Below are 56,127 nucleotides of genomic sequence, written 5' to 3'. Positions count from 1 at the left end.
GACCGGCATTCTGGTAGGCTTGAGAATATGCCTGCTGCTGGGCCGTGTTGTTCGCCTGCAATTGAGCCTGATTTTGCGCGAACTGCTGCTGCTGGGCAGCATTTGCCAACTGCACATCGTTGGCGTTCTGGCCATACTGCTGGGCCTGTGCGGCGTTTTGAAATGCCGCCTGCTGCTGGGCGAGATTGGCGAGGCGCGTCTGTTCCTGCCCTGCGTTCAGGATCGCCCCATATCGGGCATCATTCTCCTGACGAGTGGCGGCATCGATCGCACGGTTATATGCATCAGATCCTGGCTGAAGGCCCTGATTTGCCAGTTTCTGCTCAAGCGCTGACCGGTTTTGATCAAGCGACGGCTGCAAACGCGCCATAAGCGCATCCTGCACCTGCTGTACGTTCGCCCCGTAGTCAGTACCATAGGTTTTCGTGATATCCCCGGCATTCGCTACACTGGATTTGATATCTCCCGCGCCTGCGATCTGGCTCATGATGTTGCCAGTATCGCCTACAGATGACTGCAGTTGGGGGCCTGCGCCGAATTGCGTATAGTTCGGCATCGTCAGCGACGACGCGCTACCGGCCGCCGGTGCACCATTGAGGGTAAAGGGCGTGCCGAGCAGGTCATTCAGCCGCCCCGACTGGCTATTTGCCAGTGTTGCAAGGTTCTTCGAAGCAGCGTCTTGCTGATCCTTGATAGCCTGCTGGGCCGGCGACAACGTCTGCGTGGCCGTCGCGACAGGGATATCGTAGACGGCACCAGAAAGCGGGTCTGTCCACTTCGTGGTGCTGTAGGAATAGTTCAGCGAGCCGTCAGGGGTATTCTGGTTGACGTTCCCCATATAGGAGTTGGCGATAGCCGTGCCGACATTGGTCGCGGTCTGGGCGGATGCGGTTTCCTTTGGATCGGGAGCGGCCGGCGCCTTACTTTTGCCCATTGCTGAATCGCCTCTTGTTGAATGCGTTGCCGGCCCATGCTTCATGGGTCAGAACGAAAATGTTGTCTGCTTTATCGCGGCCTCTAAGGCGCGGAATTCGGTATCGGACGTGCCCATATGATGTGAGCATTCGATGCTGGGCGGTGTCGTCATCAGGAACACGATGAACGACCGCCTGACAGCCGCATGAGATAAACGGATAGTCGAACATTGCCTGCAGCGTGTGCCGCGTCATCCATCCGGGCATGAAAGCGGCGGCGGATATCTCCAGCACTTCCGCGTCCGGCTCGTAGTTGTGGTAGATGATCCCAGCGGCAAGTTCGTCGCCCTTCACAACGGCAATCCCTCGGCAATGGCCGAAATCAAAACCCCGCCCTGGCCAAATCTTGTCGGCAACGAGGAAGGCAAGGCGGTCGGTCTGCTCGCCCTTCTCTGCCAATCCCCATGTGAACCTCATGCCGACTGTTCCCCGCCTTCCATCTGCAGAACTGCAAAATCAACCTCGACATCGAGACGGAATTGGCCGCCTGACAAAATCACGCATCCAACAGCCAGCATTTCGCCGCTTGCCCGAACGCTCTGCCTGAACTTGTAATTTTTGAACTCTGTGACGCCGTCCCATTTGGCAACATCCCAAAGGCCCACATCCCATTCGGAAGAACCTGCATCGCCTACTGAAGCCACGGCATAGGCCGGAATGCTCGTGTCGTAATCCGCCCGGGCAAACAGCTTTACGTTCGGCTCCGTTTTCGCTCGGAAAGACATAGACGCCTTCGAAGCCGTCTTGCTCTGGGAAAACTCTCCTGCCGCGGTGAATTGCGAGAGGTAAGTGGCGGCAAAAGGTGCACCGTCGTCAGCGCCGCTGATATCGCCCTGCCAGCACAGACCCGAATTTGAGCCGAAAAACAGACTGCCTTGGAGGCTCTGGTAGGCCTGCGCTCGCCAGTTCTTGATAATGCTCCACTTGCCATTCAAGACGTTCAGCACAAACGTCGTGTCAGGCAGAACAAGGTTTTCAGGAAACGTGATGAAAACGAGGTTCTGTTCGGGCCACAACGTCATTGTCCATCCGGTCGGTGTTGCATTGGCCGCAAGCTTCCATTCGTCCTCAATGGCGCGAGATACAGACACCAAGGCAAGCGTTTGCCTGTCTCTCTGGAACATCTGGGAAATCGGGATAAGTCCGTCGATCGTTGCGACCAGAACGTCGGCACCGGATCTGATCTGCGCATTCTTCCCGAGCGGCTTGCCTATCTGATAGACGCCCTTGAGGGAAAAATCATTGGCATCGCCCGGGTCCGATCCCGAGTAAATGGCCACCTCACCCTCAGTCGAAACAAAGACGCAATAATCCCCGAGACCATCGCCGCTCTCAATCGACCATGAGAAACCCATCAGCAGCGAACCGCCCTTCTTCATCACCCCGCCGAGCGGGAAGACAGACGCAGCGCCGCCGACAGCATTGAGCCCGAGATAATAGGCATCAAGCGAGCCGTTCTTGATCAGGAATTGCCTGTTCTTGAACATCCAGCCGAAATTGAGCGCCGCCATTGTCGTGCTGTCTGAAAACGTGATGGCTGGCGATGTCGACCATGACACCCCATTGAAGAGCCGCCGATCATTCGCTCCGTTGAAGCAAACAAGATAGCTCGTGCCGGCGTTCGTCTGCTGGAAAGCGCACCAGTCACCACTCGACATTCCCGAAACAACAGCTGGCGTCGTCGCTGGAGGCGCAACTGGCGCAGTCATGTCATATATTGCGGCATCGGTTGCCATGAACATCTTTTCAAGGCCGCTGAACTTGTACTTGAACGCGCTACGGATTACGCCACCGTCAGCAGCAAGCCCGCGCTTGACGGAACCGCCGCGAATTCTCGCCCCTTTGAGGGTCATGAACCAGTTTTCGAGGACGGCGGCAGAGCCGGGAGATGCCCCTCCCATACTGGCCGTTGTTACGAGTCCCTGCGTCGGCGCTGGGAACGTCAAAGGCGCAGATGTCTGCTTGGCGGCAACCTTGACCGATCCACGGTTCGTTTGGGGAATGCGTCCGGGTCTGGGCATCACGCGGCCTTATCTGCTGTTTCGTACTGCCCAAGATCGGCTTCGAACTCGGCAAGGTGGTCGCTGTAATCAACGCCGTTATATCGGCGCAACCGCCAGACGAGGTTCTTGATAAGCAGTTCTGACGGGAATATCGGCTCGTCGTCATCGCTTTGAATGGTGCTGCTGGTCGATCCGTTGGACGCCCTCACCCATTCATTCGACAGGTAGAGCAGAGACGCACCTATCGCCGCCGAAGCGGGAGAGAAATCAATCCCGGTCTCACTGAGGAAGTAATATGGCTGCGCCGACGGATGCGCAGCGATGAACCGCCATTGGCCACGATTTGAGACAGGTCGGGCAAAGTCGCCTGCAGCGGTCATGACCGAACCACCCATGATAACGCGCTGAAAATCAGCCGGGAAGGCAGAGGGCGCAGAGACGATCGGGAACGTCTTGACGAGGTCGCGCCAATCCACGCGGCGAGCGATTTCACAGCCGCCTTCCCAAGCCAGAGAAAGCATCGTCTGGGCTTTCTCGTCGTTCGCGCCATATACACTATCGAAGCGGTCGAGTTTGACCACGTCGCAAACGTCGTTGACGATGTCGATAATACTCATGGCGTGCATCCACTAAGCGTTACCTGGCCGTTGCCCCACCGCAGCCGGTTATCGGCAAGGGTGAGGCCGGCCATCGCGTTCTCCTTGAACGATCGAGCGGCAGCGGCTCCGTCAATGTCCCGCGCCCAGATCGAAATCTCTTCGACCAGCGCATAGAGGTAGGCATCGGGGACCTTCTCCAGCAGCCAGTTCGTCGGCGTTGCCGGCGTCAGCGGCGGAATTGTCGCGTAATAGGTCATCGTCAGGCTGCCATTTATGGTCGGCCGCGCCATGATCCTCCTGCCGACAACAGCGTAACCCTGTGGATAGCCGCCATTGTTGCGATAGCGGGCCGTCAGCGCTTGCAAAGACCATGCGCCGATGTTTCTGCCATCCGGCGTCAAAACCTCTCTGGCCTCAAGGAAATCGGCAGGCAGATCGCCGTCGCCGTTGATCAGCACCACAGTGCCGGCCGTCTCCATGTCTGCCGTGCGCAGAACGCGGTTCATCTTGCCTTCGGCCAGCCCGACAAACCGCTGAAACAGGTGAGAGACATCATCGCGCTTGGCGTATTCGCTGGCGTCGATGAGAAGAGACGAATAATCGCTGATCGCACCCATTATGCTACCTCCCATCCTGATGTCTGATACATGCGCCGCTTGTCCGACAGTGCCGCCCGCCTCTCGACGTTGCGCCGGAATCCTTCCGGATCGACTTCCTTGTCAGGGCATCGAGCCTCAAGCGCCTTGATCTCGTCGGATATGGTTCGCTCGGTCATCACACACGTCCCTCAAATGACCGCCATGCGCGATTGTCGCCATCATTGAGCCATCGGCTCACATAAGCGTCGTCGCCTTCGCTGTGCGCCCGGACGAGGTTCTGTTCGTGCGCGTGATTGAGAGGGATCGATGCGACCTTCACCCAATCACCGAACGCATTGCCCGAGGTGGCGTTGCGGGTGAATTCGTTTTCCCTGACGATATTGTCGACGGGCGTATCGATGCGGAAATGCATCTCCTGCCCATCAAAGAAGCGCCAGACCGAGCGGCCAGTGGCAAAGTCGTAATCGTGGAGTTCCCACTGGCCGTCCGTAATCTTCATGATCAGTCTTCTTCCTCAAGCGGGATTTCCGCCTTGCCCTGGCTGATGAGTTCCTTCGCCTTACTCAGCGGCAGCGGGATCACTTCGCCGGCGGCCTTGCGAACGCCTTCTTCGGGCCAGTAATCGAACTTGAGACGAACCTTGCGGGTCTTCTCCTTCGATTTCGGCTCTTCCGTCTTGAGCACCGGGCTCGGGGTGTCGCCGGGGGTGAGGCCTTCGACCTTGGGAGGTGCTGCGCCTTCGGGAACAACAGGTGCCTGCTGCGTGGTCGATGCAGCGCCCAGATCGAGCGGACTTTCATTCTTCGACATGTCTTTTCTCCTCGAAAAGGAAAGGGGCGGCTTTCGCCACCCCTCGTTTCAGGATCAAACCGCTGCGGAGAACGGCGTGACTTCGGTTCCGGTACCGGCCGCGATGACCTGAACCTGCCAGGTGTTGTTCGCGATATCCTTGAGGCGGATGCGGTCGCCACGAATGCCGCCCTTGGTGGAGCCGTTCATGGTGATCGTGTCGGTATCGGCGGCGGTTTCGAAGCCGGCGACAGTATCGCCAGCGTCCTGCAGCATCACGCACTGGCCAGTCATCACGTCGGACGAGTTGGCCACCTGAATGATCAGGTTATTGGAGGTCATGGTAGTGCCCACCATGATGTCGAACTCGGCACCGGAGCCGTAGGCGGCCGGCAGAACGAGCGTCGATCCCGCGGCACGATTGACGACAACTACCGCCGGTGTGCCGTGGGTGGAAGCGTTGAGGGCGAGCGTGGCTGCCGTCACGACAAAGGGAAGATAAGTCGGCATGTTCGTTTCTCCTTACTCCGAAGCCGAGATGCCGAAGAGGTCAGCGGCGATGCCGAGGCCCTTTTCATTGGCAACCTTCAGCGAGCCCTCACCGATGATCACGCCCTTGTCGGCGTCACCGGTTTTAGCGACCTTCGTGTCTTCCTGAATCTTGCGGAGCCAGAGGAATTCAAGGAAGTCGGTATCGATGAAGAAGGCGTTGCGGGCGAGTGCCGCCGTCGACTGAATGGTGCTGGGGTGAACCAGAACCTTGCCGAACGGACCTTCATAGAAGTCAGCCGTTGCAACAATGGTGTTGCGCTTGCCACCTTCCGAGACGGAGTAGCGGAACGAAGCGACGTTCGCGTCAGACATGAACTTGACGAACGTGGACTTCACGTAGGCCGAGCCGACGACGTGCTTGAACTTGGCGCCGTTGTTGAAGCCCTGCTGCATCACGTTGTCGAGAATGTCTTTCGTAAAGGCGCGCTGAGTACCGTTTGTTGCCGGGACAGTGAAGCCGCCGACAAAGCCACCGTTGGCACCGCCAGCACCGCGGGAAACGTTGCTGACGATCCAGCTGGGCAGGCCGCCAAGACGACGGATAGCACCGCCGACGGAGCCCTGGTTCGAAACGATGGCATATTCGGTATCCTTGCGGATCTCGACGCCCTTCTTCGCCTTCTGGTACTTGCGCTTCTGTACCTTGCCGGCTTCGTCCACTTCTTCCTGCGTGCCGGAGATGATCCAGCTCTTGCGCAGAATCTGCGTGTAGTTGCCGACGCGGGCCGGAGGATCGACCTTGTCGAAGTCGTATTCTTCGCCCTCTTCACGGGCGTTGTCGCCGGGTGCAGCCAAGTCGTCAGTTTCCCATTCGGGGTGGACGGATTTGGCCTTGCCCTTCTCGATCATGGAGTAGATCGGGGTGTCTTCCGGCGTGATGCGCGATACAACGTCGGAAAGCTCTTCGCGATTGCCGACCGCGTTCGTGGTGCGGACGGTGTTTGTAATGACTGCCATAACAGTTTCCTCGGAGTAGTGGGTTCAAAAGGCCCGCTGCGATGTCCGATCAGAAGTCGATATTCATCGCGTCTTTGAGCGAGCCCGTTCGGGTCAGCTTCTCCATCGCATCCTTGTTCTGCCGGCTCTGCTGGGCGTTCTGGCCTTGGGCCTTGCGCGCCGGGGCAGCAGGAGGAGCACTGTTCACCTTTTCCAAGGCCTTCTTCTTTGCTGCTTCGGCTTGCATGCCGAGCCGCGCGTAATGGGCGAGCTTGAAATATCGGTGATCGGTCACATCGGCCATTTCATCGTCGGAGAACCCCAACTGGCGCGCGGTGTCGAATGCTTCCTCGAAGAACTTTTCGCGCTCTTCCGGTTTTGCGGTCTGAGGGAATGCTTCAGCCAGGCGTTCGCTTTCCTGTCGGAGCATCTCATTGCGCTGTTCGCCGGTCAGCTGCTGAACGACCGCCTGAGGTTCGGCCCCCATCTGCAAAATCTGGTTCACGCGACCTATCGCGTTATCAAAGATTGCCTTCTGGCGGGTGTATTCAGTCGGGTTCTGTATCGCCAGATCGTGTGTCGGTTCTGGCGGCAACTGGCTGGCAAGGAATTGCGCGAACGCGTTTGCGGTGTTGTAAACGCGGGAAGATAGAGTTTCCAGTTCCCGGCCACGATTGGCCGTTTCCTGAGTTTTGAGGCGGTAATCGCGCTCCCGCATGTAACCGAGCTTCAGTTCCTTGACAGGAACCTGCTCTCCGCCCTTGAGCGTTACCAGTGTGTCATCGAATTCGGCGTCGGCACCGGTGTCATCGTTTCCGGTATCGTCGTCGTCATCGTTTTCATCACCTGCAGGAACATCGGTCTCTTGGCTGTCGATCTCGTCTTCAGCCGCACCGGTCTCGTTTGCGATCCCGTCGCCACTTTGTTCCGAGTTGGCCTGATCGTCTTCTTCAGGCTCCCAGAAGTTCAGCGCGGAGGGGTTGTCGATGTCCGAGGGTTCAACGGTTTTGCTCCCGCCGTTATCCGGCAGGTTGGCACTATCGTTAATTGTCATGGTCTTTCCCTTATGGGGTTGGTGGCACCGGCGTTATGCGGGTGCTCGGTTCGCGCCAGCCTTTGCTTCCTCCGCAAGGTGGTTGAGCTTGCTGCGCAAATTTCTGATAGCGCGGGCTTCTGCGGCATAGCCGGCCCGCGTCTCGTGATCTGTTACCTTGGCGTTGACACAGCCATTGATGGCGGTCGCCTCGATCTCGTCCATCAAAAGATGGAACAGGGGGTTGTCATTCAGCGATCGAGCTGCTGCGGCTTTTTGCTCATCCGTCATCCTGGCATCCCTCCAAGCTGGACAGACGTAACGTTTTGCCCGGTCAACGCCTGCGCCACGTTCTGGCGCTGCTTCAACTGAATTTCCTGATCGATCTGGTAGCGCTTCAGTTCAAATTCCTGCTGCATCTTCGCCATCTCGATCCGCTCGTTGCTCTGGATCTTCTCGCGCTCGATCGTCGCTTCCATTTCGGCCTTGGCCTGCTGCTGCTTCAGCTTCTCCATTTCCGGGTTCGGCTGATTGCTTTGCTGGGCGATGAGCTTGTTAATCTGGTCTTCTGTTGGTTCGGTGAAAAACTGAGCGGTGGCGCGCATTCCCGACGCTTGAACAAGCTTGGTGAGAGCATTGAAGACGTTCTTCGGACTTACGAACGGATTGTTGATCGGCCCAAGTTGCGAAAGGAGCTTCTCCTGAAGCCCGACAATCATCTGCATCATCATCATGTCACGCTCGCGCGTGCCAGCACCAAGGCCGGTATTCACAATGACATCCATGCCCGAGTTCCAGGGCTTGGGATCGAACGTCACCCACTTCTTGCGAAGGCGAACCGTGCGCGGCTTGTCCTGATGCTTGATTGTCAGCTTCAGAAGGCCCTTGAAGACCGGAATAAGACCACGGGCGATGGTGCGCGCCATGAGTTCGGTCTGGGCGATTCCGGCCTGCTCGACCATGGATGATGCCTTGGCCGTGACATTCTGCAATGCATCAGGTGCGAGACCGCCCGAGGCGTCAGATATGCCGGTCACATCCGCCATGTCCCGGTCGAAGTAATCCAGCATCTGGAAAGACTGACTGCCAACGAACGGAACCTGAGTAAATCCCAGAGCCGCGCGAACATCGGTACCAGCGCTGACGCGGATTGGCTTGCCAAAGGCAGGATTAAGCACCGCATCCGGGTTGCTGATGGCCTGCTCGTCAACGATCGGCTGCGGCTTGTTCTGCCAATAGATGTTGTCGAGCGTTTCCCGAAGAAGAACGGTCTTGACCTTCTGGCCTTCCATCGTGTCGTCGGCAACAGAGGAGCCTTCGCGCTGATGCGGCCGGCGTTCCGAGATGATATCCGCAAATGGGACGTCATCCCATTCCTCGTTTTCGAGAAGGTATTCCTCTTTGATGGCGCCGGCGTAGATCAGCCTGCGGAGTTCCGCGATTCCGTCGTCGTCGGCGTCGTAACGAACATAGAGTTCGTAATACTCGACTTCCTGCATGGCCTTGGCAGCCGTGGCATTGTCGTCGTTGATCAGATCCCGGCGACGGGTGCTCTCTTCATCGTCCTGATCGCTCGTTGTCCCGGCAATCGGCAGGCTATCGACCAGATCACGATCATAGCCCATCGCCACAAGGTCAGAACGGCGCTGGCGAATGTTGATGCCTGTGAGCGGGCTTTCCTCGATGCAGAGCGCGTCAGGGTGGATAAGAAGCTGTTCAGGAGGCACCGCACCGAGGCGCGTGCGGCCATTCGTGAAGCGCTTCCTGATTTTGACATCGTAAACAGTCGACGGCGTCGGGCCTTGACCTTCCACATCAACAATTTCAATGCGCTGGTCCTGCTCAAGCACGGTAACGTCGTCATCGCTGATCAACTGCACCAGCGCCATTTCATCAAGGCCAGTGTGTTGCGTTACCTGTACGCTGTCCTTCTTCTCGCGCCACCAGCGGATGATGCCATTGCGGAGTTTGAGAGCGTCATGGATCGCATCCTCGACAGCTTCGTATCCATCGCTCTCCGGAAAGACCACGTTACTGATGAAGTCGGAAGCCTGGTCTGCATACTCCTCATCGCCTTCACCCATCGGCTGGAATTCGGCCACTTGGTCATTGCCGAGGATCGTGCGGATGAGCGACGGCAATACCTTCTTGATCTGAGAGCGCACATCGCGGGAAACGACCTTCGAGCGGCCATCGATGACAGGAACATCATCCATCTTGCCGTCGAAGTATTCCTGCGCCTTGTCGCGGTCGATCGACAGTTCTTCGCGATAGCTTTCGCACTCTTTCACAAGGTGCGAGACAGCAGCCGTCAACGCGCCGTTCCGCTTGTCGTCTTGTGCTTCGGGCATTATGCCACCTTCTGTTGCTTGAACTTGTCCCACTCGCCATTCGGCTTGGGCGGCGTCTTGTAGCCGTCTGTGAATGTCATGAACCCGTCAGCGCCATGGCTGTGCGCGTCATGCCTTGGATAGCTGCGAAATACGCCGAGCTTGTCATCCCAATCGCGGCTGTAGTTTTCCAGATGAAGGATGCCCTGCGCGCAGCCCACCTCATCGAAGCAGCAGCTGGGCAGCTTGGCGCGAATCCCCATGATGGAATTGATTTTGTCCGGGTTCCGCTCGACCGTCTCGAAGATGAAGCCCTGCTTGGCCGACATCGTCTTGATGGTCTCTGCCTGCCCCGCTGTCGTAGTCTGGCGTCGATGGTCAACGTCGTGCGGCCCGTAGTGCTTTCCCCACCGTGCGCCGCGCTGTGCCGCCCATTTGTCCAGCCAGTTGAAATAGTGGCCGAGACCCATACCGCTGTCTTCGAAGTAACCGGGGAACCGATGCTCTCCCGCTACCTCTTGATGCAGCCATATCGTCTGGTTGTCGTTCAGACCGAAATCCCAGAAGGTATTGACGGCAATGTTCGGCACGAACGGAAAAGAACCAATCCGGCCCAACTGGCGCAGCGTGCGCATCTCCTTGCCGAAATACGCGCCTTCCTTTGCTGCCCGGAAAGCTTCGTCAGGGGTGGATGGAAACTCTTTCCACATGTCCTCACCCTGTTCCGTCTTCTTGGCCACATACCACCATTTCTGGGGCTCTGTGAGCGTTATGCCGTGTTCTGCCTCAAGCCCCGCGAAATAGACCGCATCCTCTTCGGTGATCAGCGTGGGCGTGTTCAGCTGGTATGAGCCATCTTCCCACCACGCAAAGAAATGGAACCGGTAATCCATCTCGCCAGGTTCGCGGCCCGCATCCAGAATCTTTCGAGACGCCTGCACCTTTTCGTAGAAGTCACCGCCCCGCCCTTCGGCTGTGCTCTCGATGAAGCCAAGCTGCCCAGACGCCAGAGTGTTGAGCGAGCCGGATTTCACTTCCTTGGCCTTGTCAGGCGTCTTGGCGCAAATCTTCCCGTATTCGGAGATATGCAAAAAGTTCTTCGTGCCGGAGCGCAGGGACACGCCCACCTCGACGCCGGAGCCATTACTGAACTCTATCTCCGTCGAATTGTCCGACACGATTTGAACCGTGCGCTGTATCGGCAGCGGCAGCTTTTCGTAGGCGTACTTGATGCGCTCAAGCAGGTTTTGCGCGTTCTTCTTCGTGTCAGCGATCAGACCGGCCGCGAAGTTCGAATTGAATATGCAGCAGTCCAGCGCCAACAGCAGAATGAAGGTCGAGAAACCCATCTGTCGCGCCTTGAGGATGATGTTCAGGTAATGAAGCTCATCCAGCAGCTTTTCCTGCGCCGGGTTCATCTTGAACAACACGACGTTGCCGTGCTTGTCCTTGATGTAATAGAGGTTATTCAGGCGCCAGCGGCGGTCAGACCACAGCGCAACGACATCCTCACTTAGTGCGGGTTCGCCCATCGATCGCCTTCATCAGCGCCATGACACTGTCGCCAGCCTCAAGCGTCGTCTTCTGCTCGACATCGATCTTGTCGCCGTATTTCTTCGGCCGCATCCGGGCCGCAACCCATTTGCGTGTCTCGATTTGCAGCCGGCGATGCTCGGTCATGTCGAAGGTGGTTTCTTCCAGCTTTCCGTCTGAAGTCCGCTTCGTTTTCTTGCCAAGCTTTGGCCGGTCGGCAATCTCGACCATCTCGTCAACGAAGTGATCCGCTTGGGCTTCTCGCGCACGCGCGTACTGGTCAGCGAACTCGGCATTTTGGAGCAGCCATTTAAACACCGTCGTCTTTGAGGGCATGGCATCATTGCGGCAGATCGCCCTCAAGCTCAGGCCATTGGCAAGGCGCTCACAGATAGCGTCAGCCGTGCGCTGGTTGAACTCTGTCTTCCTGCCCATGTCTTACTCTGCCTGCTCGTCTGCGAGGAGATGGAGGCGGTGCAGAAGGCGGGACACCGATGCAATGCGCCTATGTGCGTCCTCTGTTGCCGTGAAGGAGGAAAGGACAGAACCGTCCACCTTTGCCGCCGACCAAGAGAGGTCAACAATCTCACCCCGCTCGGCCATTGCGAGAACGCGCTTTGCTTCTTCGACAACTGCGGCCTTTGCTGCAGCCTTCGTGTCGAGCACTCGGATAGTTGCCGCCATGCTTGTCACGCCACCGCGACGATGTTTGTTGCGGTGGTGCCGGTCGACAGGATGCGCTTCGTCTCGATCGGCAATACAGATCCCGCCACGAGACCATTGAACACGACGGTGGCCGTCTTGTTCGTCGCCGGGTCGAACATCTCGCAGGAAAGATTGCCATCGCCACCGACAAAAACGGCTCTCGTCTTCTTTGCGAGTTCGTTGGCATCGCTGGGAGTGACGGACCATGCAAAACCTGCCGGCTGAATTTTCTCAAAAGACATGATGACCCCTTTTCAGGTTGGTGTTGTTTCCGGCTTGCTTTGCGCTCCCATATGGTGAAACACCCATCGAGCAGACAGCACTGGTCCTATCCGTGAGCAAGACCTTGTTCCTCGTACCGGTTGACGAGGCTTGGAATCTCCGCTCACCCATAAAAGGTTAAAGCCCGAGCCCGAGAACCTTCGACAGTCGCAAAAACTCTTCATTTGCGCGACCCAGTTCGTTGAGAGCGTACTCGGCATTGTCGGCCAGGTCGGTGATGATGCCGCCTCCGATAGCCTCCTTCTGACTTTCATCCAGCTGGCGCTGCGTGAATGTCTGGGATATCGACTGCGGGTCCATTGCCCCTTTCCTCTCAGTATTTGGCCATGAAAAAACCGTGCCCTTGCTGACGGGGCTGTGCAAATATTTAGAGTTGAGATTCTTCTGCTTGCGCATACACGATAAGTTTGATTTCTTTGAAATAATTCAACTTCTGGAATCGAGATTTGCTGCATGAAAGACACGCCTCAAGGTATGCGCTTTTCGCATCTCTATTTACGTCAGCCCGAACTACTTCCCGACAGCAAACGTATGCGACGACGGATTGGAACTCTGATAGGGACACTGGGCGACCATCGTTATCTTTCCCGGTTTGGGGGCTATGTTGAAAGCGAGCATGGGATAAGTGTAGTCAACGCTGCTCACAGCAGCTACTGGCCAGGCATTGTAGAAAAGTTTGATCTTCGAGATGTTCTCGATTTGGTTACGAGCGCATACAAGTTCCTATCTGACTTGGACTACCCCAGAGAGGTGACCAGGAGGCGCAACTTTATCGATCAGTGCCGTCGGATATTTCAAGAGGAGCAGGTTAGTTATCGTGTCGACGACGAAGGTGGTGTCCACTTCGCTGTGGATGCAGCCTTTGAAGAAACTCGGGCTTCTACGATCCTAGCTCTGAGCTCAGTTCGTTACACCTCTGTGCGCGCTCTATACGAGCAGGCTTTTTCTCACATGGACCAAAGTCCACCCGATGGTAAAGCCGCGCTTCGCGCATCCTTCCATGCCACGGAATGCATTTTTCGCTTGATGTTCGCCAACTCTCATCAGTTGAGTGCCTCGGAAGTCCAAAAACATCTCGAGCCGTTGGTAAATCGCTTGTATGAGGGACAGAAGCCCGCCACCAACTTGGCGCAAAAGCTTGTGGCTTCGCTCAAGGATTGGATCGATGGTGCCCATTTCTATCGGCATGAGCCAGGCTCGGAAGAGCCAGCACAGCCGCCTATCGAGCTTGCAATCTACATGCTTAGCGAAGCGGGTGGGCATATTCGTTGGTTGGCCAAACTAGACGATATGCATCACAAAGCGTGAAGGAGAACGGTTGTGACGGTTTGGGTGATAACCAAATACGATAGCCTAGAAAAGATCGGATCATGGATGCTGCCAGGCGGCCTCGATGACAGCGAAATTGAAGAAATTCTCCGACGTCTCGTAGCAACTGATCTCAATGCAGACGAGGTGATAAGCGCGTCAAGACCAAAGGGAGACCCTTTGCGATCCTCACATTTAGATAGGAACGGTAACCAGAGGCCAATTTCTTTCGGCAACAACCCCCACTACACGGCGGTCCATGCGAAGGAACGGTCGGCGCCTTAACATTAGGAACCGTTTATTGCGCGGTCCTGTCGTGCCGTGCATTCGTGAGAACCGGCATATGTAACCTTGGGGGATGAGATGGCTGACGATGTTCAAATTAAGGGCGCCTGCAAAGGATATAAACGCGGCGCAGTATTTGATGTCGAAATGGGGAAGAAGTGGGAGCAGACTAGTCACGAGTATGAATACCGGTACCAATACCGTCCGTCTGCACTGCTCGAAACCTCAGGAAGTCGCGGGAGAATTAAGATTGAGGGCCATTCCAGATGGGTTGAAGTGAAGCGGGTTTAGCCAATCTCCCGCTCCGCCGGCAGACGACGAGTACGTTGACATCTGGGTCTATTTTGACTTGCCGTGGGCATACGGAAACGTGGCAGATGGCACCATGCTAGCTCTCTCGTTCTTTGAGGAAAGATGGTGACGCTCTGCCTTGCAGACTATCATCTCACGGCAGCTTCTTCGATTCTGACGACCTAATATTGGGGGACAGTATGGACATTGCAGGTTCCATCGCTGCAGTTACGGCAGCTCTGGGCTTGGTCAAAGAACTTCGCGAAATAGATGCGCAGTACGACAAAGCAGAGATGAAATTAAAAATCGCAGAGCTAACAGAAGCTCTTTCCGACACTAAACAGGGGGTAGCTGATGTTGCCCAAGCCCTTAAGGAAAAGGACGAGGAGATCGACCGTCTGAAAAAGGCCCTTCAGCGCAGAGAAATTACCGTTGAACGACGGGGATATCGATATCGGCAGAACGCTAACGGTGACCCTGTAGGGGACCCATTTTGTCCGATCTGTCTGGAAGAGGGTAATTTCACCCTGACAGCGCCAAGTTATGAAGTGGGCAAGCCATTTAAATGCCCCAGATGCAAAGCCAACTTTGGGCGACTAACGAGCTATCGATATACTGAATGATCTAGGTGCAAGCTTACAGAGGATCGCAATTGTCAATATGCCGGAACAAAAGGTAAGAGATACTCACCACCAACGACAAAACCATTGGCGGCTTCTGCATTGATCGTGCCCAACTCCAACTTACCCCAAGGGGTGTATTTGAAGAACTGATCGTTCTCCGGGCTGCCGGACGTAACAGGTTCGAATGTCAGTGTGAAGCCAGCCTGATTTTCAACGCGGTTGGTGAGTTTGAATTTCGCCGTGCAGATGGGAGCGCTCATGCGCCTTCTCCTTTATTGGCCCAGATACCGTAGGACGCGGGATTGCACATAACGAGAGGATCGTATGGGGCGGCCTCATAGCAACCAGGTGATCAACCCCAGCCCCATCCGCCGCCCCTCTCTCGCTGTGTATTCTTCGATCTGGATTTGATTCGGTTCTCGTCGGAACCATCAGATTCGGCTATGATTTGAGTCTGGAAATTCAAAACCGTCAACGATGATGCTTGATTTAATTTTCGTTGACTCTTCCGACGGTTGCGGAAAACTCTTACAGCAATAAGTGAAATAACGCTCCGACAGCTACCCGATTTAATTTTTATTAATACGCAGATTTTCAAAGCGAAATGCGGAATTTCTCTGCACGCTCAACTCACTGACTTTAAACGACGCAAAATTGCGTCGCCTGAAATCGTCAGAGCAGGCGCGATAGATTTGGCCGCTCTGCGGCGCGTAGAAGGAGGCTCTTGAAAACCCAAGACACCCTCGCCCACCACGACGGTATTCCTTCTGGGCTTCCCTTCGACGGAGGAGAAGTTGCGGAGCAACGACAGAGGTGCGGTCGATCGTCAACAAGTGGAGACCGGTCAAATGCTTACTAATAAACATCTTCCATCCAACATTACGGTCGAGCAGATAGAGGGATAGCTAGATCGCGTAGCTCTTGAAATTGAAGCTCTACGCCCCGAGGATGATCCTGAGGTGTGCCTCCTTTGGTACTCATGGCTGGAGAAGGAGCTCGCTATCGCAAAAGAGCGTAGCTCCACGTAGGAGCGTGCCAGGACTAGAATTCAGACACGCGGCCTCAACATCTAAAAGCCAAAGGCAGGTTCATAATCGCACGCATCGATATCATGCCCCTAAACGGCGATATGCGTCGCTTTGACGATGATGAGAAGGGTACGGATACTATTTTTTGTGGATAGTCGAATTGATTTGGAGGCAATATTCCAGATGGAATTTTCCTTTTTCCTGCAATCACTTGGAGAAAATTGGAAGATATTCCAATTGGAATGAACGGTGCGTTTTTCCGCGACTGGCGAGGCGACATAAAAGCTGACAGGTAGGGCGATCAACCCGTTACTTCGGAGCCGCGCCTTGTCAATCATCACGAAAGATTCAGAGTTCTCGACCGCTTTTTTGTTGTTCGCCCAGTACGGCGGCAAGGCGGTCATTCCCGTCGAAGACGTCTGTGCAGCTTACTTCAGCCACCTGACGCCAGAAAAATTTCTCCGGAAAGTCGGCGCCGGCGAGATCACAATTCCGGTTGTGCGAGCCGAAACGTCCCAAAAATCTCAGAAGGGCGTCCATCTCCAGGATCTCGCGGACTATCTCGACAACCGGCGCGAAGCCGCGCTGAAGGAATTTCGGCAATTTCATCCGCGAGGATACCGATGATGCGCGCCATCAGTCACGGCGTCTTGGAGATGCTTCGCGAGATCGAGGCGCACTATCGCGCAAAGGGAGCGAGCTCGCCTCAAAACGAGATTGCTGACGCATTGGGCGTCAATCAGTCGGCGGTGAGTAAGTGGCTCACGAAAAAAGTCCGTCCAGACAGGCATACAGCCAAGATTATGGCTCTGTATCACAAGACCACGGGCAACGCAGTTCGATTGCCAATCGTTCAGGATCAGCTGCCAGAGGACATCAGAGCCGTCATCGAGATAATGAACAAGTTGAATCTAGACGACCGCGTTTCCGTCCTTGATCACGCGAAATCTCTCTTGTTGAGACGGCGGGCAAGTCTCCGACGCTAAAAATATCATCCGCGCATTTTCGGCTGATGTCCCGAATCCGGCAAATCCATAGATGTTTGGCGGTTTCGCCAACTGACGCGCTTTAGCTATGAACATACGGCCCGGCGGACTTGAGAACGGCGTCACCCAGTGGAGTTAATTTGAACCCTCGTATAGGGCCTTTGCCGAACTCCTTGCGCCCTTCAACCCAACCGAGGTCCATGCACTTCTGCACAGTCTTTGCTCCAACACCAGCTGGCGCTCCCTTCGTCCATTCATAATCATACAGTGAGCTAAGAAATCGGTGCTCTCGCTTTGATATTTTTCTCGGTTTATGCGCCAAAGCGATTTCCTTTACTCTCGATCCTGGAGTTTTCGACCTGCTCAATTGCTTCTGAACTTTTTTCGATCCGACAGATCCTTACCATCCCCGCATCATCGTCGGTTTGGATAAAAATTACTCTTCATCCTTGTTCTGATCAAATAGGTCGCCACCCGGAACGGGCGTTCTTATCAGCAGATCTTCAACATTCTCGAGCAAATCGCGAACGAACGCCGGCAGGTCTTCCGCTTTCACGTATTCGGCTCCGCCTACCGCAGTCTTATAGTTTTGAGCAGCTTTTTCGTACTGATATTTCGTTAGTTCTAACGAGATACTTGACAAAACCTCATCGAGCTTTCGGTTCCAATCATCAGCCTCCCGACTGCGAACAAGACGAATTCCTACTCCGCCTGGCGGAGAATGCTCGTTGTCGCCAATGAACACGACTCCACACCTTTGCAACGCGCCAACGATACTCTCCAATGTTGCCTCTTGGGCACGGAGTACTCCAGTCGTCGTTTCAAGACGTTTGATCGTAGGTAGCGAAACCCCGGAGATTTCAGCTAACGTCGCCTGCTCCATTCGGATAAGCGCTCGCGCCGCGCGCATTTGCTCTGCTGTTATCATGAGAACCTCTGGTATTACGTTTCGATGCTCAAGGTATTGACACACTACGACATAACAGTTAATACTAGGTATATAAAAATGATACCCTGAGGATCAAAAACACGGAAAATCGGATGCTCTTAAACGTTCCAGACCGTCTTTTGACGGCCCGGCAAATTTGCGAAGAGTGGCAAATTAGCCCGGTGACCTTTTACCGATACGTAAAGCAAGGCTTGATCCCGCCTGGAGAACCCGCGGGACTTCGTAGTAAGCGGTGGCGTAAAAGCGTAATCGACGCCTCTTTCGCCAAAATGCAAGACAGCAAATAAACGAAAGGCTCGGCAAAGGCGCCAACCTTCCCGAGCCATGGATCAAATCCTTACCAATCCAAAGGAAAAGAAAATGAACAGCGACGTTCATAGCACCGCCGTGCCCGCAAATCCAGCGCGACCGTATGCTCCCGCGACGTTTACCCCGCCGGCCACCCTTCTCGAGGCGTTGGCGTTCGATCGCGCAATGGAGGCTGATTGGGTTCCAGAGCTGGAACAGCATTTCCTCGCCAATTGGCAAGGGATCGTTGATGGGAAATTCCCGATCACGTCCAACTTTGAAGCGGCGGCCCTGATTCAGAAGATGCTTTCGGAATTTGAGGACTCCGACCCTGATTTTGTTCAGAAAATCAGCCGCCAGGTAATCGACTTTTTGCAAGGTGATCAACCGCAGACACCAGCCCCAAACGCTCGTAGCTAGACGCAGCGGAGGCCACCCGCATGATGCACGCCGCAGCTTACGGCCGCCTAGGCCAGGATCAGAAGATGATTTCCACACAGTCGGGAAAGCCGATGTCTGTCGCGTCGATAGCGGTGACCATCGATGACCACGACGCCCCACCTCAGTGGATCGGTATAGTCGCTTTTGGCAACGCCGCTGAAGCGCTCTCGCGCCACCAGAAGGGCGACATGCTGAGTGTCTCTGGTCGCGTCCAGCGAAGCCGCTGGACAACCGACAGCGGGGAGAAACGGGAACAACTTCAGATCGTTGCAGACTCGGTCATTTCAAGCCGCACAGTTCGTCCTACAGGCGGTCGACGGCGTCCACCGGACCACCAACGAAAAATGTCACATCATCCCGACCTCAACAACGATCTGCCTCTGGACAAGCCCTTCTGATGACCGACGAGTTTAAGAAAAGCAACATCGCTATCATGCAGACGCCATGGATCTGGCGCGCTGCACTTCGTAGGTGCGATCTACCTGCAAGTGCCCTTCGCGTCGGTCTGGCACTCATCGACGAATTTGCAAACAGGGAAAATGGCGCACTCTTCCCAAGTTTCGAAGCCATTGCCACCGCAACTGGATTGCCCGTCCGCACCGTCCGAGCCGGCGTTGACGCCTTGCGAGCGAACGGTCTCATCCACACCAGCAAGTCTCGCTTTGACGGTTCACTCGACTATTTCCTACTGATACGAAGTGACACAAATCTGTCAGTTCGCAACGCTCCCGAAGTGACAGATTCCTGTCACACGAAGGGGCAGAAATCTGTCGCACGAAGTGACATAAATCTGTCGGTCGAAGGGGCAGAAATCTGTCACCTAACCTTAGAACATAACCTTGGAAGTGAACCTGAGAACATAACCTCACGTCGAGTGCGTGGCCCGGCCGATGACGCCTTCGGCGGTCTCCGCTCCGCTTCGACTTTGTCCTCACTTCGTTCGGACTCATCGGCCTCTGTCGATGGGCCGCCTTCAACCGAGACTGATCGCGACGATGATCCTATTCCCCTGCCTGCAACCTACGTCGAGCAGAGCAACTTCATTGTTGAAATGAACGGGCGGAGAAATGCGGAAGCAGCTACGGCAATCCTTGAACGCTGGAGCGCCGATAGGACTATCACGCGTCGCATTGCACGAGAGATAGTTGAAAAATACGAAGCGAAAAGGAGCGCATCGTGAAACAGGATCCTTGGCAGCAGTTGAGCTTGTTTGCATGGGCAGATGCAAGACCTTCTGCCGTCATCCTCGATGCGCGACCGAAGATCGAGCAGCGCATTCGCGCATATATCGTCTGGCTGGCGATGAACGACGTCGACCCGGCGAAAGGTGAAGTCGCGAAAGTTCTGCGCTTGGACCGAAATAGAGGTGCCGCTTAATGTCTGAGCTTGATATCGAGCGTTTTCGTAAGGTCCACGCCCTCATGACCGGCGGCGCAACGGCGGGCGAACGGTCAGCGGCAAAAGCCCGAGCCGAAGCCATGGCGAAAAAAGCCGGCCTGACGCTAGACGAAGCACTACACCGAGCTGATGTTGCTCAAACAAATGCCAAAACCCATTGGGCCGACGACAATTATTGGAATGCATTCTGGCAATTCGCTCAGGAAAACCTGCGAAAAGAAAACGAGCGCAAACAAAAGGCTGAGGAAGAACGACGAGCCGCGTATTGGGCAGAACAGGAACGAAAAGCACAAGCTCGATTCGAAGATGCGGAGCGGAAATTTGGGCCTGCTGATATAGCTTTCGCTGAAACTGAACGCGAGCGCCTCTTGCGGGAGACGTTGGAGCCGATCGCCCTCAGAAAGAACTTCTCGAACGGAGAAGAATACATTTACGGGTTTGGCGACTGGACTGGTCGGGCTCCTTCCAGATCAGTTACAGATATGCTTAACCACGCCTACAAGCTTCCAAGGGATATACTCGGCGCGTGGCAGGAACATCGCGACTGGGATCAGTTATTTGATCGTCGATACGCCTATTACAATGATTACGACAACCCCATCCACGTACTCTGTCGACTAGCGGCGTTGGAGGCAATCCTAGACACCTCACCAGTTCGATGTTGGGGAGATCTCGATCTGCGGATTGCTTGGCAGCGCCTGAAACTGGAACGTTGGTATTCTATCGATGAGCAAACTGAATTTATCCAGAGGCTCGAGGTTGACCTCGAGATCCTTCGAGACTTGGATATCACACGATATTTGAAAACGAAGAAGACTATTCGGCCGAAACGCCAACGCACTACCATTTCTGAAAGACAGGGTGATTTATTCGCACCCTGAGACTGTAAAGCCAATCGTGGCACTCCGAAGACCGAAACAAACTGCCAGTCCCGGGAAACCGGGGCTGGCGTATCTTGGTCAGTTGGAGATGAATATGTTTGTATTCCCTGATGAACTAGCAGCGCTTCGCCGATACCTGGATGGGAAACACGCGGATACGAGTTCCTTCAAATCCGCCAGACACGCCGCATTCGTTGCGTGCCGACTGGCAGAACTTGAGATCAAGTTTCCGAAAGACAAATCGGCATCAATGTTTCCGATTTTGTTGAGGATCCAGCGAGAGCTCCTTAAAAAGCACAAATGGCTCGCCAAGGTCAAAAAAGACAAAACAAAGCGGCGAAACAACAAGCTGACGACTGAGCAACGCGTTGCCGCGTCGAATGCCGTTGGATGGGTTAGAACTGTCGGCGCCGCGAAATTCGACTCCGACGCCGAAGGACGTTATCGCGACAAAAAACTAGGCACTTTCGGACCCGCTTCTGCCGTGAAGAAAATAGACCCGGCTGAATATCTCGCCGAAAAAGAGAAGAGCAAGTCGTGATGGCGAGAACCAGAACGATCGATATTCTCCCCACTTCACTGCCACCATTCGGCGTCAATCGAGAGCAGGCGGCGGAACTCGTTGGCGTCTCGCCAAGCACATTCGACAAAATGGTAACGGCCGGGACTATGCCTCGTCCTCGCATGGCTTCGGCCGGGCGCCTAGTCTACGATGTGACGGAGCTTGCCCAACATTTCCGCCGTTTGCCCCATCAGCCGGGATTTGGCGACAACGACGATATTGACGAAGCTGCATCCGGCAGCAATCCTTGGGACGATGCCTAGACCTCGAAAAAACAACAAGCTTCCGAAGGGCGTCTCCTTCGACCCTGATCGACACGGAAACCCGCGGTATTATTTCCGCGCGGCAGGCAAGCCTAAAGTGCGCCTGCGTGAACAGCCTGGTACAGCAGAATTCGAAAAGGAAATCGCCTGCGCCAGGCTGGGCATCCCCTATGCCGAGCAAAAAGATAACGGTCGCGAGAAGATCGTAGCGCCGGCCAATGGAACGTTGCATTGGCTGGTGGTGGAATACAAGCGCCGCGCCGCCGGCACCATCACCGACAAGACAATGGCTGCTCGGGTAAAAATCCTTGAAGAGGTATGCCGCAGTCTTGGTCCTAAAGGGAAACGCGCTCGGGGCACCCTTCCCTTCGCGTCTATGGAAAAACGACATATCACAGAAATACGCGACGATCTGCGTTCAACGCCGGGTGCGCGTAACGATGTTGTCAAAGCCATAAGTGCCATGTTCACTTGGGCTGTAGAAACGGCAGACCTGCTGAAAGTTAATCCGTGCAGTGGGATCAAGCGACTATATTCCGGTGATGGATTCCACACTTGGACCGAAGAAGAGGTCACGCGCTTCGAAGCAGTTCATCCACCTGGATCTCGTGCCCGCCTCGCATTGAATATCGGCCTATTCACCGGCTTCCGGCTGCAAACCATGGCGATCTTCGGTCGGCAGCATCTATCCGCCGACGGATGGATACGCATCAAGCCAAAAAAGACAGCGAGATCGAGTGGCGTTGATGTGGAGATACCGATTCTGCCGGAACTGCGATCAGCGTTGGAAGAAGGCCCGACTGGCAACCTCACGTTCATCGTAACGGAAAGAGGCACGCCGTTCTCTGTGAAGGGGCTGGGGAATAGGATGAGGAAGTGGTGTGATGCCGCCGACCTGTTTCATTGCTCTATGCACGGTCTGCGTAAGGCGGGCGCAACGCGTGCCGCTGAAAACGGCGCGACGGAAAAGCAATTGATGGCGATCTATGGTTGGACCACCATGGAGCAAGCCGCCTACTACACCGAGAAAGCCAACCGCAAAAAGTTGGCTGAGAAAGGCATGAAGTTTCTTCAGAAGGCGCCGGATAATGGCGCCGGTGGCGAGGTGTTGCCGGTCGTGTCAGAAGAACAAAATATGGACGATTTTGTCTCACCCGCCAAAGGGGTAGCAAAAAGTGAGACAAAGACAGTCAAAAAATACAGCAAAAACAACGGCTGATTTTCGCAGTGTCACGCCCCTAGGGCGTGCCACTTGCCTTCGTGTTCTCCCCCTCGAAAAATACAAAACTGCCGCGCAGATCGCGAATTCGTCTCGCGTGATCAACGCGCCGGAACCGATTCCGGGTCTGCACGTTAGAGTGCTGTCCCCCCGATGGAAGGCAAGCCGGATGAGGCGCCAGCGGGCAAATCGACCGGCTTGCCTTTCCCTCCCAGCCCTTCCAAGGCCTCCGTTCATTCCTGCTGGCAGCAGATGCCAGCTAAGGGTTGGAAAAACACGCCACGGCCCTCGCACGGCGCATGATGACGTTACTGTCGGGCAGCGATAGAGACGCCATTTCAAGGCCTTGGCCAGTCTCGGCGCAGTTTTCCACAGCCTCTTCGGTTTCGGCAAAAAAACTCGTCGTGAAGCGAAAAAAATCAATTTTTCCGCTTGCGGAGCAACCGGAGCCTGACTATAAGGGCGCCACACCACAAGCGCACGCGCCCTTCGTCTATCGGTTAGGACGTCAGATTTTCATTCTGAAAAGAGGGGTTCGACTCCCCTAGGGCGTGCCACTTGCTTCCTCTTCAAAACCAGTTCTCTATATGCAGAACTTCACGTAACGCGTGAGTATTCGGACGCTTGCTGTTTGCGACGCGCGGCTTGCCCCGCTCCTGAAAAATCCCGGCAGTTCCGCAGCCCCGTCAGGGCGCGAAGGCCGCATCCAGAACACGCAGCTGCACACGCCTCTGGCCCTGCCAGAGATCGGCGCCCACGGTGCCTGCAACGTGAATGTTCCTGCCGCGCGCATTCAGGAGCATCTGCCCCAGAGGCGCTTCGGCGGCGCGAAAGGCGATGCCATCCAGCCGCGAGCCATCCATGGCCTCAAGCGTAATCTTGACGTGGGATGTGCCGACGAGCCTCACATCGCGCAGGCGATGTGAGGGCACGGCGAAGATCGGTTGCGAGTGACCCGATCCATAAGGACCGGCCTGCTCCAGCTGGTCGACAAGCTGCAATGTCGCGCCCGAGGCGCCGATGGCGCCGTCGATCTTCAGCACGCTGCTTTCCACCAGCTCGTTCACGGTCTTTGCCGCCGCGTCCTCGAAGAAAGTCCTGAGCTTGCCGAGATTGGCGCGCTCCACCGTCAGGCCGGCCGCCATGGCGTGACCGCCCCCCTTGACCAGCAACCCGGCCTCAACGGCGGCGCGCACCATACGCCCCATATCGAAACCGGTGATCGAGCGGCCCGAGCCGGTGCCCTTGCCGGAGGGATCGAAGGCAATGGCGAAGGCGGGACGGCGGAAGCGATCCTTCAGACGCGAGGCAAGCAGACCGACAATGCCGGGATGCCAGTTTTCGCGCGCAGTCACGATGACGCCCGCCCCGGAGCCATCACCATATTCGAACAGCGCCTCCGCCTCCGCTTCCGCCAGCATGGCGGCTTCCATCGCCTGCCGCTCGCGGTTCAGCTCATCCAACCGCTCGGCGATGACCTCCGCCTGTGAGGCGTCATCGATCGTCAGGAGGCGGCTGCCAAGCGCGGCATCGCCGATGCGGCCGCCGGCATTGATGCGGGGGCCGATCAGGAAACCGAAATGATAGGGTGTGACAGGCCCGCCCAGCCCCGCCTTCTTGAACAGGGCCGCAAGCCCGGCATTGTTCATGTGGCGCGCGGCGATAAGCCCCTTCACCACATAGGCGCGGTTGAGCCCCTTCAGCGGCACCACATCGCATACGGTGGCAAGCGCGACGATATCGAGAAGCGACAGGAGATCGAGCGTGAAAGCCTGCCTGTGCCGCCGGTCCTTCAATATGCGCAGCGTGGCGACCAGCACGAGGAACACCACGCCGGCGGCGCAGAGATGCCCCTGCCCCGACAGATCGTCCTCACGGTTGGGATTGACCAGCGCTACGGCGGGCGGCAGCTCCGTGCCGACCTGATGGTGGTCGATCACCACCACATCCGTTCCCGCATCCCTTGCGGCCTGCAACGATTCATGGCTGGTGGAGCCGCAATCGACCGTCACGATCAGCGTCGCGCCATTGGCGGCAAGCTGCTGCATCGCCGCCGGGTTCGGGCCGTAGCCTTCGAAAATGCGGTCGGGAATATAGATTTCCGGCGTCAGCCCGAAATACGCGAGAAAGCGAAACATCAGCGCGGAAGAGGCAGCGCCGTCGACATCGTAATCGCCGAAGATCGCCACCTTCTCACCCGTCTCGACCGCGCGCACCAGCCGCTCGGCGGCCTTCTCGCAATCGGTCAGCATATGCGGGTCGGGCATCAGCGAGCGGATGGTCGGATCAAGGAACGCCAGGGCGTCATCGACACCCACGCCGCGCCCGGCAAGCACCCGCGCGATCAGTTCAGGAATGGCGTGGATCTGGGACATGGCCAGCGCACGGTTCTGTCCGGCCTGATCCAGCCGCGACACCCAGCGCTGTTCTGTCGCCGACCGCTCCACGCTCAGAAATGCGCGGGCCACGGCATCGGCCGGCTCCATCATTGCCATCCTGTCCCTTCATCCTGTCATGCGCGCATATCCGCGCCTTATAGTTAGAACGGGCTAAATGGCGATGCGGTGTTTTTCAAGCAAAAACGCTTGTCCCGGCTGTCACACCGTAAAAATCGAGAAAAACGGGCTGACGATCGAGACCGCGCCGACCAGCAGCAATAACGAGAAGACAGCCAGCGAACACCAGTTGCGCTCATGCTCGGCCATGTCGAATTCCATGCTGCGAATATTGTCGTTGGCATTATGCGGCCGCACCCGATGATGGGTGACCGGAACGCCGGCGCGCTTGTTGTCCTTGAACAGGATGATCGATGTCACGGCCACGCCTCCCTCGCTTGGTGAACAGGATTAAGCATAGTGCCGAATCGCCTTGTTTTCCAGCGGTTCGAATGCGGCGTCCTCAAATTTTATGGCCACCGGAAGGCCGGTGCGATGCACACGGCCGGCAACAAAAAACCGCGCCTCTTTCGGGAAGCGCGGCTCTCGATGCCATCAAGAAATCGATGCGTCTCAGGTCCGCTCGATGCGGATGACCTGCGGTTCGCTGACGAGATATTTCTCGTTCTTGATCGCCTTCACGGCCTTGCGGATCGCATCTTCCATCGTCGCGTGGGTGACAAGGATGATGGTCTGCGGCGCGCCTTCCACATGCACGCGCTGGCGCTGCACGATGGATTCCAGCGAGATGTTATTGTCAGCCATGCGGCTGGCGATGGAAGCAAAGACGCCCGCCTGATCCTTCACCGTCAGGCGAATGAAATAACCGCCCTCATGGCTCTTCATCTTGGCGCGACGATAGTCCGTCAGCGATTTCGCCGGACGGCCGAGCACAGGCACCTGCTGGGCGCCCGGACGGCTCTTGGCGATATCGGCGATGTCACCCAGCACGGCGGACGCGGTGGCGTTGCCGCCGGCACCCGGACCAACCATCAGCAATTCGCCGAGAATATCGGATTCGATCGCCACCGCATTGGTCACGCCGTCCACCTGTGCGATGACGGAATCGAGCGGCACCATGGTCGGATGCACCCGCTGCTCGATGCCGGATTCGGTCACCTGCGCCACGCCGAGAAGCTTGATGCGATAACCAAGTTCGGCAGCCGCCTGAATATCCTCGCTCGAAATATTGGTGATGCCTTCGAGATAGATGTCATCGGCAGAAATCTTGTTGCCGAAGGCAAGCGTCGTCAGAATGGCGAGCTTGTGAGCGGTGTCGTTGCCCTCGATATCGAAAGCCGGATCGGCCTCCGCATAACCCAGCCGCTGCGCTTCCTTCAGACAGGCATCGAAGGACAGCCCTTCCTTCTCCATCTTGGTGAGGATGTAGTTGCAGGTGCCGTTCATGATGCCGTAGATGCGCGACACATGGTTGCCGGTCAAGGATTCACGCAGCGCCTTGATGACGGGAATACCGCCGGCCACCGCCGCTTCGAAATTGAGAAGCGCGCCCTTGTCTTCAGCAATGGTCGCCAGTTCCACGCCGTGCTTGGCCAGCAGCGCCTTGTTGGCTGTCACCACATGGAGACCGCGTGCGAGTGCGGCCCGCACCGCATTTTCAGCCTGGCCGGAAGCACCGCCGACCAGTTCGACGAACACGTCGATATCGGCTTCGCTCGCCAGCTGCTCCGGCGTGTCGAACCAGGTAATACCCTTGAGATCGATGCCGCGGTCACGCGAACGGTCGCGCGCGCTCACCGCAATAATCTCAATCGCGCGTCCGCAGGTAATCGCAAGTTCGTTGCTTCTCTGCTGGAGGATGCGCACGAGCGAAGCGCCGACAGTGCCGAGCCCCGCTATGCCGATTCTCAATGAATCTGCCATGGGTATGTTCCTGATTTGCTGGTGATGGTGGCGGCCGAGGCCCGGCCGCCTTCGGTTGCCCTTATCTGTGGGCGTTAAGCGAAACGACATTGTGCATCGTTTCGTCTGCGCTCGACAGGAAACGCTTCAGATTGCGCGCTGCCTGACGAATTCGATGCTCGTTTTCCACGAGCGCGAGACGGACGTAGTCATCGCCCATCTCGCCAAAGCCGATGCCGGGAGCAACGGCGATATCGGCCTTCTCGACCAGAAGCTTGGAGAATTCCAGGCTGCCGAGATGGCGGAATTTTTCCGGAATCTTCGCCCAGGCGAACATCGTCGCCGCCGGCGGCGGAACCTCGAAACCGGCCTTGCCGAAGGTGTCGACCATGACATCGCGGCGGCGGCGATAGACATTGCGCACTTCGGCGATGTCGGAGCCGTCACCGTTCAGCGCATGGGTCGCCGCAACCTGGATCGGCGTGAAGGCACCGTAATCGAGATAGGACTTCACACGCGTCAGCGCCGCGATCAGCCGCTCGTTGCCAACGGCAAAGCCCATGCGCCAGCCGGGCATGGAGAAGGTCTTCGACATGGAGGTGAACTCCACCGCAACGTCGATTGCGCCGGGAACCTCCAGAACCGAAGGCGGCGGATTGTTTTCGTCGAAATAGATTTCCGAATAGGCAAGGTCGGAAAGCACGATGATCTCGTGCTTCTTCGCGAAGGCGATGACATCCTTGTAGAAATCCAGCGAGGCCACATGCGCCGTCGGGTTCGACGGGTAGTTGATGATCAGCGCCAGCGGTTTGGGAATGGAGTGGCGCACCGCACGCTCCAAGGGCCCGAAGAAGCTCTCATCCGGCTCGACATTCATCGAGCGGATAACGCCGCCCGCCATCAGGAAGCCGAAGGCATGGATCGGATAGGTGGGGTTCGGACACAGGATCACGTCACCCGGTGCGGTGATGGCCTGCGCCATATTGGCGAAGCCTTCCTTGGAGCCGAGCGTGGCGACGACCTGGGTATCGGGGTTCAGCTTCACGCCGAAACGGCGGGCATAATAGGCGGCCTGCGCGCGGCGAAGACCGGGAATGCCCTTGGACGAGGAATAACGATGGGTGCGCGGGTCCTGAACGACTTCGCAAAGCTTGTCGACGATCGCCTTGGGGGTCGGAAGGTCGGGATTGCCCATGCCGAGATCGATGATATCGGCCCCGGCCGCTCGCGCGCTCGCTTTCAAACGGTTGACCTGTTCGAAGACGTATTGCGGCAGACGCCGGACCTTGTGAAACTCTTCCATCACTTTCCTCATGGGAATGGACCGGTTCTGCCGGCCCATAACGAAGGTTCGTTTTTTGTTTTTAAACGCCGCCGACACGAACCCATCCGGCAGGCGTTATTCATTGTAGCGCAAAGCACGGGAAAACCTACAAGGCTTTTCTCGGCCCACACGCCATCGCGATCATCCGCCTGTGCTTCGGCACAGCCTTTTCGGCCCCTTTGGCAAGGCGGATCGCGCAATAGGATCAAGGAACTTGCATAACGCCAGATTCTTGGAAAATGCAAGGCAAGCCATGCTCAAGAACGGCCATTCCTGTCGTTCAGCCGCGCTCGCCGTTCACAATTGCCGCACGGATGAGCGAAAGCACGCGCTCCGGCTTGATATCCGTGCAGACGAGCTGGCTCGGATGCCCGTCCCAGTCGCCCGGCGGAAAGGCGCGGCCATCCGGCTTCTGGATGGTCTGGCCGTCGGCAAGCCCGCCGCAGACGACACGCACCGGGCCGCTGCGGGTCTCGAAAAGCTCAGGCGCGACGAGATAGACGCAGGCGCAGCTGTCATGCACCACCATGCCGTCGCCGGTGCGGGTCTTGTAGAAATCAATGTAGAATTGCGACAGGTCGGACAAGAGCTGCACCGGCTTGCCGCCGGCCTTTGCCATCTCAGCCATGAAGGCGCTGGTCATTACCGTTTTCGTCGTTACATCGAGACCGACGACGACCACGCGCCAGGGCGCGGTGAAGACGAGATCGGCCGCTTCCGGGTCGCCGTGGATATTGGCCTCGGCCGCTGGCGACACGTTGCCGTTCATGTCGAAGGCGCCGCCCATGACGATGACGTCTTTCACCAGCGCAGCAAAATCCGGCTCCTCGCGCAGCGCCAGCGCCAGATTGGTCATGCGGCCGACGGCAATCAGCGTCACCTCACCCGGATTGGCCTTCACCGTCTCGATGATGAAACGATGCGCCGGGCGTGGATCGAGCGGCAGATCGATGGTTTCTGGGATATCGATATCGCCGAGACCGTTTTCGCCATGGATGAAGGTCGGCCAGTGGCCTTCCTTGCGGGCGGGATCGAATGTTACGCCAGCACCTTTCGCAACCGGCGCCGTCATCTGCCATTCCCGCTTCAGGAACAGCGCATTGCGGGTGGTGATATCGATGGGCGCATTGCCGAAAACCGTGGTGACGCCGATCAGATCGATATCGGGGTGACGGTGCAGGAACAGAAGCGCCATGGCGTCGTCTACACCCGGATCCGTATCGAATATCACTTTATGCATAATGCCCTCATCCATATGTCTCAGGCGCCATCCGTCCTTCCGGTGACGCGCCACGGAAACATAACGATAAGCGGCAACACCGCAATCCCCCCGCAGGCGGCATATCATGCAGAAAAATATTGCGTGGCGGTCTTTTCGGTGAAAGAAGAAGCCCTCTCCCGCCGCCTGCCCGGACATCTTCAGTGCAAGACATCGCCCTCAACGTATTTATCGTCCTCTTCTGCGTCGCCATCTTTGCCGGATTTATCGATTCCATCGCCGGCGGCGGCGGCCTCATCACCATTCCGGCGATGCTGATCATGGGTATTGCGCCGCTCGACACGCTCGGCACCAACAAGCTGCAATCGCAGTTCGGCTCGGCCTCGGCCACGCTTGCCTATGCCCGGCGCGGCCATGTCAATCTGAAGGAACAATTGCCGATGGGGCTGATGGCCATGCTTGGCGGCATGCTGGGCGCCGTCACCGCCGCCTTCGTGCCGGCCGATCTGCTGCGCACCATCATGCCGTTCCTGCTGATCGCAATTGCGCTTTATTTCGCCTTCAAGCCGCAGCTCAGCGATATCGACAGTCACCGCCGCATCACACCCTTCGTGTTCGGCCTCACCGTCGCGCCGCTGGTCGGCTTTTACGATGGTGTTTTCGGCCCCGGCGCGGGGTCCTTCTACATGCTGGCTTTTGTGGCGCTCGCCGGTTTCGGCATGCTGAAGGCGACCGCCCATACCAAGCTTCTGAACCTCGGCTCTAACTTCGGCGGATTCGTCGTCTTCGCCATTGGCGGCGCGGTTCTGTGGAAGCTGGGATTGGCCATGGGTGCGGGACAGTTCATCGGCGCGCAGATCGGATCACGCTTCGCCATGAAAAACGGCGCGAAGATCATCCGCCCGCTTCTCGTTCTGTCCTGCCTGGCAATGGCGACGAAGCTTCTTGTCGATGCTTCATCCGCCTGGTCCATCGCCACGATCTGGGAAACCATCTTCCCGAAATGAGGGATGGCGGAGCGCCCCTTTCCCGCCATTGAAGGGCAGAGGCAAGGCGCTCCGATAGGTCAGCCGGTGGCGCGGCGCCGGCGATCGGCGATTTCCCTGATCACGACCATGGCGCCCACGAGCTTGTAGGCGGAGGAATAGCAGGGCGACATTTCCAGCGATTTCACGACCGTACGGCCGTTCTGGTCTTCCGCATAGGTGTATTTCGACGTATCGCCCTTGAAGCAATTGTCGAGCTTTTCCCTGAGGTCGTTCTGGAAACGATGCACGCCGACAAGCTCGGCGATATGGCAACCCAAAAGCCCATCCGGCGCATTGCGCTGGAAGGCATCCAGCGCATTGGCGAAGGACACGCGATAACCGGGGGAAACAATGACCACCGGCTCGTCGAGATCGTTGAGCATGTCCTCATCGAGGATCAGGTGGCGGTGATGCCACTCCAGAGTATCCTCATCCTCGTCGCCGATGACCTTCGCCTTCGGCGGCATGCCGACATATCGATCGACAAGCGTGCGCAGAAGCTCGGAATTGCGCTGCACGCAACCAAGGTCTTCCGCCTCGTGGTTGAGGAGGTCGATGGCGAAACGGAACTGCTCGCGAATATCTTCGGAGCTTTCGGTCTGACGGCCGACGACACGCTCGAGAAGCTGCTCCAGTTCACGCTCCAGCACTGCAATCTTGTCGGCCTCGTTTTTACCAACGGCAGATTGCAGTTCCGTATAACGCAGCCAGAACAGCTCAATCAAATCTTTCAACCCAATTCTCCCTGAACGGGCAAACACCCCGCTCCCAATCCAAAAGGATAGACCCTTACCCCTGATCTTAGCGTCTCTGCGCTTAAAAATGACGTAACGAAACGCAAAAACGCCGTGGGGATTGTAGTCCAAAATATCACAGCCACCGCTATTTTTTCAATTTCGATAATCCATGAACGAAAAATCAGGTTCCACTAATATGGAAAAATATCGAAACGCACAATTTCGCGGTCGAATTTGATGTGAATCGCGAAAAACGCCCGGTGCGGCCAGGGCCTCAGATCTGGTGCTTCACATCCCAGCGGTCGTGATACCACAGCCACTGCCCGGGATATTCGCGCACCCAGCTTTCCACCTTGTCGTTCAGAAGCTGTGCCGTTGCCTGAATATCGACATTGCCCTTTTCATCGCGGGGAATTTCGACCTTCGGTTCGATTTCCAGCCGGTAGCGATTGTCCGGCAGACGCACGCAGCGGGCGGGATAGACGTCGCAGTTGAACTGACGCACAAGCTTGGCCAGAAGCGGATTGGTGCGAACCTCGAGCCCGAAGAACTTCGTTGTCAGTCCCTTGCTGAATTTCTGGTCGACAAGCACGCCGACACCGCCGCCCCGCTCCAGCTGCCGCGCAAGCGCGAAGGAGGAACCGGCGTGCGAAGGCACGAGATTGCCCATGCGCTCCTTGCGGAAATTGAACACCTTGTCGGCCACGAAAGGATTGTTCGGCGGCCGGAACAGCACGGTGACATCAAGACCGAAGGCCGAACTGGCCACCGGCAGCAATTCGAAATTGCCACTATGGGCGGTAAAGACGATGAAGGGCCGCGGATTGTCGCGCAGTTCCAGAAAGGTCGGAATACCCTCGACCCGAATGCGGCCGGGCTCGTTCTTTTCCGGATCGAAATCGAACAGCCGGTCGAGAAACACATATTCCGCCGCAAGCCGGCCCATATTGGCCCAGCTGTCCATGGCGATCTCCAACCGCTCCTCCTCGGACTTCTCCGGAAAGGCGCGCGCCAGATTATGAAGCATCAGCTTGTGGCGGCCGGTTTTCGGCCCCACGAAGCGCGCCAGCCGGTCTGCGGCGCGAATGCCCGCATCGGCGGGGAAGAGCTTCAGCAGGTTGAGGAGACCGAAGGCGAATGTCGCGATCAGCCACTGCCGGAAGTGGTCCAGTTTCAGGACAATCCGCGTCAGGAACAGTTTCACGATGGTCAGTCCATCCGCAGAACGATCTTGCCGAACACCTGGCGCGTTTCCATGCGCTCCAGCGCCCGGTCGATATCGTCGAAGGTCACTTCGGTGTCGATGACGGGATGAACGATGCCACGCGCCATCTTCTGCATGGCATTGGCCATGTTTTCCATGCGGCAGCCGAAGGAGCCGAGCAGCTTGAGCTGCTGCTGGAACAGCATCATCAGGTTGATTTCGGTGGAAACGCCCGAGGTGGAGCCGCAGGTGACGAGACGGCCACCGCGCTTCAACGAGAACATCGAGGCGACGAAGGTGTCCTTGCCGACATGTTCGAACACCACGTCGACCCCCTTCTTTTTCGTCAGCTTGCGCACGACGCCTTCGAAACGGTCGGTCCGGTAATTGATGACGTGATCGGCGCCCAGCGCCTTCGCCCGTTCGATCTTGTCGTCGGAACCCACTGTCGTGATGACGGTGCAGCCCATCTTCTTGGCAAGCTGGATCGCCGCCGTACCGATGCCGGAACCGCCGGCATGGATGAGGATGGTTTCGCCGGGCTCCAGCTTGGCATTGTCGAACAGCATGTGCTCGACCGTGCCGAAGGTCACCGGCGCGAGAGCCGCAGCAACGGCATCAATGCCGTGGGGTGCTGGCACGAGTTGGCGGGCGGGAATATTGATCTTTTCCTGCGCGAAACCGTCCAGGTGGAAACCGTGCACGCCCTGAACGTGTTCGCACAGATTGTCACGGCCTTCGCGACAGGGCTTGCACAGCCCGCAGGTGCGTGCGCCATAAACCGAGACGAGCTGGCCGGGCAACACGTTCGAAACACCCGGGCCGATGGCCTCAACCACACCCGAAGCCTCGGCACCGATGGTGAGCGGCATCTTGCGCTTGGCGAAAGCCATGCCGCGCCAGCCCCACACGTCGATGTGGTTCAGCGCCACGGCCTTGACGCGCAGCGTCACCTCGCCCGGGCCCGGTGCATCCGGTTCAGGCAGATCCACTTTTTCGAGCTTCCGGTCGTCCACGAGTTGAAGAGCGCGCATATATCAGTCCTTCGCCCGAGGGCGTTATTTAAAAATCATTCCAGCAAAACTCTGTAACCGTTTTGCGGCCGGAATGCGTAATCAAAGAAGCGAGAGCGTTTCCGCAAAATATTCGGAAACGCTCCTGTTTGTGGCGAAACCGGTCAGGCCGGTTCCCGCGTCATGACAAGGCTGGCATTCTGCCCGCCAAACCCGAAGGAGTTGGACAGAACCGCGCCCACCTGTGCATCCCGCTTCACATTCGGCACCACGTCGAGCGTGATGGTCGGATCGGGATTATTGTAGTTGATCGTCGGCGGCAAAGTGCCGGTCAGCATGGTCTGCAGCGAGAACACCGCTTCCACGGCGCCCGCTGCGGTCAGGGTATGGCCGATCATCGACTTGTTGGACGACAGCGGAATATCCTTCAGGCCTTCGCCGAAGACGGCAAGCATGGAGCCATATTCCATCTTGTCGTTCTCAGGCGTCGAAGTACCGTGGGCGTTGATGTAACCGATATCGCTTTCGGCCACGCCCGCATCGGCCAGTGCCGCGCGGATCGTCGCAATCGCCGGGCCGCCATCGGGCGAAGACCGGGTGCGGTGGAAGCTGTCGGCCTTCTCGCCCGCACCCTTGATGATGCCGAGCACCTTCGCGCCGCGTGCAACCGCTGCTTCGAGCGATTCCAGCACCAGCGTCGCAGCACCTTCGGCGATCACGAAACCGTCGCGATCCTTGCTGAACGGCTTGGAAGCCTTTTCCGGCGGGTCGTTCTGGGTCGAAAGCGCGGAGAGAAGCGAGAAGCGGATCAGCGCTTCGGCGCTGACCGAACCGTCGGTCGCAACCGTCAGCGCCCGCTCCGTGCGGCCCTGGCGGATGGCTTCGACGCCAAGCTGGATCGCGGTGGCACCGGATGCACAGGCGGTGGAAAGCGTGACCGGCAGGCCGCGTGTGCCGAAACGGTCGGAAAGACGTTCGGAAATCGCGCCGAACAGGGCGGCTTCCTGGAACGCCGGGTCGGGACGCTGGCGGAAGGCGGTCAGGAACCGTTCATAGGCATCGCCCGGCTGGGCGGCCGGCGGAGACCGGTCGGCAAGCTCGAAACGGGCGCTCCATTCCGGCTCGATCGGTGGTGCCGCGAGAAACAGCGGGCCGTCGAAATCGCCTGATATACCGGCCTGCGCCAGAGCCTCTATGGTGGTTTCGCGGGCAAAAGCATAAGAGCGCTCAACGGAATTCGGAACCGGGATATCGATGAAATCCACCGTGCCGCTGATCCGCGTCGAAAGCCCCTCGGTCGGGAAACGGGTAATCTTGTGAATGCCCGACTTGCCCGATGTCAGCGCCGCCCAGTTATCGGCAAGCCCCTGCCCGAGCGACGTGATGATGCCCATGCCGGTGACGGCGACGATGGGACGACCGAGATGATCCCTGAAATTGGAAGTCATGATCTTTCTCCTCACACGTCGCGGGACAGAACGGCGACACCTTCGCCGCGCACATGGCCGACGGTGGTGACGACGGCTTCGCTGGCCGCCTCGCCCATGGGCTTTTCCTGCGCCGCATCGAAAGCCGGCACCTTCGCACCGCTTTCAAGCGTCAGCGCGGCGAGCGCCAGTCCGAGCGGAAACTGTGCTTCCAGCCCATGACCGGTGACACCGCCAAAACCGCGAATGACAGCATTCGGCAGCGCCTTTTCGAGAATGTCCTTCTCGCGGGCCGTCACGCCGTCATAACCGCTCGCGCCGGAGAACACGACGGTCGCCGCACTGTCCTTTGCGGGAGCAAGCAGGCGTCCCATGCGCTTTTCCATCTTACCGTCATCGCGGCTGCCGCGGTCGCCCTCAATGGCGTCGATACGGGCATAAATGCGCGCGCCGCGCGCACTGGCATGCTTGCGTGATTCCAGGACGAGGAAAGCTCCCAGCGAACCGGAAATCATGCCGCCGCCATCCTTGTCGCCACGCGACCACAGCGGCTGCCAGCCGCCCTGCGCATGCGCGCCGATGGCCTCGAACAGCAGGATCATGTCGGGACGTTCGGCCGAAAAGGCGCCGCCTACCAGAGCATGGCTCGATTCGCCGGAACGGATACGGTGAAATGCGGTTTCGACGGCGGAAATGCCGGCCGCTTCTTCACCCATGAAGGTGCGGGACGAACCGGTGACCTTGTGCACGATGGAGATATTGCCGGCCATCAGGTTGGAAAGCTGGGCGAGAAACAGCGTCGGGCGCAATTCCGTCGTCAGCTTCTCATTGAGCAGCACTTCGCGGTCGTTGCGCTTCAGCGCCTCGTCGACGATCAGCGTATCGACATTGATGTCGCGCTCGCCGCCGCCGGCGGCAACGATCATGTCCATGGTGGCGCAGGCTTCGGCATTGTCCTTCAGCCCGGCATCATCAAGCGCCAGACCCGCGGCGAAAACACCGAGGCGCTGCCAGTTTTCCATCTGGCGCTGGTCGCCGCGCTTGGCGATCTGCGCGGACCAGTCGATCTCCGGCATGGGATGAACCGGATAGGGCCTGAACTTTTCGGTCTCGACAATCGTCGCCGGCGCGGCCGTTCCAGAAAGAAGCGCCAAATGCGCCTGGCTGCCGACGCCGTGACAGGTCACGATGCCAACCCCTGTTATCACCACATCATTGTCAGATTTCATCGTTTGTCATCCTTTGCAGCCGGCCCCGCCGAAACGGTCACGGCTATCCACAGCGGTTGCGAACAACCACGTCATGTGTTGCGGAATAAAGCCCGCGGTGCGGATTGGCAATGGTGAAGGCCTGATCCGCCGTCGCGCGCCCACGATTTTCATGCTTCGAAACCGGACCGACGGGAAAACGGCCCTCTTCAAAACGGGTGGAAACGCTTACCCCTGCGCATCCGCGGCAATGGCCGCCATCAGGCCGACTTCCTCGGCCCGCTTCTTGACGATCGGACCAAGCGGGATCTCGCTGAACGGCATGGTGCGCAATTTCAGCTGCGCGTCGCAGATCTTCTTGCCGGCAGAGGTGATCTTCGCCTTGGTGACGGCAAAGCCGGAACCGTCATGTTCCAGCACCGCCTCGATGTCGAGAACCGCGCCCGGCTCCACGAAGGTGCGCATCTTGGCGCCGTCGACCGACATCAGGAACGGCATGGACGCAAAATCGGAAAATGCCAGAACCAGCATGCCGGAAGCCTGCGCCATGGTCTCGATCAGAAGCACGCCCGGAACCAGCGGCATGCCGGGAAAGTGGCCCTCGAACACCGGGCTCTTGTCGGGAACGACAGACTGCGCCCTCAATGTGCGCGTCGCCATGTCCACGGCTTCGACCTTGTCGATCATCTGAAAATATTCAAGCAGCATCCGTCCGGCCCGTCTCTGGTCGGTTAGTCATGATTTGCCCGCAGGCGGCATCAAAAGAAAATGCCCGCCGGAAGCGGGCATTGTCGCCTCAGCCCTTGGCTGCGCGCAATTCGTCGATCTTGGCGCAGAGGTTCTTCAGCACGAAATATTCTTCGGTGGAAACCTTGCCTTCGTTGACTTCCTGCGTCCACTGCTCGAGCGGAATCTTGATGCCGAATTCCTTGTCGATGGCGAAAACGATATCCAGAAAGTCGAGGCTGTCGATGCCCAGATCGTCGATCGTGTGGCTCTCCGGCGTAATGGTTTCGCGGTCGATTTCGCTGGTTTCGGCGATAATGTCGGCAACCTTGTCGAATGTAGCTGTCACGCCCATAATCCTTATTGTCGTTCGTATGAATTATCCTGTCTGACGCACCACATAGGCAAGTCGCGCAAAAAAGCCAATGGTTTCGTGACGTAACTTTGAAATTTGCCCCAAAACTGTTGCCTAAACAGCAACCGAATGGCGGCCGCGTCCATTGCCCAGATAGGTGTCGAAGATTGCCGCGATATTACGCACGAATGGCCTTCCCGCCTCCGTTACGGCAAAAACATCACCATCCAGAGCAACGATACCATCCCTGTCCCTGGCGGCGAAATCATGCGCCTGCAGCCTGACCGACTGGCTGACCGTGCCGAAACGCTGCCTCAGATCGGAAAGATCGAGCGTGAAATCACACATCAGCCTTTCTATGACATGAGACCGCAGCTGATCGTCCGCCGACAGTTCGATGCCCTTGACGACGGCAACCCCTTCTTCGCCCGCCATTCGCTGATATTCGCCCGTCGCGACCATGTTCTGCACGTAGCCCTGCGGCAACCGGCCGATCGATGATGCGCCAAGCCCGATGAGCGCGTCAGCCGTGTCCGTCGTGTAGCCCTGGAAATTCCGTCGCAGCGCGCCGGCCTCCGCCGCCTGGCACAACGTATCTGAAGGTTTGGCGAAATGATCGAGCCCCACCTGCCGGTATCCCGCCTGCTTCAGCATCTCGCCCGCCATGGTCATCTGGCGGTAACGCTCGGCAATATCAGGCAAGGCGTGTTCGGGGATCAGCGACTGGTGCTTCTTCATCCACGGCACATGGGCATAACCGAAAAGCGCGATGCGATCCGGATCGAGCGAGACGATCTGGTTCACTGTCTTCTGCAGGGTCTCGCAGGTCTGGAAAGGCAGGCCATAAAGAATGTCGCAATTGACCGAATGAACGCCCCTCGCCCGCACCGCATCGACAACGGATTTCGTCTGTTCGAAAGACTGAATTCGGTTGATGGTTTTTTGCACTTTGTCATCGAAGTCCTGAACCCCGAGACTCGCCCGCGACATGCCTATGGCGGCGAGCGCGTCATAACGGCTGTCGTCCAGATCATTGGGGTCCATTTCAACACTGATTTCAGGCGAAAGCCCAAAGGTGAAATGACGCCGCAGACAGTCCATCAGGCTGACCATATCTTCCGGTTTCAGCATGGTGGGAGAACCGCCGCCGAAATGCACCGCACTCACCACCGCATCGGGTGACACAAGCGCGCCGACCGCCTCGATCTCCTGCTTAAGTGCTTCCAGATAAACGGCAATCGGCTCGTATTTCAGCGTGTGCTTGGTATGACAGGCGCAGAACCAGCACAGCCTGTCGCAATAGGGAATATGCAGGTAGAGCGATATCCGGTTCCTGTGGTTCAACTCGCCGAGCCACCCGCGATAGGTGGCGTTATCGATTCCCTCGTGAAAATGCGGCGCGGTCGGATAGCTCGTGTAACGCGGCACTGCACCCGAATATTTGCGAAGAAGTTCGGTATTCATCACCGGATTTGCCTTTTATCAAGAAAATGTCGATTTCCTCTCTTTCAGTAACCGCTGCGACAGTTTGCAACTTTGACTTCAATCAAATTGCACCGTAAGTTCTTCCTAAAGTAGACGCTGGGGCGACGGCTACGCGGCGCAAGCCTTAAAAGAGACCGGATTTGACACCCACGGTCGCAATCGTCCCGAAAAAGCCAGCATCGGAAAAGGCTTATGGACACGCTGCAGAAGACCATCCACAATTCGGAAGAGCCCGTTGTTTGTCGTTCCTGCGAGGCGCGTCACGGCGGTCTTTGCAGCACGCTGACACCGCAGCAGCTTTGCGATCTCAACCGCCATTCCAGCCGCAAGAAACTGGAAGCCGGCAATGAGCTGCTCGGCCAGGGTGAACTCGTCACCTCCTATGGCAATATCCTCAATGGCGTGGTGAAGCTCTCCAAGATGATGGCGGACGGCCGCCAGCAGATTGTCGGCCTGCAATTCGCCCCGGATTTTCTTGGCCGGCCGTTCCTGGCCGAAAGCAAGATGACGGCAGAAGCGGCGACCGATGTGGAAATCTGCCTTTTCCCGCGCCGCGTCGTCGACCGCATGGTCTCCGAAGTGCCCGACATGGAACGCAAGCTCCATAACCAGTCCCTGAAAGAACTGGACGAAGCGCGCGACTGGATGCTGACGCTCGGCCGCAAATCGGCGCAGGAAAAGGTTGCCAGCTTCCTTTATATGATCGCCACCCATATCGATCCGGAAAACGACGACAAATCGGCTTTCGATCTGCCGCTGTCCCGTGCCGACATTGCCGATTTTCTTGGCCTCACCATCGAAACGGTGAGCCGGCAAATGACCAAGCTGCGCAAGGAAGGCATCATCCGCATCGAAAACAACCGTCATATCACGGTGCCCGATCTCGATGCGCTGAGCGAAGCCGCCGGCAACGACTGACCGGCGCTTCAACACCCTCTTCATCGTCCCTGAAGCGCGGATGTTCCAATGTTGAGATATGGCGCGCGCGCCTGAGCCGGTGCGAGCGCAAAACCGGCAAGAACCAGCAAAGCGGCGATGCATTTCATGATATTTCACCCTGTACGCCGCCTTTTCAGCGGCCTGTTTGTTATGGCTGCATCATAAGCGCAAAACCGCATCCATCCGCTTAACATCTTCGGTAAGCGGATGGTTCAAAGGCAGGGTAAAGAAGGGGTTATGATGTCGCGCCGGCCTGACCCGTTAGCGGTCAGTGCCACCATCCCAGGCGCGGCATACGCTCGCTCCATCTCAAGCCTCATGGCGCAGATGCGCCTGCCTGGTTTCAGGACGTGTTTCGTCACGAAAGGATGTGGGGTCGGTCCATTATATCGCGCATAACGCGCGGCATGATCTCACTGCGAGGCGGCAGGCGTCGCAACCGGCTTCTGATTTTCGGCAAGCGCCCGCAGTTCGGCCACCCGACGCTTGTATTCGGCTTCAGAAATCTGGCCGTTGCGGCGGGCAGCACCGAGGCGCGACAGGCTCGATTCCATGGTGGAGGCCTCATCGTCGCCCATCTGGGTTCCGGCAGCCGTCATCGGCGCCGAGAAGGTCGGATAGGTGCCGGTATCGCGCTTCTGGCTCACCGCATTGTCGCTGACGGGGCGCGGACCGACGATTTCGGCGGTCGGGCGGCGCATATGGGCGGGGGCGACGATCGGCTCAGGCGCCTTGCAGGCGGCGAGCCCGGTAACAAACAGGGCGCCGGACAGCGAAATCACAGCGATTCTCACGGCATTTTCCGCATATGTTCCCCATGTGCCCATGTGCTTGCCCATCGTCATGTTCCGCCTGTAAGGATATCTGCCGATATCGAATTCGACCACGGTTCGGCCGTTTGCGGCCTCCCCTTGCTGGTGGAACTTGTATTCGTTTTCATGCAGAATGTGCAAATACAAATTTGGTGGAGGACGACGCATGGCAGGTGTTGACGGCGGGGGCACGAAAAAGGGTGGCAAAACGCCCGGTTTCGACGCCAGCTCCGCCGAGGCCTACCTGATCCGCGATCCCGAAGCCTTCGCGGTCAACATCGCCCGCGCGCTGGAAAATCTCGGCAAGGCCGCATCCGAATGGCTGGCGCCGCGCGAACGCGGTGAAATCCCTCAAACCAGCGCCGATCCGCTGACCGACCTCGTCAAGACACTGTCCGATGTCGCCGAATATTGGATGGCCGAGCCGAAGCGGTCGCTGGAAGCGCAGACCCACCTGCTTTCCAGCTATTACGATCTGTGGGCAAAATCGGTGGCGCAGTTTTCCGGCGATGCTGATTCGCCCGCCGCATCCCCAGCAGAAGGCGGCACCACGGAACGCCGCAACCGGCGTTTTGCCGATGCCGACTGGCAGGCCAATCCGTTCTTCGATTTTCTCCTGAAAGCCTACCAGACCACCGTGGGCTTCGCCGACCGGATGGTGACGGAGGCCGAAGGGCTGGACGAACATACCCGCACCAAGGCGCTGTTTTACATGCGGCAGGTAACCGAGGCGCTTTCACCCGCCAATTTCGTCTTCACCAATCCGCAGGTCTTTCGCGAGACGGTGGCTTCCAGCGGCGCCAATCTCGTCAAGGGCATGGCGCAACTGGCGGAAGATGTCGCGGCCGGCAATGGCCACCTGAAACTGCGCCAGACGGATTACAGCAAATTCGTCATCGGCCAGAATATCGCGGTGACGTCAGGCAAGGTGGTGGCGAAAAGCCCGCTCTGCGAGATCATTCATTACGCGCCGACGACGCAGAAGGCTTTCAAACGGCCGCTGCTGATCGTGCCGCCATGGATCAACAAATTCTACATTCTTGACCTCAATCCGCAGAAATCCTTCGTCGGCTGGTGCCTTGAACAGGGTCACAGCGTCTTCATGGTCTCCTGGATCAACCCGGACGCCCGCCTCGCCGACAAGGGCTGGGACGACTACATCCGCGAGGGCATCGATTTCGCCCTCGACACCATCGAGCAAAGAACCGGCGAGAAACAAATCAACGCCATCGGTTATTGCGTCGGCGGCACGCTTTTATCCTCGGCGCTGGCATTACATGCGCAGCAGGGCGATGAGCGCATCCGCAGCGCCACGCTGCTGGCCGCCCAAACCGATTTCATCCATGCCGGCGACCTCAAGGTCTTCATCGATGAAGGCCAGCTTGCCGCGCTCGACAGACACATGCAGGCGGTCGGTTATCTCGACGGTTCGATCATGGCCACCGTCTTCAACATGCTGCGCGCCTCCGATCTCATCTGGCCCTATATGGTCGATAATTACCTGCGCGGCACCGAACCCCTGCCCTTCGATCTGCTCTACTGGAATTCCGATTCGACCCGGGTGACGGCCGCCAGCCATTCCTTCTATCTGCGCAATTGTTACCTCGAGAACAATCTCGCCCGCGGGCTGATGCGCGTCGCCGGCAAGCGGATCAATCTCGGCGACATCAAGATACCCGTCTATGATCTCGCCACCCGCGATGACCATATCGCACCGGCGAAATCGGTCTTCACCGGTGCTGCGCTGTTCGGTGGACCCGTGGAATTCGTGCTCGGCGCTTCCGGCCACATCGCCGGCGTCGTCAATCCGCCGCAGCTTGAGAAATACCAATATTGGACAGGCCCATCACCAGCCGGAGACTTCGACGCCTGGCAGGCCGCCGCCACCGCCCATAAGGGCTCCTGGTGGGTGCACTGGCAAAACTGGATCGAAAGCCAGGATGGCGAGAAGGTAAAGGCGCGAAAACCGGAAGACGGCAAGCGCGCCGTACTCGGCGATGCGCCGGGAACCTACGTCCTTTCCTGACCACACCCATCATTTCCCATCTTTCAGGTCACATGTTCTTCACCCCCCCGCTTACTCCCGCCACGCTGATTTCCCGCTACAAGCGTTTCCTCTTCGATGCCGTTCTGGAGGACGGCACGGCGATTACCGGCTCCTGCCCCAACACCGGCTCCATGCGCGGGCTGACGACACCGGGCTCCCGCATATGGCTGTCCGAACATGACAGCCCCACCCGCAAATACCGGCACATGCTGGAAATGGTCGAGGCCGATGGCACCGTGGTCGGCATCAATACCGGCATGCCGAACCGGCTGGCGGAAGAAGCGATCCTCACCGGCCGTATCCCCGAACTCGGCGGCTATTCGACGATCAGGCGCGAACAGAAATACGGCCGCAATTCCCGCATCGATTTTCTGTTGTCCGAACCCGGCCGGCCGGATGCCTATGTTGAGGTGAAGAACGTGCATTTCATGCGCGAGAAGGGGCTGGCCGAGTTTCCCGATACGGCCACCAAACGCGGTGCGAAGCATCTGGAGGAACTGGGTGACGCTGCGGAAGCAGGTTATCGTTCGGTGATGCTCTATCTCATCCAGCGCGACGATTGCGACCGGATGCGCATCTGCGACGATCTCGACCCGGTCTATGCGCTGGCGTTTCAGCGGGCCATGACGCGCGGCGTGGAGGCCTATGCGGTGAAATGCACGGTCTCCCCGGCACAAATTTCGGTCAGCGGAACGGTTAAGATGGACGAATGGCGTCCAGCTGTTTTATGAACAGGGACGTAAAGAGACAGAAAGCACCAAGATGGTCACCTATATCGACGCAGCCTCCGCCCCCCTCAAGAACACCGGCGTCATCCGCCTCTATACCCCTGAGGACTTTGACGGGATGCGCAAGGCGTGCCAGCTGACGGCGCGTTGCCTCGATGAACTGGCGGCGATCGTCAAGCCCGGCGTGACGACGGATGCCATCGACCGTTTCGTCTTCGAATTCGGCGCCGACCACGGCGCGCTGCCGGCGACGCTGAATTATCGCGGTTACACGAAATCCGTCTGCACCTCGATCAACCATGTCGTCTGCCACGGCATTCCGGATGCGAAGCCGCTGCGCGAAGGCGATATCGTCAATATCGACGTGACCTATGTGCTGGATGGATGGCATGGCGATTCGAGCCGCATGTATCCGGTCGGCCAGATCAAGCGCGCCGCCGAGCGGCTGATGGAAGTGACCTATGAATGCCTGCTGCGCGGCATCGCGGCGGTGAAGCCCGGCGTGCGCACCGGCGCGATCGGCGCGGCCATCCAGGCTTATGCGGAAGCGGAGCGCTGCTCTGTCGTGCGCGATTTCTGCGGCCACGGCGTCGGACGCCTGTTCCACGACACGCCGAACATCCTGCATTACGGCCGCCCGGACGAAGGGCCGGAAATCCGCGAAGGCATGATCTTCACCATCGAGCCGATGATCAATCTCGGCAAGCCGCATGTGAAGGTGCTTTCCGACGGCTGGACAGCGGTGACGCGCGACCGGTCGCTCTCCGCGCAATATGAACATGCCGTTGGCGTCACGGCCACCGGCTGCGAAATCTTCACGCTGTCACCGGGTGGTTTCGATCGCCCAGGCCTGCCGCCGCTTCCCCCCGCATAAGGCCAGACCGCCTATGGCAAAACGCCCTGCCCCGCCTTCCGCCGATCTTTCCACGACGTCAGGCTTTCAGGCGGGCGAAGGCGATTTTTTCAGCGAGGCGGATGAGCGCGGCTTTTTTGCCGAACCGCGAAGCGCGCCCAGAAAGCCCGAACGGGCCGCAGCCGTTGCAGAACAGGAAGCGGATGCCGCCCATTATCACGGCCACCGGGACCGGCTGCGGGCGCGCTACCGCGATGGCGGCGACGCGGCACTTGCCGACTATGAATTGCTGGAACTCCTGCTGTTCCGGCTGATCCCGAGGCGCGATACCAAACCGATCGCCAAGGCGCTGATTGCCCGTTTCGGAACGCTCGGCGGTGTTCTCGGCGCGCCTTTGCCACTGTTGCAGGAGGTGAAGGGCGTCGGCGAGGCCGTGGCGCTTGATCTGAAGCTCGTCGCTTCGGTCTCCCAGCGCATGCTGAAAAGCGAGATCCGCAACAAGCAGGTTTTGAGTTCCTGGTCATCGGTTATCGATTATTGCCATGCCGCCATGGCCCATGAAACGCGCGAACAGTTCCGTATCCTGTTCCTCGACAAGCGCAACGTCCTGATCGCCGACGAGGTGCAGGGTCAGGGAACCGTGGACCACACCCCGGTCTATCCGCGCGAAGTCGTGCGCCGCGCCCTTGAACTATCCTCTACCGCCCTGATTTTAATCCACAATCACCCAAGCGGGGACCCTACCCCCTCGCGTGCGGATATCGAGATGACCAAGACCATCATCGATACGGCCAAACCGCTCGGCATCGCCGTCCACGACCACATCATCATCGGCAAGGACGGCCATGCCAGCTTCAAGGGCCTGCGGCTGATCTGAGATCGCCGGAACGCTTTCTGAAAAAGTACGAAGCGCAAAAAAATACAATTAAAACAAAGATATAGACAATCATCAGACTTCAGCGAAAAGTGAAAGCACTCAGGCGCCGAGGCGAGAGCCTTAACACGCCTGCAACCCATAAGAGCGACATCAACACAAAATTAACACCTATAAATTAGCATTTCCGAAAATAATAAATCAAGGCATCGAACCTTGATGCCTTAAGGAACGGGGGTGCTTTATGCGTAATGGAGTACGTTTCTTTCGCGATCGATCCGGCTCGTCAGCCGTCGAGTTCGCCATCGTCGCGCCTATCTTCTTTCTCGTCCTGCTGACCATGATCGCCTACGGAATCTATCTGATGGCGGCCTATTCGGTGCAGCAGATCGCCGCCGACGCGGCAAGGACGGCTGTTGCCGGATTGAATACCACCGAGCGCCAGCAGCTGGCCCGGGATTTCGTCACCAGAAGCGATCTCAGTTACGCTTTCATGGACAAGAAGCGTTTCACCGTCGATGTCGCGACCGATCCCGCCAATGCCAACCAGTTCACGGTCAAGGTCGAATATGACGCCCGCGACCTGCCCATCTGGAGCCTCTACAGCTACACCCTGCCCGAGCCGGTCATCCGGCGTTTTTCCACCATCCGGATCGGAGGAGCATGACATGCAGACTTTCCATTCCCTGCTTCCCCGTTTCCTGAAGGACCGGGCCGGCAACATCGCCATTTCGGCCGGACTTACCGCGCCGCTTTTCATCGGTATCCTGGCACTTGGCGTCGATTACGGCTATCTGACCCTGCAGAAACGGCAATTGCAGCAGACCGCCGATCTCGCAGCCATATCGGCGGCGGCAAATGCCGCCGACCCGGAAAAGGCCGTGCAGCAATATTTCGCTCTCAACGGCATGGATCTCGGTGTCAGGACCGCGCAGGGCCTGCTCACCCCGGCCGGTCTGCAACCCTTCGATCCCCTAAACGAATTTGCCAGCAGCAAGGGTTACGCCGAGGTCATCAAGGGTCACTATGAGCCGGATGCGACCGTTCCCGTTGGGCAACGTTTCGTCGATAACGCCCTGCCCACCAATGCGGTGAAAGTGAACATCGTCGAACAGGGCCAGATATTCTTCGCATCCGCCTTCACCAAGCCACCCAAGGTTTCCGCGGTTGGAACGGCATCGTCCCAGAGGATCGCGGCATTTTCGGTGGGATCGCGGCTCGCCAGCCTCGATGAGGGAATTCTCAACAGCCTGCTAGGCGGCCTGCTCGGCACCACGGTTTCACTCAAGCTCATGGATTATCAGGCGCTTCTCGCCGCCGACGTCAATGCGCTGAAGGTCGTCGAGGCGCTGGCCATCGATCTCAACCTCACCGCCGGCACCTATAAGGATGTGCTGAAGACCGACATCACCTACGGCAAATTCCTCGATGCGCTGACGAAAACCACGGGCCTGCAACCGGCGGTCGCCAACATTCTGAAGACGCTGCAAAAGACCGTCAACAAGAGCAACGTCAACATCAGGCTTGAGGAAATCCTCAATCTCGGCCCGTTCTCGGACAAGCTGATCGGGACCGGAGAAAACCTCAAGGTCACCGCCGGTGTGTTCGACCTCATCAATGCCGCCGCGGTGGCGGGCAATGGCGGCAACCAGCTGGCGCTCAATCTCAACGCCAATGTTCTCGGCCTCGCCTCGGTCAAGGCAACGCTCGCCATCGGTGAACCGCCCGTCGAAACGCCGTCGCTCGCCGTCGGTGGTCAGGGCACCGTGGTGCGCACCGCACAGACCCGTCTGGCGGTCAATGTCGTGGTCGATGGCCTTCAGGCCATTGCCGGCCTCAAGGTCAATCTTCCGCTTTATGTGGAAGTCGCCCATGCCGAAGCGCGGCTCGCCGATATTCGCTGCACGGGCGGCGGACAGGGCACGGTGGATGTGGAAGTCGTGCCGGGTGTCGCGGAAATCGCCCTTGGTAATGTCGATACCACGGCCTTTGCCAATTTCGGCAGGGACCCGCGCGTCACCAAGGCGGCAATCGTGGATTCGGCGCTGCTTGCCATCAATGGCAGTGCCCTCATCAACGCCACCAATATGACCAAGACCAAGCTGACCTTCACGCAGTCGGATATTACCCAGGGCAAGATCAAGAGTGTTTCCACCAAGGACACCGTGACCACTCTCGTCAGTTCACTGCTGAAGAACCTCAATCTGGATATCAGGCTGCTCTTCCTCAACCTTGATCTCGGAGGCCTGGCGGGCATCCAGACGGCACTTGCCAACACGCTTGCTGTCGTCACCGCTCCAGTCGATCAGCTGCTCTACAACGTGCTTCTGGTTCTCGGCGTCAAGATCGGCGAAGCCGATGTGCGCGTCACGGATGTTCGCTGCCAGCAGCCGGCACTGGTCCAATAATTCCATCCTCACGCACAAAAAAGCCGCCGGGAAACATCCCGGCGGCTTTTCATTTGATCGCTCTTTGTATCAGGCGTTGGCAATCGCCAGACGCTTCTCGTCGCGGCCGCTCTTCATGCGCTCGGACAGCAGGAAGGCCAGTTCCAGCGCCTGATCGGCGTTGAGGCGCGGATCGCAATGGGTGTGGTAACGGTCGGACAGCGAATCCGCCGTCACCGCGCGCGCGCCACCCGTGCATTCCGTCACGTCCTTGCCGGTCATCTCGATATGGATGCCACCCGGATGCGTGCCTTCGGCGCGGTGGATCTGGAAGAAGCTTTCGACTTCCGACAGGATGCGCTCGAACGGACGCGTCTTGTAGTGGTTGAGCGTGATCGTGTTGCCATGCATCGGATCGCAGGACCAGACGACCTTGCGGCCTTCCTTCTCGACGGCGCGAATGAGCTTCGGCAGGCTGTCCGCCACCTTGTCATGGCCGAAACGGCAAATCAGCGTCAGGCGGCCGGCCTCGTTTGCCGGGTTCAGCGCATCGATCAGTTCGATCAGATTGTCGGGCGTCAGCGACGGACCGCATTTCAGGCCGATCGGGTTCTTGATGCCGCGGAAATATTCCACATGCGCATGGTCCAGCTGGCGCGTGCGGTCGCCGATCCAGATCATGTGGCCTGATGTCGCGTACCAGTCGCCGGAGGTGGAATCGATGCGGGTCAGCGCCTCTTCGTAGCCGAGCAGCAGAGCCTCATGGCTGGTGAAGAAATCGGTTTCGCGCAGGCTCGGATTATTGTCCGCGCTGATGCCGATCGCCTTCATGAAGTCCATGGTTTCGGAAATCCGGTCGGCCAGCTTGCGGTAGCGATCCGCCTGCGGGCTGTCCTTGATGAAACCGAGCATCCACTGGTGAACGTTTTCGAGGTTGGCGTAACCACCCATCGCGAAAGCGCGCAAGAGGTTCAGCGTCGCGGCCGACTGGCGATAGGCGTCGAGCTGACGCTCCGGGCTCGGAATGCGCGAAGCTTCGTTGAATTCGATCCCGTTGATGATGTCACCGCGGTAAGACGGCAGCGTCACGCCGTCCTGCGCTTCCACGTTGGAAGAGCGCGGCTTGGCGAACTGGCCGGCAATGCGGCCGACCTTCACCACAGGCAGCTGCGCGCCATAGGTCAGCACGACGGCCATCTGCAGGAAGGCGCGGAAGAAGTCGCGGATATTGTCCGCACCATGTTCGGCGAAGCTTTCGGCGCAATCGCCGCCCTGCAGCAGGAAGGCGTTGCCTTCCGCCACATTGGCGAGCTGCTTCTTCAGACGGCGGGCCTCACCGGCAAAGACCAAGGGCGGATAGGTCGCAAGCGTGGCTTCCGTTGCCGCAAGCGCTGCCGCATCCGGATATTCGGGAACCTGCTGGATCGGTTTCTGCCGCCAGCTGCCGGGGGTCCAATTCTGTGCCATGTTCTCACCCTTTTCTCGCCCGCGCGACGTCGCGCGGCCGCCTCGAAAAATTGAGCGGCTTATAGCTCCAAGCATCGGCTTTGCATAGCCGATCCCTGAGCCATCCGGCTCATTCTGCCCGTTTTGAGCGCTCCAGACGCACAAAAGTCAATTCAAACGATTTAACAACCCCGCCGCCATTCGAAAACTTCGCTTTCAAAGGGCGGCAGGCTGATGCGGGCGGCGATTATATCACACCTGTACCGGCGTTACACACGCTCGCCATTCACGACGCGATAGCTCGGCGAATACATCGTCACCAGCTCTTCGGCGGCTGTGGGATGAACGGCCATGGTGCGGTCGAAATCATCCTTGGTGCAGCCGGCTTTCAGCGTGATGCCGAGAAGCTGCGCCATCTCACCCGCCTCATGGCCGAGAATATGCACGCCGACAACCTTGCGGTCGGCGGCATTGACGATCAGCTTCATGATCGTCTTTTCCTGACGACCGGACAGCGTTGCCTTCATCGGCCGAAACTGGGCACGATAGACTTCCAGTTCCGGATATTTCTTGCCGGCTTCCTCTTCCGAAAGACCGACGGTGCCGATTTCCGGCTGCGAGAACACCGCCGTCGCGATCAGCTCGTGATCCGGCTTGGTCGGGTTGTTCTTGTATTCAGTTTCAATGAAACACATGGCCTCGTGGATCGCCACCGGCGTCAATTGTACCCGGTCGGTGACGTCGCCCAGCGCGAAGATGTTCGGCACGTTCGTGCGCGAATAATCATCAACGATGATCGCGCCGCGCGCGTCCACCTTCACACCGGCATTTTCCAGACCCAGACCCTTGGTGTTCGGATCGCGGCCGAGCGCCAGCATGACCAGGCCGACATGCAGCGAGGCGCCCTGCTTGGTGCGGGCCACGAAGCCACCGGCCCCGTCCTTGCTGACGTCTTCGATGATATCTTCCAGAAGGATGCGGATGCCCTTGGCCTCCATCGCTTCGTGCAAGCCCTTGCGCATGTCGTGATCGAACCGCGACAGGATTTCCTTGCCGCGATAGATCAGCGTCGTCTCGACACCGAGCCCATGGAAGATATTGGCGAATTCCACGGCGATATAACCGCCGCCGGCGATCAGGATCGATTTCGGCAGTTCTTCCAGATTAAACGCCTCGTTGGACGAGATCGTCAGCTCATGGCCGGGCAGCGCCTTGTGCTCGTTCGGCGTGCCGCCGACGGCAATCACGATACGCTCTGCTGTGAAGGTCTCACCGGTTTTCGTCAGCTTCACGGTATGGGCATCGACCAGTTCGGCCCGGCTGTCGAAAATATCGGCCTTGGCGTTCTCAAGCCCCTTGCGATACAGCCCTTCCAGACGGGTGATTTCCTTGTCCTTCGCCGCGATCAGCTTTTTCCAGTCGAAGCTGCGTTCCCCGACGCTCCAGCCGAAACCTTCGGCATCCTCGAAATGTTCGGGGAATTGCGAGGCATAAACGAACAGCTTCTTCGGCACGCAGCCGCGAATGACGCAGGTGCCGCCATAACGATATTCTTCAGCAATCCCCACGCGCTTGCCGAGCGAGGCCGCCACGCGGCCGCTGCGCACGCCGCCGGAACCGCCACCGATGACGAAAAGATCGTAGTCATAAGCTGTCATAATCAAAACCCCTGATCAAAAACGCCGCCATCAGCCTCAGGACGGGCGGTGGCGCATTCACGGCACATATAGGTGCTGCGACGCACAAATGAAAAGCCCGGTCTTGCGGCCGGGCTTTGAATATTTCTGAATTGTCTGTTCATTCAATCAGGGCTTGGGAGCAGCCGGAGCGCCGCCCGTGGCATTCTGATCGGCCGGAAGCGGCTTCAGATCGGCGCCGGCAACCTTCTGCAGTTCCGACATGCTGGACGCGTTGAGATCGCGGTTGATGCCGGCGGCCCAGATGTCGGCGGCCTTCATCAGTTCGCGCGTGGCGATCGGGCCGTCCTTCAGGAGCTTCCTGCCGGCTTCGCTGCTGTAGAAGGTGGAAATGGCGTTCAGCTCTTCGACGGTGAAGGCGCGCGCATAGGTGAGCGCTGCTTCGCGCTCCAGATCGGCGCGGCGCGGCGCAAGCTCGAGAGCCTTCGCGTCGACAGTCTCGGTGATGGCATCCTGAACGTTCGGCGAGGCCTGAATGAGCTCGGCCTTCAGACGCTCCGCCAGTCCCGGCAGAATGTCGTCGAAACGGTCGGTAACGCCAAGAGAGGTGATCGCCTGCCGTGCGGCAGCAATATGCGCTTCCGAAATTTCCTGAGCGCGTGCGGCAGTACCGAACACGATGCCGGAAATGAGGATCGAAGCAGCGGCAGCTTTGCCCAGTCCCGCTAATTTGACCATGAAAATCTCGCTCCTGTTATACTGCCTGCATCACGCGGGCGCCTTCAGGACCCGCGATAATGGCAAGCGATGCCAAATTTATGAAAAGTCCGTGCTCGACGACACCGGGAATCGTGTTCAGCTCGCGTGCTAGCGCTTCTGCATCAGGAATACGGCCAAAAGATGCGTCGAGGATCAGGTGTCCGCCATCTGTCATAAAGGCGCCGTCGCCGGAAGAACGCATCGTCAGCGTGCCGGAAAGCCCGGAACGCGACGCCAGTTTTTCAATGGCGATGCGCGTCGCCACCTGACCGAAGGGATTGATTTCGATGGGAAGCGGAAAGGCGCCCAGCGTCTCCACCACCTTGCTCTGGTCGGCGATGACGATCATGCGGGCGGATGCCGCCGCAACGATCTTTTCGCGCAGCAGCGCGCCGCCGCCGCCCTTGACGAGGCGCAGCGCATGATCGACTTCGTCCGCACCGTCGATGGTCAAATCCAGCTCCGGCAATTCATCCAGCGATTTCAAGGGAACACCAAGCTCGACGCACAGGCGCGCGGTGCGCTCGGATGTCGGCACGCCCTCGACTTTCAGACCGGCGGCGACCTTTTCGGCCAGAAGCCTGACGAATTCCTCGGCCGTCGAACCCGTGCCGATACCAAGCCGCATCCCATCCTGCACATGGGACAATGCGGCCTCGGCGGCCTTGATCTTCATCTGGCGGGCATCCATGTGCCTGAAACTCCGGTAGCTTTGTCGTCGCCGTGCTGTTTACACGGGTCGAAAGCCAAACGAAAGCCTTTTTCAAGCCAACGAACAGAACGTTGTGACGCGGTTGCAAAGACAGGCCCGTTTGCCTAGGCTTGGCGCGAACGAAAGCACCCATATTCCAGCATCCGCATTCTCCAAGAGGCCAGTTCCCGTGACATCCCGCCCGCTCTCCCCGCTCGCCATTTTCGACCTCGACGGCACGCTGGTCGATACCGCCGCCGACCTGGTCTCGAGCCTCAATCACACCATTGCCGCAGCCGGGCTTGCTCCCGTCACCTATGACGACCTGACCCATCTCGTCGGCCAGGGCGCGCGGGTGATGATCAAGCGGGCCTTCGCGCTTCGCGAGACGGAACTGCCGGAAGCCGAAATCGAGCCGCTCTATGAGCGCTTCATCACCCACTACCGCGCCGAAATGCCGGGTGAAAGCCGCCCCTATCCCGGCATCATCAACACGCTGGATGCGCTCTCGGAGGCCGGCATCACGCTTGCCGTCTGCACCAACAAAACTGAAATCCTGGCTCTGCCGCTGCTCGAAAAACTCGGTCTGACACGCTATTTCGCCGCCATCACCTGCGGCGACACTTTCTCCTTCCGCAAGCCGGATGCCCGCCATATTCTCGGCACCATCGAAAAGGCTGGCGGCGATATCAGGCGCTCCATCATGGTCGGCGACAGCATCAACGACATCCTCGCGGCAAAGAACGCCACCGTCCCGTCGATTGGCGTCACTTTCGGTTACTCGGATGTACCGATGGCGGAACTCGAACCGGATGTCGTGATCGACGATTTCAGTGAATTGACGCCGGCGCTGTTCGAAGAACTGGTTGCGAAGGGTGCAGCGGCTGCCTGAGAGGCTGGACCAGACAAGTAAAGCGCCAGGGAACGGCGATTCCGACGTCGATGAGAGCTGAACAACCTCTCATCCGTCATGCCGGACTAGATCCGGCATCCAGCCACGGCGCGTCTGCGCCGTGAAAAGACTCTTTTGCGATCAAGGACTTGATCGCGCTGGACCCCGGATCAAGTCCGGGGTGACGGAGTACGGTGTTGCCGTTGACGCCAAATGTAGCAGGCGGACTCCAGCACCAAACAAATTGGCAGGCCTTTCCTTCAAACAAAAAAGCGCCGTCTCCGGCGCTTTTTTTCTTGATGTTATTCTGATCAGATCGACGCGGCCCGCGCCTTCGTCGTCACGGCAAAGGCCTTCTGCACATAGCTGTCGCGGTCATAGACATCGTCGAAGAACTGCACCTTGCCATCCTTGTCCGGCCAGGCGGTGAAATAGGCGACATAGACCGGGATTTTCACCGGCACCTGCACGGCGCGGTTCTTGCCCGAAGCAATCTGCTCGCCCACCTTGTCGACGCTGGTGCCCAGAACCGCGGCCGCCATGCGGCGCGGATCGACCAGACGGATGCAGCCGTGGCTCAGCGCCCGCATGTCGCGGTTGAAGAAGCTCTTGGCCGGCGTGTCATGCATGTAGATGGCATGTGCATTGGGGAACAGGATTTTCAGGTCGCCCAGCGCATTGTCGCTGCTCGGCGGCTGACGCACGGAAATGGAATTGGTGGAGCCATACCAGTTGACGCTGGTGGAGGAGACCGCACGGCCGCCGACCTGAACTTCGTAACCCAGCCGGTCGAGATAGGACGGATCGCGGCGCAGCTTCGGCAGCATCTCGTTGACGATGATCGACTGCGGCACGCCCCAATAGGGGTTGAACTCGACGGTCTGGATTTCGTCCTGGAAGAAATAGGTCTGGTTGGCCTTGGAGCCGACGACCACCTTCATGCCGAACTGTTCCTGGCCGTCATTGTGGTAATAGGCCATGAAAGCGGGCTGGTTGATGAAGACGTAGCGCTGGCCGAGATCCGCCGGCAGCCAGCGGATCTGCTCCATGGCCACCTGCACCTTGGCGATCTTCGCCTCGTTGCTTTCGCCGACCATGGCGCGCACGGTGGCGCGGCCGATGACACCGTCCGGCTTGAGGCCGTTCTCGCTCTGGAACGCCTTCACCAGATCGACGAGATCAGGCGTATAATCCGGCGTCTGCTGATAACCGGAAATGATTGCCGCATGTTCGGCCTTGAAGGCTGGCGAAGCGCGATGTTCGATCGCCTGGACCACATTGGCCATATCGGCGCTGCTGTTGCCGGGCTTCAGCACCAGATCGGCGGGAACGCGGACCGTGTGAGCCGCATCGCCCTCGCCGCGCAGGCGGGCAAGGTCAGCCTTCAGCGCCTGATATTCGGCACTCGATGGTTCGCGGCTGCGCAGATAGGCAGCGACATCGGGGCTCAGGCCCGCAAGCTTCAGCACCGGCGCAAGGTTCACCGTCTTGCGCTTGAAATCATGGTAGCCGGAGAGCCGGTTCGGATCGACACGGCCGCGGACGGTATCCTGCACATAGGCCAGAACCTTGGCCGACAGCGCCAGCTCGAACTGCATCTGCGCCCGCTGGTAGACGTCAAAGGTCGATGCGGAGGCCGTCTCCACCGGCGTTCCGGTCGCCGTCGCACCCGTCGCATTGCTGCTGATGCTGGCCGTCACATCCTTTGCCGGCGCGGAAATGCTGTAATCGGCCGGATCAAGGCCGCTTTCGCCAACCGTCTCGAAGAAGGCCATGACGGCATTGGCGCGCTCGGTCAGTTCCCCGCCGGAAACCCACAGCGTCTTGCCGCCGGCGCCGTAATAGGCCTCCAGCGCCTTGGCGATTTCGGGTGTGGCGCTGAACTTCAGATTGGCGAGGCCCTCGCCGAAATTCGCCGTGTTCACCGCGCGGGCCGCATCCGCCTTGTAATCGTAATAACGCGGGCCGGAAACGCGCGGCAGGGGCTCGGGATCGGAGGCATCGGCGCTCATCCGCGCGCTCGGCGGCGAGGTGACGATGCCGGCCGGCGGCAGCTCACCGCGATCGCGCGCAACCTTGCCCGGGCCGCCGCGCAGGAGGTCCATCAGCGTTACCGCGCCGGCGCTGCCGGGAAGAGCGGTGGAAACGGAAAGACCGAGAGCCAGCACCAGCGCTGCCGATGTTTTTCCAGATGTGACTTGCAATTTGATCCTCGTAGCACCCAGCACCGCCGGCGAAAGGGCGGGCATCAGTTTCATGCCTGTCTAGCCGATCAACGGCCCGTTGAAAAGAAACGCCCAAAGTCCACAACCGTGCCGAAATGAACCTTATGATACAGCCAAAGCCATAAAAACGTAATTTCCAGAATTGGCGAGAATGGTTAAATTTCTATTTATTTCATTCACTTTACCGTGGCCTGAGGCACCGCTGACATGCCGCGGAAAGCCCGGTTTTCTGGCCATTTCGCGACGTAGTAAAAATGACACGCCGGTCCGTTTTTCATCCCGGCCCTGCCCCGGTGTCGAAATCGCTTTAACGCGGCGGGAAATATCTGCCTCCGCCGCATTGCAGCGCTTTCATTGCCGGCGCGATGATTCTATATATCGGCCGCGCAAGGCGGGCGAAGGCACCGTTTTGGCGGAGGAACACGAGTAAAAAGGCAAGATTGATGACAGCCACACGGACGGAAACCGATACATTTGGACCCATTGAAGTTCAGGCCGATCGCTACTGGGGCGCGCAGGCGCAGCGCTCGCTCGGCAACTTCAAGATCGGCTGGGAAAAGCAGCCCGCCTCTGTCGTTCGTGCGCTGGGCATCGTCAAGCAGGCCGCCGCCCGCGCCAACATGGCGCTGGCCGGCCTCGACCCCAAGGTTGGCGACGCCATCATCGCCGCCGCACAGGAAGTCATCGACGGCAAGCTGACCGAGCATTTCCCGCTCGTCGTCTGGCAGACCGGCTCCGGCACCCAGTCCAACATGAACGCCAATGAGGTGATTTCCAACCGTGCGATCGAGATGCTCGGCGGCGAAATGGGCACCAAGAAGCCGGTTCACCCGAACGACCACGTCAATATGAGCCAGTCCTCGAACGACACCTACCCCACCGCGATGCACATCGCCTGCGTGGAAGAAATCGTTCACCACCTGCTGCCGAGCCTCAAGCACCTGCACAAGGCGCTG

60 protein-coding genes and 1 tRNA gene (2 of these 61 cut by a window edge) are annotated in these 56,127 nt (G+C 58.3%); 23 read left to right on the top strand and 38 right to left on the bottom strand.

The features are described from left to right. The 17 genes from JZX88_RS05690 to JZX88_RS05610 form a co-directional block, all read right to left on the bottom strand. Positions 1 to 934 carry the 5' portion of a tail fiber domain-containing protein gene (locus JZX88_RS05690; RefSeq protein ID WP_206912874.1) on the bottom strand. 572 nt of this gene lie to the left of the window's left edge, so 934 of the gene's 1,506 nt are visible here — the first part of the coding sequence; the start codon lies at positions 932 to 934; the stop codon falls past the left edge of the window. After that, complete coding sequence (locus JZX88_RS05685) at positions 921 to 1,391, bottom strand: N-acetyltransferase (protein WP_206912873.1); 471 nt, start codon at positions 1,389 to 1,391, stop codon at positions 921 to 923. The genes JZX88_RS05690 and JZX88_RS05685 overlap by 14 nt, the downstream gene beginning before the upstream one ends. After that, entirely contained in the window at positions 1,388 to 2,995 is a 1,608-nt protein-coding gene (locus JZX88_RS05680; protein WP_206912872.1) for a hypothetical protein, read from the bottom strand. Before JZX88_RS05680 ends, JZX88_RS05685 begins: the two co-directional genes overlap by 4 nt. After that, complete coding sequence (locus tag JZX88_RS05675; RefSeq protein WP_206912870.1) at positions 2,995 to 3,594, bottom strand: hypothetical protein; 600 nt, start codon at positions 3,592 to 3,594, stop codon at positions 2,995 to 2,997. The genes JZX88_RS05680 and JZX88_RS05675 overlap by 1 nt, the downstream gene beginning before the upstream one ends. Then, complete coding sequence (locus tag JZX88_RS05670) at positions 3,591 to 4,193, bottom strand: hypothetical protein (protein WP_206912868.1); 603 nt, start codon at positions 4,191 to 4,193, stop codon at positions 3,591 to 3,593. Before JZX88_RS05670 ends, JZX88_RS05675 begins: the two co-directional genes overlap by 4 nt. Further along, entirely contained in the window at positions 4,193 to 4,351 is a 159-nt protein-coding gene (locus JZX88_RS05665; protein WP_206912866.1) for a hypothetical protein, read from the bottom strand. The genes JZX88_RS05670 and JZX88_RS05665 overlap by 1 nt, the downstream gene beginning before the upstream one ends. Beyond that, positions 4,351 to 4,674, bottom strand: a complete 324-nt coding sequence (locus JZX88_RS05660; protein WP_206912865.1) for a hypothetical protein — start codon at positions 4,672 to 4,674, stop codon at positions 4,351 to 4,353. The genes JZX88_RS05665 and JZX88_RS05660 overlap by 1 nt, the downstream gene beginning before the upstream one ends. A 2-nt stretch (positions 4,675 to 4,676) precedes the next feature. Further along, entirely contained in the window at positions 4,677 to 4,985 is a 309-nt protein-coding gene (locus JZX88_RS05655; protein WP_206912864.1) for a hypothetical protein, read from the bottom strand. A gap of 54 nt (positions 4,986 to 5,039) precedes the next feature. Beyond that, positions 5,040 to 5,474, bottom strand: coding sequence for a hypothetical protein (locus tag JZX88_RS05650; protein ID WP_206912863.1), 435 nt, complete (start codon positions 5,472 to 5,474; stop codon positions 5,040 to 5,042). A 12-nt stretch (positions 5,475 to 5,486) separates the two neighbouring features. Next, positions 5,487 to 6,473, bottom strand: coding sequence for a DUF5309 domain-containing protein (locus tag JZX88_RS05645; RefSeq protein WP_206912862.1), 987 nt, complete (start codon positions 6,471 to 6,473; stop codon positions 5,487 to 5,489). A 49-nt stretch (positions 6,474 to 6,522) separates the two neighbouring features. Further along, positions 6,523 to 7,506: a hypothetical protein gene (locus JZX88_RS05640; RefSeq protein WP_206912861.1), complete on the bottom strand. Its 984-nt coding sequence runs from the start codon at positions 7,504 to 7,506 to the stop codon at positions 6,523 to 6,525. Between the two features lie 33 nt (positions 7,507 to 7,539). After that, positions 7,540 to 7,776, bottom strand: coding sequence for a hypothetical protein (locus JZX88_RS05635; RefSeq protein ID WP_206912860.1), 237 nt, complete (start codon positions 7,774 to 7,776; stop codon positions 7,540 to 7,542). Further along, entirely contained in the window at positions 7,773 to 9,836 is a 2,064-nt protein-coding gene (locus JZX88_RS05630; protein ID WP_206912859.1) for a phage portal protein, read from the bottom strand. Before JZX88_RS05630 ends, JZX88_RS05635 begins: the two co-directional genes overlap by 4 nt. Continuing rightward, complete coding sequence (locus JZX88_RS05625; protein WP_206912858.1) at positions 9,836 to 11,347, bottom strand: terminase; 1,512 nt, start codon at positions 11,345 to 11,347, stop codon at positions 9,836 to 9,838. The genes JZX88_RS05630 and JZX88_RS05625 overlap by 1 nt, the downstream gene beginning before the upstream one ends. Next, complete coding sequence (locus JZX88_RS05620) at positions 11,325 to 11,783, bottom strand: terminase small subunit protein (RefSeq protein WP_206912855.1); 459 nt, start codon at positions 11,781 to 11,783, stop codon at positions 11,325 to 11,327. Before JZX88_RS05620 ends, JZX88_RS05625 begins: the two co-directional genes overlap by 23 nt. A gap of 254 nt (positions 11,784 to 12,037) precedes the next feature. Continuing rightward, entirely contained in the window at positions 12,038 to 12,295 is a 258-nt protein-coding gene (locus JZX88_RS05615; RefSeq protein WP_206912854.1) for a hypothetical protein, read from the bottom strand. Between the two features lie 157 nt (positions 12,296 to 12,452). Then, positions 12,453 to 12,635: a hypothetical protein gene (locus tag JZX88_RS05610; protein ID WP_206912852.1), complete on the bottom strand. Its 183-nt coding sequence runs from the start codon at positions 12,633 to 12,635 to the stop codon at positions 12,453 to 12,455. A gap of 153 nt (positions 12,636 to 12,788) precedes the next feature. Between JZX88_RS05610 and JZX88_RS05605 the strand changes: the two genes are divergently transcribed. Both JZX88_RS05605 and JZX88_RS05600 read left to right on the top strand, forming a co-directional pair. Next, positions 12,789 to 13,643 (top strand): hypothetical protein, encoded by an 855-nt coding sequence (locus JZX88_RS05605; protein ID WP_206912850.1) that lies wholly within the window; start codon positions 12,789 to 12,791, stop codon positions 13,641 to 13,643. Positions 13,644 to 14,419: 776 nt separating this feature from the next. Further along, the gene (locus tag JZX88_RS05600) at positions 14,420 to 14,842 is read left to right on the top strand and encodes a hypothetical protein (RefSeq protein ID WP_206912849.1); all 423 of its coding nucleotides are present in this window, start codon (positions 14,420 to 14,422) and stop codon (positions 14,840 to 14,842) included. A 32-nt stretch (positions 14,843 to 14,874) separates the two neighbouring features. Here the strand turns inward: JZX88_RS05600 and JZX88_RS05595 are convergent, their stop codons facing one another. Further along, the gene (locus JZX88_RS05595) at positions 14,875 to 15,102 is read right to left on the bottom strand and encodes a hypothetical protein (protein ID WP_206912847.1); all 228 of its coding nucleotides are present in this window, start codon (positions 15,100 to 15,102) and stop codon (positions 14,875 to 14,877) included. Positions 15,103 to 16,197: 1,095 nt separating this feature from the next. Between JZX88_RS05595 and JZX88_RS05590 the strand changes: the two genes are divergently transcribed. Both JZX88_RS05590 and JZX88_RS05585 read left to right on the top strand, forming a co-directional pair. Next, a complete protein-coding gene (locus tag JZX88_RS05590; RefSeq protein ID WP_206912846.1) occupies positions 16,198 to 16,497 on the top strand; it encodes a pyocin activator PrtN family protein in 300 nt (99 codons plus the stop codon). Continuing rightward, on the top strand, positions 16,497 to 16,856 hold the full coding sequence (locus JZX88_RS05585; protein ID WP_206912845.1) for a helix-turn-helix domain-containing protein: 360 nt from the start codon (positions 16,497 to 16,499) through the stop codon (positions 16,854 to 16,856). The genes JZX88_RS05590 and JZX88_RS05585 overlap by 1 nt, the downstream gene beginning before the upstream one ends. A gap of 436 nt (positions 16,857 to 17,292) precedes the next feature. Here JZX88_RS05585 and JZX88_RS26435 read toward each other — a convergent pair whose 3' ends face one another. Then, a complete protein-coding gene (locus JZX88_RS26435) occupies positions 17,293 to 17,784 on the bottom strand; it encodes a hypothetical protein (RefSeq protein WP_371741088.1) in 492 nt (163 codons plus the stop codon). A 113-nt stretch (positions 17,785 to 17,897) separates the two neighbouring features. Here JZX88_RS26435 and JZX88_RS26430 point away from each other — a divergent pair, with 113 nt between their 5' ends. From JZX88_RS26430 to JZX88_RS05535, 9 genes are all read left to right on the top strand, one after another. Beyond that, the gene (locus tag JZX88_RS26430; protein ID WP_206912844.1) at positions 17,898 to 18,092 is read left to right on the top strand and encodes a helix-turn-helix domain-containing protein; all 195 of its coding nucleotides are present in this window, start codon (positions 17,898 to 17,900) and stop codon (positions 18,090 to 18,092) included. A gap of 73 nt (positions 18,093 to 18,165) precedes the next feature. Continuing rightward, positions 18,166 to 18,513 (top strand): hypothetical protein, encoded by a 348-nt coding sequence (locus JZX88_RS05570; protein WP_206912843.1) that lies wholly within the window; start codon positions 18,166 to 18,168, stop codon positions 18,511 to 18,513. Between the two features lie 20 nt (positions 18,514 to 18,533). After that, positions 18,534 to 18,932: a single-stranded DNA-binding protein gene (locus tag JZX88_RS05565; protein ID WP_206912842.1), complete on the top strand. Its 399-nt coding sequence runs from the start codon at positions 18,534 to 18,536 to the stop codon at positions 18,930 to 18,932. After that, positions 18,932 to 19,714, top strand: a complete 783-nt coding sequence (locus JZX88_RS05560) for a helix-turn-helix domain-containing protein (RefSeq protein ID WP_206912841.1) — start codon at positions 18,932 to 18,934, stop codon at positions 19,712 to 19,714. The genes JZX88_RS05565 and JZX88_RS05560 overlap by 1 nt, the downstream gene beginning before the upstream one ends. Beyond that, on the top strand, positions 19,711 to 19,911 hold the full coding sequence (locus JZX88_RS05555; RefSeq protein WP_206912840.1) for a hypothetical protein: 201 nt from the start codon (positions 19,711 to 19,713) through the stop codon (positions 19,909 to 19,911). Before JZX88_RS05560 ends, JZX88_RS05555 begins: the two co-directional genes overlap by 4 nt. Next, positions 19,911 to 20,813, top strand: coding sequence for a hypothetical protein (locus JZX88_RS05550; RefSeq protein ID WP_206912838.1), 903 nt, complete (start codon positions 19,911 to 19,913; stop codon positions 20,811 to 20,813). Before JZX88_RS05555 ends, JZX88_RS05550 begins: the two co-directional genes overlap by 1 nt. A gap of 94 nt (positions 20,814 to 20,907) precedes the next feature. Then, the gene (locus JZX88_RS05545) at positions 20,908 to 21,354 is read left to right on the top strand and encodes a hypothetical protein (RefSeq protein WP_206912837.1); all 447 of its coding nucleotides are present in this window, start codon (positions 20,908 to 20,910) and stop codon (positions 21,352 to 21,354) included. A gap of 183 nt (positions 21,355 to 21,537) precedes the next feature. Then, complete coding sequence (locus tag JZX88_RS05540) at positions 21,538 to 22,857, top strand: site-specific integrase (protein ID WP_206912836.1); 1,320 nt, start codon at positions 21,538 to 21,540, stop codon at positions 22,855 to 22,857. A 482-nt stretch (positions 22,858 to 23,339) separates the two neighbouring features. Then, a tRNA-Glu gene (locus JZX88_RS05535) sits at positions 23,340 to 23,414 on the top strand. Between the two features lie 129 nt (positions 23,415 to 23,543). Here JZX88_RS05535 and recJ read toward each other — a convergent pair. The 5 genes from recJ to JZX88_RS05510 all read right to left on the bottom strand — a co-directional run bounded on the left by recJ (position 23,544) and on the right by JZX88_RS05510 (position 29,719). Further along, on the bottom strand, positions 23,544 to 25,352 hold the full coding sequence (recJ, locus tag JZX88_RS05530) for a single-stranded-DNA-specific exonuclease RecJ (RefSeq protein ID WP_174029468.1): 1,809 nt from the start codon (positions 25,350 to 25,352) through the stop codon (positions 23,544 to 23,546). A gap of 102 nt (positions 25,353 to 25,454) precedes the next feature. Beyond that, positions 25,455 to 25,679, bottom strand: a complete 225-nt coding sequence (locus JZX88_RS05525; protein ID WP_065115759.1) for a hypothetical protein — start codon at positions 25,677 to 25,679, stop codon at positions 25,455 to 25,457. A gap of 186 nt (positions 25,680 to 25,865) precedes the next feature. Further along, entirely contained in the window at positions 25,866 to 27,176 is a 1,311-nt protein-coding gene (locus JZX88_RS05520; protein ID WP_206912835.1) for a homoserine dehydrogenase, read from the bottom strand. A 61-nt stretch (positions 27,177 to 27,237) separates the two neighbouring features. After that, entirely contained in the window at positions 27,238 to 28,458 is a 1,221-nt protein-coding gene (locus JZX88_RS05515) for an LL-diaminopimelate aminotransferase (RefSeq protein ID WP_035223305.1), read from the bottom strand. Positions 28,459 to 28,759: 301 nt separating this feature from the next. Next, the gene (locus JZX88_RS05510; RefSeq protein WP_065116215.1) at positions 28,760 to 29,719 is read right to left on the bottom strand and encodes a nucleoside hydrolase; all 960 of its coding nucleotides are present in this window, start codon (positions 29,717 to 29,719) and stop codon (positions 28,760 to 28,762) included. 182 nt (positions 29,720 to 29,901) lie between these two features. On the opposite strand from JZX88_RS05510, the gene JZX88_RS05505 reads away from it, so the two are divergent. Then, positions 29,902 to 30,705: a TSUP family transporter gene (locus JZX88_RS05505; protein WP_206912834.1), complete on the top strand. Its 804-nt coding sequence runs from the start codon at positions 29,902 to 29,904 to the stop codon at positions 30,703 to 30,705. A 59-nt stretch (positions 30,706 to 30,764) separates the two neighbouring features. Here the strand turns inward: JZX88_RS05505 and JZX88_RS05500 are convergent, their stop codons facing one another. The 8 genes from JZX88_RS05500 to hemN all read right to left on the bottom strand — a co-directional run bounded on the left by JZX88_RS05500 (position 30,765) and on the right by hemN (position 38,860). Continuing rightward, positions 30,765 to 31,460: a hypothetical protein gene (locus tag JZX88_RS05500; protein ID WP_065115762.1), complete on the bottom strand. Its 696-nt coding sequence runs from the start codon at positions 31,458 to 31,460 to the stop codon at positions 30,765 to 30,767. A 277-nt stretch (positions 31,461 to 31,737) separates the two neighbouring features. Further along, positions 31,738 to 32,667, bottom strand: coding sequence for a lipid A biosynthesis lauroyl acyltransferase (locus JZX88_RS05495; RefSeq protein WP_065115763.1), 930 nt, complete (start codon positions 32,665 to 32,667; stop codon positions 31,738 to 31,740). 5 nt (positions 32,668 to 32,672) lie between these two features. Next, entirely contained in the window at positions 32,673 to 33,701 is a 1,029-nt protein-coding gene (locus JZX88_RS05490) for a zinc-binding dehydrogenase (RefSeq protein ID WP_006316337.1), read from the bottom strand. A 143-nt stretch (positions 33,702 to 33,844) separates the two neighbouring features. After that, complete coding sequence (locus tag JZX88_RS05485; RefSeq protein WP_065115765.1) at positions 33,845 to 35,128, bottom strand: beta-ketoacyl-ACP synthase; 1,284 nt, start codon at positions 35,126 to 35,128, stop codon at positions 33,845 to 33,847. A gap of 11 nt (positions 35,129 to 35,139) precedes the next feature. After that, positions 35,140 to 36,336 carry a beta-ketoacyl-ACP synthase gene (locus JZX88_RS05480; protein WP_065115766.1) on the bottom strand — a complete coding sequence of 399 codons (1,197 nt, stop codon included), beginning with the start codon at positions 36,334 to 36,336 and terminating at the stop codon, positions 35,140 to 35,142. A gap of 207 nt (positions 36,337 to 36,543) precedes the next feature. After that, positions 36,544 to 37,023, bottom strand: a complete 480-nt coding sequence (locus JZX88_RS05475) for a 3-hydroxyacyl-ACP dehydratase FabZ family protein (RefSeq protein ID WP_206912833.1) — start codon at positions 37,021 to 37,023, stop codon at positions 36,544 to 36,546. An 88-nt stretch (positions 37,024 to 37,111) separates the two neighbouring features. Then, entirely contained in the window at positions 37,112 to 37,396 is a 285-nt protein-coding gene (locus JZX88_RS05470) for an acyl carrier protein (RefSeq protein ID WP_003495848.1), read from the bottom strand. Positions 37,397 to 37,510: 114 nt separating this feature from the next. Then, positions 37,511 to 38,860, bottom strand: coding sequence for an oxygen-independent coproporphyrinogen III oxidase (gene hemN, locus JZX88_RS05465; protein ID WP_065115768.1), 1,350 nt, complete (start codon positions 38,858 to 38,860; stop codon positions 37,511 to 37,513). Positions 38,861 to 39,073: 213 nt separating this feature from the next. Here hemN and fnrN point away from each other — a divergent pair, with 213 nt between their 5' ends. Continuing rightward, on the top strand, positions 39,074 to 39,799 hold the full coding sequence (fnrN, locus tag JZX88_RS05460; protein WP_065115769.1) for a transcriptional regulator FnrN: 726 nt from the start codon (positions 39,074 to 39,076) through the stop codon (positions 39,797 to 39,799). 434 nt (positions 39,800 to 40,233) lie between these two features. Here fnrN and JZX88_RS05455 read toward each other — a convergent pair whose 3' ends face one another. Further along, on the bottom strand, positions 40,234 to 40,614 hold the full coding sequence (locus JZX88_RS05455) for a hypothetical protein (RefSeq protein WP_295987828.1): 381 nt from the start codon (positions 40,612 to 40,614) through the stop codon (positions 40,234 to 40,236). Between the two features lie 184 nt (positions 40,615 to 40,798). Here JZX88_RS05455 and JZX88_RS05450 point away from each other — a divergent pair, with 184 nt between their 5' ends. From JZX88_RS05450 to JZX88_RS05425, 6 genes are all read left to right on the top strand, one after another. Then, a complete protein-coding gene (locus JZX88_RS05450) occupies positions 40,799 to 42,658 on the top strand; it encodes an alpha/beta hydrolase (protein WP_206912832.1) in 1,860 nt (619 codons plus the stop codon). Positions 42,659 to 42,690: 32 nt separating this feature from the next. Next, on the top strand, positions 42,691 to 43,410 hold the full coding sequence (gene sfsA / locus JZX88_RS05445; RefSeq protein ID WP_206912831.1) for a DNA/RNA nuclease SfsA: 720 nt from the start codon (positions 42,691 to 42,693) through the stop codon (positions 43,408 to 43,410). 31 nt (positions 43,411 to 43,441) lie between these two features. Further along, positions 43,442 to 44,281, top strand: coding sequence for a type I methionyl aminopeptidase (gene map, locus JZX88_RS05440; protein WP_142779246.1), 840 nt, complete (start codon positions 43,442 to 43,444; stop codon positions 44,279 to 44,281). Between the two features lie 13 nt (positions 44,282 to 44,294). Further along, positions 44,295 to 45,137: a DNA repair protein RadC gene (gene radC, locus JZX88_RS05435; RefSeq protein ID WP_174031508.1), complete on the top strand. Its 843-nt coding sequence runs from the start codon at positions 44,295 to 44,297 to the stop codon at positions 45,135 to 45,137. Positions 45,138 to 45,378: 241 nt separating this feature from the next. Then, positions 45,379 to 45,801, top strand: a complete 423-nt coding sequence (locus JZX88_RS05430) for a TadE/TadG family type IV pilus assembly protein (protein WP_065115774.1) — start codon at positions 45,379 to 45,381, stop codon at positions 45,799 to 45,801. A 1-nt stretch (position 45,802) separates the two neighbouring features. Beyond that, positions 45,803 to 47,542 (top strand): TadG family pilus assembly protein, encoded by a 1,740-nt coding sequence (locus JZX88_RS05425; protein ID WP_142859927.1) that lies wholly within the window; start codon positions 45,803 to 45,805, stop codon positions 47,540 to 47,542. 69 nt (positions 47,543 to 47,611) lie between these two features. Here JZX88_RS05425 and JZX88_RS05420 read toward each other — a convergent pair whose 3' ends face one another. The 4 genes from JZX88_RS05420 to rpiA form a co-directional block, all read right to left on the bottom strand. Next, the gene (locus tag JZX88_RS05420) at positions 47,612 to 48,988 is read right to left on the bottom strand and encodes a class II 3-deoxy-7-phosphoheptulonate synthase (protein WP_065115776.1); all 1,377 of its coding nucleotides are present in this window, start codon (positions 48,986 to 48,988) and stop codon (positions 47,612 to 47,614) included. A gap of 248 nt (positions 48,989 to 49,236) precedes the next feature. After that, positions 49,237 to 50,625 (bottom strand): glutathione-disulfide reductase, encoded by a 1,389-nt coding sequence (gene gor, locus JZX88_RS05415; protein WP_142859925.1) that lies wholly within the window; start codon positions 50,623 to 50,625, stop codon positions 49,237 to 49,239. A 147-nt stretch (positions 50,626 to 50,772) separates the two neighbouring features. Then, positions 50,773 to 51,342: a DUF2059 domain-containing protein gene (locus JZX88_RS05410; protein ID WP_206912828.1), complete on the bottom strand. Its 570-nt coding sequence runs from the start codon at positions 51,340 to 51,342 to the stop codon at positions 50,773 to 50,775. 16 nt (positions 51,343 to 51,358) lie between these two features. Beyond that, on the bottom strand, positions 51,359 to 52,054 hold the full coding sequence (rpiA, locus tag JZX88_RS05405) for a ribose-5-phosphate isomerase RpiA (protein ID WP_003524809.1): 696 nt from the start codon (positions 52,052 to 52,054) through the stop codon (positions 51,359 to 51,361). A gap of 190 nt (positions 52,055 to 52,244) precedes the next feature. Between rpiA and JZX88_RS05400 the strand changes: the two genes are divergently transcribed. After that, complete coding sequence (locus JZX88_RS05400; protein WP_206912826.1) at positions 52,245 to 52,946, top strand: HAD-IA family hydrolase; 702 nt, start codon at positions 52,245 to 52,247, stop codon at positions 52,944 to 52,946. A 311-nt stretch (positions 52,947 to 53,257) separates the two neighbouring features. Here the strand turns inward: JZX88_RS05400 and JZX88_RS05395 are convergent, their stop codons facing one another. Beyond that, a complete protein-coding gene (locus tag JZX88_RS05395) occupies positions 53,258 to 55,114 on the bottom strand; it encodes a L,D-transpeptidase family protein (protein WP_206913143.1) in 1,857 nt (618 codons plus the stop codon). Between the two features lie 500 nt (positions 55,115 to 55,614). Between JZX88_RS05395 and fumC the strand changes: the two genes are divergently transcribed. Then, positions 55,615 to 56,127, top strand: the 5' portion of a protein-coding gene (gene fumC, locus JZX88_RS05390; RefSeq protein WP_174029474.1) for a class II fumarate hydratase. 879 nt of this gene lie beyond the right edge of the window; the window shows 513 of its 1,392 coding nt (coding positions 1-513); its start codon is at positions 55,615 to 55,617; its stop codon lies beyond the right edge, outside the window.

The sequence above is a fragment of the Agrobacterium sp. OT33 genome, from assembly GCF_017313365.1.
Classification (GTDB): Bacteria; Pseudomonadota; Alphaproteobacteria; order Rhizobiales; family Rhizobiaceae; genus Agrobacterium; species Agrobacterium rhizogenes_A.
This window is presented reverse-complemented; position numbering and strand designations above follow the sequence as displayed.

Bases quoted from the DNA above. Each gene is read 5' to 3' on its own strand.
- JZX88_RS05685 (WP_206912873.1), bottom strand. From the start codon at position 1,391: ATGAGGTTCACATGGGGATTGGCAGAGAAGGGCGAGCAGACCGACCGC.
- JZX88_RS05680 (WP_206912872.1), bottom strand. From the start codon at position 2,995: ATGCCCAGACCCGGACGCATTCCCCAAACGAACCGTGGATCGGTCAAG.
- JZX88_RS05675 (WP_206912870.1), bottom strand. From the start codon at position 3,594: ATGAGTATTATCGACATCGTCAACGACGTTTGCGACGTGGTCAAACTC.
- JZX88_RS05670 (WP_206912868.1), bottom strand. From the start codon at position 4,193: ATGGGTGCGATCAGCGATTATTCGTCTCTTCTCATCGACGCCAGCGAA.
- JZX88_RS05665 (WP_206912866.1), bottom strand. From the start codon at position 4,351: ATGACCGAGCGAACCATATCCGACGAGATCAAGGCGCTTGAGGCTCGA.
- JZX88_RS05660 (WP_206912865.1), bottom strand. From the start codon at position 4,674: ATGAAGATTACGGACGGCCAGTGGGAACTCCACGATTACGACTTTGCC.
- JZX88_RS05655 (WP_206912864.1), bottom strand. From the start codon at position 4,985: ATGTCGAAGAATGAAAGTCCGCTCGATCTGGGCGCTGCATCGACCACG.
- JZX88_RS05650 (WP_206912863.1), bottom strand. From the start codon at position 5,474: ATGCCGACTTATCTTCCCTTTGTCGTGACGGCAGCCACGCTCGCCCTC.
- JZX88_RS05645 (WP_206912862.1), bottom strand. From the start codon at position 6,473: ATGGCAGTCATTACAAACACCGTCCGCACCACGAACGCGGTCGGCAAT.
- JZX88_RS05640 (WP_206912861.1), bottom strand. From the start codon at position 7,506: ATGACAATTAACGATAGTGCCAACCTGCCGGATAACGGCGGGAGCAAA.
- JZX88_RS05635 (WP_206912860.1), bottom strand. From the start codon at position 7,776: ATGACGGATGAGCAAAAAGCCGCAGCAGCTCGATCGCTGAATGACAAC.
- JZX88_RS05630 (WP_206912859.1), bottom strand. From the start codon at position 9,836: ATGCCCGAAGCACAAGACGACAAGCGGAACGGCGCGTTGACGGCTGCT.
- JZX88_RS05625 (WP_206912858.1), bottom strand. From the start codon at position 11,347: ATGGGCGAACCCGCACTAAGTGAGGATGTCGTTGCGCTGTGGTCTGAC.
- JZX88_RS05620 (WP_206912855.1), bottom strand. From the start codon at position 11,783: ATGGGCAGGAAGACAGAGTTCAACCAGCGCACGGCTGACGCTATCTGT.
- JZX88_RS05615 (WP_206912854.1), bottom strand. From the start codon at position 12,295: ATGTCTTTTGAGAAAATTCAGCCGGCAGGTTTTGCATGGTCCGTCACT.
- JZX88_RS05610 (WP_206912852.1), bottom strand. From the start codon at position 12,635: ATGGACCCGCAGTCGATATCCCAGACATTCACGCAGCGCCAGCTGGAT.
- JZX88_RS05605 (WP_206912850.1), top strand. From the start codon at position 12,789: ATGAAAGACACGCCTCAAGGTATGCGCTTTTCGCATCTCTATTTACGT.
- JZX88_RS05600 (WP_206912849.1), top strand. From the start codon at position 14,420: ATGGACATTGCAGGTTCCATCGCTGCAGTTACGGCAGCTCTGGGCTTG.
- JZX88_RS05595 (WP_206912847.1), bottom strand. From the start codon at position 15,102: ATGAGCGCTCCCATCTGCACGGCGAAATTCAAACTCACCAACCGCGTT.
- JZX88_RS05585 (WP_206912845.1), top strand. From the start codon at position 16,497: ATGCGCGCCATCAGTCACGGCGTCTTGGAGATGCTTCGCGAGATCGAG.
- JZX88_RS26435 (WP_371741088.1), bottom strand. From the start codon at position 17,784: ATGATAACAGCAGAGCAAATGCGCGCGGCGCGAGCGCTTATCCGAATG.
- JZX88_RS26430 (WP_206912844.1), top strand. From the start codon at position 17,898: ATGCTCTTAAACGTTCCAGACCGTCTTTTGACGGCCCGGCAAATTTGC.
- JZX88_RS05570 (WP_206912843.1), top strand. From the start codon at position 18,166: ATGAACAGCGACGTTCATAGCACCGCCGTGCCCGCAAATCCAGCGCGA.
- JZX88_RS05565 (WP_206912842.1), top strand. From the start codon at position 18,534: ATGATGCACGCCGCAGCTTACGGCCGCCTAGGCCAGGATCAGAAGATG.
- JZX88_RS05560 (WP_206912841.1), top strand. From the start codon at position 18,932: ATGACCGACGAGTTTAAGAAAAGCAACATCGCTATCATGCAGACGCCA.
- JZX88_RS05550 (WP_206912838.1), top strand. From the start codon at position 19,911: ATGTCTGAGCTTGATATCGAGCGTTTTCGTAAGGTCCACGCCCTCATG.
- JZX88_RS05545 (WP_206912837.1), top strand. From the start codon at position 20,908: ATGTTTGTATTCCCTGATGAACTAGCAGCGCTTCGCCGATACCTGGAT.
- recJ (WP_174029468.1), bottom strand. From the start codon at position 25,352: ATGGCAATGATGGAGCCGGCCGATGCCGTGGCCCGCGCATTTCTGAGC.
- JZX88_RS05520 (WP_206912835.1), bottom strand. From the start codon at position 27,176: ATGGCAGATTCATTGAGAATCGGCATAGCGGGGCTCGGCACTGTCGGC.
- JZX88_RS05515 (WP_035223305.1), bottom strand. From the start codon at position 28,458: ATGGAAGAGTTTCACAAGGTCCGGCGTCTGCCGCAATACGTCTTCGAA.
- JZX88_RS05510 (WP_065116215.1), bottom strand. From the start codon at position 29,719: ATGCATAAAGTGATATTCGATACGGATCCGGGTGTAGACGACGCCATG.
- JZX88_RS05490 (WP_006316337.1), bottom strand. From the start codon at position 33,701: ATGCGCGCTCTTCAACTCGTGGACGACCGGAAGCTCGAAAAAGTGGAT.
- JZX88_RS05485 (WP_065115765.1), bottom strand. From the start codon at position 35,128: ATGACTTCCAATTTCAGGGATCATCTCGGTCGTCCCATCGTCGCCGTC.
- JZX88_RS05480 (WP_065115766.1), bottom strand. From the start codon at position 36,336: ATGAAATCTGACAATGATGTGGTGATAACAGGGGTTGGCATCGTGACC.
- JZX88_RS05475 (WP_206912833.1), bottom strand. From the start codon at position 37,023: ATGCTGCTTGAATATTTTCAGATGATCGACAAGGTCGAAGCCGTGGAC.
- JZX88_RS05470 (WP_003495848.1), bottom strand. From the start codon at position 37,396: ATGGGCGTGACAGCTACATTCGACAAGGTTGCCGACATTATCGCCGAA.
- hemN (WP_065115768.1), bottom strand. From the start codon at position 38,860: ATGAATACCGAACTTCTTCGCAAATATTCGGGTGCAGTGCCGCGTTAC.
- fnrN (WP_065115769.1), top strand. From the start codon at position 39,074: ATGGACACGCTGCAGAAGACCATCCACAATTCGGAAGAGCCCGTTGTT.
- JZX88_RS05450 (WP_206912832.1), top strand. From the start codon at position 40,799: ATGGCAGGTGTTGACGGCGGGGGCACGAAAAAGGGTGGCAAAACGCCC.
- sfsA (WP_206912831.1), top strand. From the start codon at position 42,691: ATGTTCTTCACCCCCCCGCTTACTCCCGCCACGCTGATTTCCCGCTAC.
- map (WP_142779246.1), top strand. From the start codon at position 43,442: ATGGTCACCTATATCGACGCAGCCTCCGCCCCCCTCAAGAACACCGGC.
- radC (WP_174031508.1), top strand. From the start codon at position 44,295: ATGGCAAAACGCCCTGCCCCGCCTTCCGCCGATCTTTCCACGACGTCA.
- JZX88_RS05430 (WP_065115774.1), top strand. From the start codon at position 45,379: ATGCGTAATGGAGTACGTTTCTTTCGCGATCGATCCGGCTCGTCAGCC.
- JZX88_RS05425 (WP_142859927.1), top strand. From the start codon at position 45,803: ATGCAGACTTTCCATTCCCTGCTTCCCCGTTTCCTGAAGGACCGGGCC.
- JZX88_RS05420 (WP_065115776.1), bottom strand. From the start codon at position 48,988: ATGGCACAGAATTGGACCCCCGGCAGCTGGCGGCAGAAACCGATCCAG.
- gor (WP_142859925.1), bottom strand. From the start codon at position 50,625: ATGACAGCTTATGACTACGATCTTTTCGTCATCGGTGGCGGTTCCGGC.
- JZX88_RS05410 (WP_206912828.1), bottom strand. From the start codon at position 51,342: ATGGTCAAATTAGCGGGACTGGGCAAAGCTGCCGCTGCTTCGATCCTC.
- rpiA (WP_003524809.1), bottom strand. From the start codon at position 52,054: ATGGATGCCCGCCAGATGAAGATCAAGGCCGCCGAGGCCGCATTGTCC.